The organism is Streptomyces sp. NPDC002130 (assembly GCF_040296465.1).
Classification (GTDB): domain Bacteria; phylum Actinomycetota; class Actinomycetes; order Streptomycetales; family Streptomycetaceae; genus Streptomyces.
Genome location: NZ_JBEOXI010000048.1, coordinates 1 through 42,543, shown reverse-complemented (window position 1 = coordinate 42,543; position 42,543 = coordinate 1). Strand labels below are relative to the sequence as shown.

31 protein-coding genes, 1 tRNA gene and 6 pseudogenes are annotated in these 42,543 nt (G+C 71.5%); 14 read left to right on the top strand and 24 right to left on the bottom strand.

Features of this window, described 5'->3' with window-relative positions:
- The 5 genes from ABT116_RS12190 to rpmG all read right to left on the bottom strand — a co-directional run.
- On the bottom strand, nucleotides 1–193 hold a 193-nt coding region (locus tag ABT116_RS12190; RefSeq protein WP_351631392.1), incomplete at its 3' end, for a DUF397 domain-containing protein.
- Nucleotides 194–903: 710 nt separating this feature from the next.
- Nucleotides 904–1,137 carry a 30S ribosomal protein S18 gene (gene rpsR / locus ABT116_RS12185; protein WP_351631386.1) on the bottom strand — a complete coding sequence of 78 codons (234 nt, stop codon included), beginning with the start codon at nucleotides 1,135–1,137 and terminating at the stop codon, nucleotides 904–906.
- Nucleotides 1,138–1,143: 6 nt separating this feature from the next.
- Nucleotides 1,144–2,346 carry a CobW family GTP-binding protein gene (locus ABT116_RS12180; RefSeq protein ID WP_351631384.1) on the bottom strand — a complete coding sequence of 401 codons (1,203 nt, stop codon included), beginning with the start codon at nucleotides 2,344–2,346 and terminating at the stop codon, nucleotides 1,144–1,146.
- A 4-nt stretch (nucleotides 2,347–2,350) separates the two neighbouring features.
- On the bottom strand, nucleotides 2,351–2,608 hold the full coding sequence (locus ABT116_RS12175) for a type B 50S ribosomal protein L31 (RefSeq protein ID WP_351631381.1): 258 nt from the start codon (nucleotides 2,606–2,608) through the stop codon (nucleotides 2,351–2,353).
- A 2-nt stretch (nucleotides 2,609–2,610) separates the two neighbouring features.
- Entirely contained in the window at nucleotides 2,611–2,775 is a 165-nt protein-coding gene (rpmG, locus tag ABT116_RS12170; protein WP_053669727.1) for a 50S ribosomal protein L33, read from the bottom strand.
- Between the two features lie 65 nt (nucleotides 2,776–2,840).
- On the opposite strand from rpmG, the gene rpmB reads away from it, so the two are divergent.
- The 4 genes from rpmB (at nucleotide 2,841) to ABT116_RS12150 (ending at nucleotide 5,046) form a co-directional block, all read left to right on the top strand.
- Nucleotides 2,841–3,077, top strand: coding sequence for a 50S ribosomal protein L28 (gene rpmB / locus ABT116_RS12165; RefSeq protein ID WP_344461052.1), 237 nt, complete (start codon nucleotides 2,841–2,843; stop codon nucleotides 3,075–3,077).
- The gene (gene rpsN / locus ABT116_RS12160) at nucleotides 3,077–3,382 is read left to right on the top strand and encodes a 30S ribosomal protein S14 (protein ID WP_351631376.1); all 306 of its coding nucleotides are present in this window, start codon (nucleotides 3,077–3,079) and stop codon (nucleotides 3,380–3,382) included. Before rpmB ends, rpsN begins: the two co-directional genes overlap by 1 nt.
- Nucleotides 3,383–3,504: 122 nt before the next feature.
- Nucleotides 3,505–4,011: a hypothetical protein gene (locus tag ABT116_RS12155; protein WP_351631373.1), complete on the top strand. Its 507-nt coding sequence runs from the start codon at nucleotides 3,505–3,507 to the stop codon at nucleotides 4,009–4,011.
- Nucleotides 4,012–4,518: 507 nt separating this feature from the next.
- Nucleotides 4,519–5,046 carry a DUF4232 domain-containing protein gene (locus ABT116_RS12150; protein WP_351631371.1) on the top strand — a complete coding sequence of 176 codons (528 nt, stop codon included), beginning with the start codon at nucleotides 4,519–4,521 and terminating at the stop codon, nucleotides 5,044–5,046.
- A gap of 25 nt (nucleotides 5,047–5,071) precedes the next feature.
- Here the strand turns inward: ABT116_RS12150 and ABT116_RS12145 are convergent, their stop codons facing one another.
- Nucleotides 5,072–6,184, bottom strand: coding sequence for a DUF2786 domain-containing protein (locus tag ABT116_RS12145; protein WP_351631368.1), 1,113 nt, complete (start codon nucleotides 6,182–6,184; stop codon nucleotides 5,072–5,074).
- A 97-nt stretch (nucleotides 6,185–6,281) separates the two neighbouring features.
- Between ABT116_RS12145 and ABT116_RS12140 the strand changes: the two genes are divergently transcribed.
- The gene (locus ABT116_RS12140; protein ID WP_351631366.1) at nucleotides 6,282–7,016 is read left to right on the top strand and encodes a Clp protease N-terminal domain-containing protein; all 735 of its coding nucleotides are present in this window, start codon (nucleotides 6,282–6,284) and stop codon (nucleotides 7,014–7,016) included.
- A gap of 6 nt (nucleotides 7,017–7,022) precedes the next feature.
- Here ABT116_RS12140 and ABT116_RS12135 read toward each other — a convergent pair.
- A pseudogene (locus ABT116_RS12135) lies at nucleotides 7,023–8,441 on the bottom strand (IS200/IS605 family accessory protein TnpB-related protein).
- A gap of 243 nt (nucleotides 8,442–8,684) precedes the next feature.
- Between ABT116_RS12135 and ABT116_RS12130 the strand changes: the two are divergent.
- Nucleotides 8,685–10,376, top strand: coding sequence for a bifunctional 3'-5' exonuclease/DNA polymerase (locus ABT116_RS12130; protein ID WP_351631363.1), 1,692 nt, complete (start codon nucleotides 8,685–8,687; stop codon nucleotides 10,374–10,376).
- Nucleotides 10,377–10,424: 48 nt separating this feature from the next.
- Here ABT116_RS12130 and ABT116_RS12125 read toward each other — a convergent pair whose 3' ends face one another.
- Nucleotides 10,425–12,407, bottom strand: a complete 1,983-nt coding sequence (locus tag ABT116_RS12125) for an AfsR/SARP family transcriptional regulator (protein WP_351631360.1) — start codon at nucleotides 12,405–12,407, stop codon at nucleotides 10,425–10,427.
- 516 nt (nucleotides 12,408–12,923) lie between these two features.
- Complete coding sequence (locus ABT116_RS12120) at nucleotides 12,924–13,817, bottom strand: glycosyltransferase family 2 protein (RefSeq protein WP_351631358.1); 894 nt, start codon at nucleotides 13,815–13,817, stop codon at nucleotides 12,924–12,926.
- A gap of 206 nt (nucleotides 13,818–14,023) precedes the next feature.
- On the opposite strand from ABT116_RS12120, the gene ABT116_RS12115 reads away from it, so the two are divergent.
- Nucleotides 14,024–14,899: an AraC family transcriptional regulator gene (locus ABT116_RS12115; protein ID WP_351631355.1), complete on the top strand. Its 876-nt coding sequence runs from the start codon at nucleotides 14,024–14,026 to the stop codon at nucleotides 14,897–14,899.
- A gap of 111 nt (nucleotides 14,900–15,010) precedes the next feature.
- On the opposite strand, the gene ABT116_RS12110 is transcribed toward ABT116_RS12115, so the two are convergent.
- From ABT116_RS12110 to ABT116_RS12095, 4 genes are read right to left on the bottom strand one after another with little or no spacing between them, the layout of a single operon-like run.
- Nucleotides 15,011–15,418, bottom strand: a complete 408-nt coding sequence (locus ABT116_RS12110; protein WP_351631353.1) for a DUF2752 domain-containing protein — start codon at nucleotides 15,416–15,418, stop codon at nucleotides 15,011–15,013.
- Nucleotides 15,415–15,825 carry a CD225/dispanin family protein gene (locus tag ABT116_RS12105; protein ID WP_351631350.1) on the bottom strand — a complete coding sequence of 137 codons (411 nt, stop codon included), beginning with the start codon at nucleotides 15,823–15,825 and terminating at the stop codon, nucleotides 15,415–15,417. Before ABT116_RS12105 ends, ABT116_RS12110 begins: the two co-directional genes overlap by 4 nt.
- Before the next feature lie 31 nt (nucleotides 15,826–15,856).
- Complete coding sequence (locus ABT116_RS12100) at nucleotides 15,857–16,288, bottom strand: hypothetical protein (protein ID WP_351631347.1); 432 nt, start codon at nucleotides 16,286–16,288, stop codon at nucleotides 15,857–15,859.
- 2 nt (nucleotides 16,289–16,290) lie between these two features.
- Nucleotides 16,291–18,174 (bottom strand): CHAT domain-containing WD40 repeat protein, encoded by a 1,884-nt coding sequence (locus ABT116_RS12095; protein ID WP_351631345.1) that lies wholly within the window; start codon nucleotides 18,172–18,174, stop codon nucleotides 16,291–16,293.
- Nucleotides 18,175–18,786: 612 nt separating this feature from the next.
- Between ABT116_RS12095 and ABT116_RS12090 the strand changes: the two are divergent.
- The 6 genes and pseudogenes from ABT116_RS12090 to ABT116_RS12065 form a co-directional block, all read left to right on the top strand.
- Nucleotides 18,787–20,537 (top strand): annotated as a pseudogene (locus tag ABT116_RS12090) (RHS repeat domain-containing protein); the annotation flags it as partial.
- Between the two features lie 13 nt (nucleotides 20,538–20,550).
- A complete protein-coding gene (locus ABT116_RS12085) occupies nucleotides 20,551–21,321 on the top strand; it encodes a hypothetical protein (RefSeq protein WP_351631343.1) in 771 nt (256 codons plus the stop codon).
- A gap of 530 nt (nucleotides 21,322–21,851) precedes the next feature.
- A pseudogene (locus tag ABT116_RS12080) lies at nucleotides 21,852–22,010 on the top strand (IS5/IS1182 family transposase); the annotation flags it as partial.
- Nucleotides 22,011–22,159: 149 nt separating this feature from the next.
- Nucleotides 22,160–22,582: a hypothetical protein gene (locus ABT116_RS12075; protein WP_351631341.1), complete on the top strand. Its 423-nt coding sequence runs from the start codon at nucleotides 22,160–22,162 to the stop codon at nucleotides 22,580–22,582.
- Between the two features lie 79 nt (nucleotides 22,583–22,661).
- Nucleotides 22,662–22,904: pseudogene (locus ABT116_RS12070) on the top strand (UTRA domain-containing protein); the annotation flags it as partial.
- A gap of 39 nt (nucleotides 22,905–22,943) precedes the next feature.
- A pseudogene (locus ABT116_RS12065) lies at nucleotides 22,944–23,210 on the top strand (tyrosine-type recombinase/integrase); the annotation flags it as partial.
- A 47-nt stretch (nucleotides 23,211–23,257) separates the two neighbouring features.
- Here ABT116_RS12065 and ABT116_RS12060 read toward each other — a convergent pair.
- The 11 genes from ABT116_RS12060 to bldG all read right to left on the bottom strand — a co-directional run bounded on the left by ABT116_RS12060 (nucleotide 23,258) and on the right by bldG (nucleotide 39,889).
- Nucleotides 23,258–23,331 (bottom strand) — tRNA-Thr (locus ABT116_RS12060).
- A 107-nt stretch (nucleotides 23,332–23,438) separates the two neighbouring features.
- The gene (locus tag ABT116_RS12055; RefSeq protein ID WP_351631338.1) at nucleotides 23,439–25,061 is read right to left on the bottom strand and encodes an alpha/beta hydrolase; all 1,623 of its coding nucleotides are present in this window, start codon (nucleotides 25,059–25,061) and stop codon (nucleotides 23,439–23,441) included.
- Between the two features lie 108 nt (nucleotides 25,062–25,169).
- Complete coding sequence (locus tag ABT116_RS12050; protein WP_351631335.1) at nucleotides 25,170–26,375, bottom strand: DNA polymerase III subunit delta'; 1,206 nt, start codon at nucleotides 26,373–26,375, stop codon at nucleotides 25,170–25,172.
- Between the two features lie 127 nt (nucleotides 26,376–26,502).
- On the bottom strand, nucleotides 26,503–29,820 hold the full coding sequence (gene tmk / locus ABT116_RS12045) for a dTMP kinase (RefSeq protein WP_351631332.1): 3,318 nt from the start codon (nucleotides 29,818–29,820) through the stop codon (nucleotides 26,503–26,505).
- Nucleotides 29,821–30,217: 397 nt separating this feature from the next.
- Nucleotides 30,218–33,049: a type I DNA topoisomerase gene (topA, locus tag ABT116_RS12040; protein ID WP_351631329.1), complete on the bottom strand. Its 2,832-nt coding sequence runs from the start codon at nucleotides 33,047–33,049 to the stop codon at nucleotides 30,218–30,220.
- Nucleotides 33,050–33,294: 245 nt separating this feature from the next.
- Entirely contained in the window at nucleotides 33,295–33,492 is a 198-nt protein-coding gene (locus tag ABT116_RS12035) for a hypothetical protein (protein ID WP_351631326.1), read from the bottom strand.
- Between the two features lie 222 nt (nucleotides 33,493–33,714).
- A complete protein-coding gene (locus ABT116_RS12030; protein ID WP_351631323.1) occupies nucleotides 33,715–35,253 on the bottom strand; it encodes a DUF7059 domain-containing protein in 1,539 nt (512 codons plus the stop codon).
- A gap of 274 nt (nucleotides 35,254–35,527) precedes the next feature.
- A complete protein-coding gene (locus ABT116_RS12025) occupies nucleotides 35,528–36,118 on the bottom strand; it encodes a small secreted protein (protein WP_351631321.1) in 591 nt (196 codons plus the stop codon).
- Nucleotides 36,119–36,311: 193 nt separating this feature from the next.
- Nucleotides 36,312–38,717 (bottom strand): sodium-translocating pyrophosphatase, encoded by a 2,406-nt coding sequence (locus ABT116_RS12020; RefSeq protein WP_351631318.1) that lies wholly within the window; start codon nucleotides 38,715–38,717, stop codon nucleotides 36,312–36,314.
- A 273-nt stretch (nucleotides 38,718–38,990) separates the two neighbouring features.
- Entirely contained in the window at nucleotides 38,991–39,428 is a 438-nt protein-coding gene (locus ABT116_RS12015; RefSeq protein WP_351631316.1) for an ATP-binding protein, read from the bottom strand.
- Nucleotides 39,429–39,547: 119 nt separating this feature from the next.
- Nucleotides 39,548–39,889: an anti-sigma factor antagonist BldG gene (bldG, locus tag ABT116_RS12010; RefSeq protein ID WP_003991900.1), complete on the bottom strand. Its 342-nt coding sequence runs from the start codon at nucleotides 39,887–39,889 to the stop codon at nucleotides 39,548–39,550.
- Between the two features lie 78 nt (nucleotides 39,890–39,967).
- On the opposite strand from bldG, the pseudogene ABT116_RS12005 reads away from it, so the two are divergent.
- Nucleotides 39,968–42,445 (top strand): annotated as a pseudogene (locus tag ABT116_RS12005) (DEAD/DEAH box helicase); the annotation flags it as partial.
- Nucleotides 42,446–42,543: the final 98 nt, after the last annotated feature.

Here is a 42,543-nt window from a genome sequence, read left to right as displayed (position 1 = left end):
CGCCGTCCTTCACACCCAGCAGCATCGCCTCGATCTCCGCACGGGTGTAGACCAGTGCGGGACCGTCGGGGAAGCGCGAGTTGCGCACGGCCACGTCACCGCCCGGCAGCCGGGCGAACTCCACGCACGAGCCCTGCGAGTTGCTGTGCCGGCTCTTCTGCCAGGCCACACCGCGCAGTCCGGCGGCCGCCATACCGTTGTACACGTCGTGGTCCACAGGTCGCTCCCCGGTGGTGCACTGGCTGGTGTGGCCATTGGTGCAGTGGTCAACTGACCCGGATCATAGCCCTGTTCATGTGCAGATGCATGGGCAGATGCACGTGCACGCGGGGTGGTCCCGCGGTTACAGCTTTGACGACCGCTTGACCGAAGCTCTCGACTGTTTGACGGCTCGTCCCGACCTCTCGTTCCCTGCGGCCTGCGCCGAAGTGGCCCGGTTCGGGGAGGTCCGGTGGAGGCGGAGCATCCGCTCGGCGGCCGGGCGAGGCGGCGGCGCGGGGGCCGCACCGGAGAAGCGGGAGCTGAGACGCACGGCCGTGCGAAGGGCGTTCGGCCGGCCGACCCGCATCCGGAAGGTGGCCGTGGCCTGCGAGGACGGGGAGAAATGGGCCGGTCGCAGGAGACCGGGGTCGTCCGGGTGGCCGGTGCCCCGCTCGGACCATTGCCGGACACCCGCTCGTCTTGCGGCCCCCGCCGACCCGCGCAGCACGCGTCCCGGAGCGCCCGGCACGGCTCGCGGGAACACCGCCGCGCGGCCGGTCCGACCGGCGTCCGGCCCGGTCCTGACGGCCCGCCGCGCGCCACGACGCCGGACGGCCGGCGACGGACTCCGGCCCGGTCTCGGCACGGGCAAAAGGTCCCCCACCCGTCAAGCGTGGGGAACCTCACCCGGTCCGGACGGGCTCAGCGGCCGGCGTACGGCAGGAGCGCCATCTCGCGCGCGTTCTTGATGGCCTTGGCCAGCTGCCGCTGCTGCTGGGACGACACCCGGGTGACGCGGCGGCTTCGGATCTTGCCGCGGTCGGAGATGAACTTCCGCAGCAGGTCGGTGTCCTTGTAGTCGATGTACGTGATCCCGGCCTGGTACAGGGGGTTGGGCCGGTCCTTCGCGGGCTTGCGGTCGGGCTTGCGGGGCATGGCGGGTCAGACCTCCAGGAGGGTGTCGAAGGCGTGCGGCAGGCGCTGCCAGGCGTCGGGGCCGGCGGCGTACTCGGCATCGGTCAGCAGGCAGGACTCCAGCAGCCGCTCCAGGCCGTCCCGGTCGAGGCCGGGCGAGGTGAAGACCAGGTGCTGGCCGCGGTCTCCGTGCTCGGGGTGCCAGTCCAGCGCGGCGGCGGCACGGCGTACCGGCGGGACCATCTCCCAGGCCGCGTCCGGGAGGGACGCCAGCCACGGGCCCGTGCTCTCCACGCACAGGGCCCCGCCCGCCGCGTCCCAGTGGAACAGCGTGTCATGCTTGTCGGCGAGCCAGAACCGGCCCCGGCTGCGGGCGGCCGCGCAGGTCAGGTCCTCCAGCGCGGCGTACAGCCGCTCCGGGTGGAAGGGGCGGCGCCGGTGCCACACCAGGGTGGAGACGCCGTGCGCGTCGGCCTCGGCGGGCAGCAGCGCGCAGGCCGGGTGCTGGGCGGCGGCGGCCGCCTCGACGTCGAAGCCGGCCAGGGCAGCCTCGGCCAGGGGCGAGAGCGGACGCCTGCGCGGGGTCGGCACGGTCAGGCCGTCGTCCGCCCGGTCCGCGGGGGCTCCCTCTGCGACCGGGGCCCGGCGGGCCGTCGGGTGCAGCTGCGCGAGCAGCTCGCGGTCCTCGTCGTCGGCCTCCGGGGAGTCGGCGACGGCGAGGACGGGGGCGTACTCCAGCTGGCGCGCGAAGGTGTCGGCGACCGTGCGCTGGTCGGTCGCGGCGGCGGCGAGACCGGCGTCGGCCAGGTCGTCGCCGTTGCCGAGGTACGGCAGGACCAGGGCCGGGTCGACGGCGGTGATCACGCCGGTGACGGTGAGCCCGCCCGCCGTGACGACCTCGGCCATGGCCTTGGGCTCGACGGAGTCCCACAGCTCGACGACGGCGAGCCGGGTGGAACCGGCGTCCCGCAGCCGCTCCAGCTCCGGCACCAGGTCCTCGCGCAGGGCGCAGCACGCGCAGTCGTTGACGAGTGGCGCCTCCCCCGCGTCGAGGACACCGGAGGCGTCCCGGATGGTCCGTACGACCGTGCCCGAGGCGGCCGTCGCCAGGTCGTGGTGGAGGACGACACTGCCGGGCACGTCGGCGAGCAGCCGCGCGACGGCCGCCCTGCGGGCGTCGGCGTGCAGCCCGCCGACGATCACGACGGGGAGCCCAGGGGGGACAGCCACGGGGTCAGCCCTTCTTTCCGTACCGGCGCTCGAAGCGCTCCACGCGGCCGGCGGTGTCCAGGACGCGGGCCGTGCCGGTGTAGAAGGGGTGGCTGACGTCGGAGATCTCGACGTCGACGACCGGGTAGGTGTTGCCGTCCTCCCACTCGATCGTCTTCTCGCTCGCCGTGGCGGAAAGGGTCGAGCGGGTGAGGAAGGCGTAGTTCGCGGCACGGTCGCGGAAGACGACGGGCCCGTACTCCGGGTGGATTCCCTGGCGCATGGTCAGCGCTCCTCTCGGAAGTCGACGTGGCGGCCGACGACCGGATCGAACTTGCGCAGGGTCATGCGGTCCGGGTCGTTGCGGCGGTTCTTGCGGGTCACGTAGGTGAAGCCGGTCCCGGCGGTGGACCGGAGCTTGATGACCGGACGGAGTTCGTTGCGTGCCATGCCGCTATGATACTGAAAATGAAATCCATTTCCATAGCTTGAGGCAGAGAGGTACGTCACCACCCATGTCCGCGCACTGCATGCTGACCGGCACACAGCCGGGCTTCGGCAACCGCATCTCCCACTCCCACCGGCGCACGCCGCGCCGGTTCGACCCCAACATCCAGTCCAAGCGCTACTGGCTGCCGAGCGAGGGCCGGTACGTCCGGCTCCGGCTCAGCACCAAGGGGATCAAGACCGTCGACACGATCGGGATCGAGGCGGCCGTCGCCCGGATCCGCGCCCGGGGAGTGAGGATCTGATGGCGAAGAAGAGCAAGATCGCGAAGAACGGCAGGCGGCAGGAGGTCGTCGCGCGGTACGCCGCCCGGCGGGCCGAGCTGAAGGAGATCATCCGGCGGCCGTCGTCGACGGAGGGCGAACGGCTCGCCGCGCAGGCGGAGCTGCGCCGGCAGCCCCGCGACGCGAGCGCCACGCGCGTGCGCAACCGCGACCAGGTGGACGGCCGGCCGCGCGGCTACTTCCGGGCGTTCGGGCTGTCCCGGGTGAGTCTGCGGGAGCAGGCGCACGCGGGGTATCTGCCCGGCGTGCGCAAGTCGTCCTGGTAAGAGGCGTTCCCGGGGGGCTCTTGACGGGCCCTGGTAGCTTGCTGCGGTCGTTCCGGCCACGGGGTCGGGGTGCCGTCCGGGCCGGTCGGCCGGCTACAGCTTGGGGGCTTGCAGTGACTTCGGTGATCTTCTCGCGCCGCTCCGGCGCCGTGCGCGTCGCTGCGGCGGCCGCGGGGCTGGCGGGTGCGCTCGTGCTGAGCGCGTGCAGCAGCGGCGGCGACTCGGGCGACGACGCGTCCGCCGGCCCCTCCCCGTCGCCGTCGGCCTCGGCGTCCGCTCCGACGGGCGGCGACTCCGGCTCCGACGGGTCGTCCGGCGGTGCGCTGGCGGGCAGCTGGCTCGCGACGACCGGCGGCAAGGCCGTGGCCCTGGTGATCACCGGCAAGCAGGCGGCGCTGTTCGCCACCGGCGGCAGCGTGTGCAGCGGCACCGCCGGCGAGGAGTCCGGCATGAAGATGATCCGCCTGAAGTGCACGGACGGCTCCAAGGACCGGGCGACCGGCATGGTCGACTCGGTGAACGGGAGCAGCCTGAAGGTCACCTGGGAGGGCGGCCTCGGCGCGGAGACCTACACGAAGGCCGAGGGCGGCAAGATGCCGACGGGCCTGCCGACGGCGAGCCTCGGCTGACACACCGACTCCGGCCGGACGGGCCGCGGAGCGCCTACGGGTGCCGCGGCCCGTTCGGCGTTGATGGCGTGGGTGGGGCGTGCCGGAGGACGGACCAGGGCGGGTGGGCGCCGGCGGATCCGGGGCGAGGGCCTGCGTGGTCGGGCAGCGCGACGCATGCGTGCCGGAGGATCGGCCAGCGCGGGCGCCCGTTCGGTGGAGTTCAGGGCTCGGTGGGTTCCAGGGTTCAGTGGGTTCCGGGGCTCGGTGGGCTCCAGGGCCCGGTGGGCTCCAGGGCCCCGTGGGCTCCAGGGCCCCGTGGAGTCCAGGGCCCGGTGCGCTCCAGGGCCCGGTGCGCTCCAGGGCTCGGTGGGTTCCAGGGCTCGGTGGGTTCCAGGGACTACCACGCGTGCGTCCCGGAGTCCGGCGTTCGGGGGAATCGCAGGGGGTGCGTGGCCGTGCGGTGCGTGCGTGCGTGATGATCCAGGGGCCCGATGCCGCTCCCGTTCGACACGCCCAGAGGACCCCATGCGCACCTTCCCCCTCACCCTGGCCGCCGCCCTCGCCGCGACGCTCCTGCTGACCGGCTGCGACGACGACAAGGCCGGGGGTGACGACGTCAAGAACGCGGACCGGCCGAGCGACGCGGCCTGTGCGCTCGGCGACATGGGCGTCAAGGTCGGCGCCGGTGCCGCCCCGGCCGCCGGGGACACCGGCACCGTCACCGTCACGCTCACCAACAAGGGCAAGCAGTGCACGCTGAAGGGCTTCCCGGGCGTGGACCTGATGGCCGACGACAAGACGACGTCCGTCTCCCCGGACGAAGGCGCGAAGGCCCAGTCGCTGACCCTCGGGAAGGGCGGCACCACGTCCTTCACCATCACCTACGTCCGGGGCGAGGCGGGCTCCGCGGAGAGCCTCGCCGTGCGCAAGGCGTCCTTCACCCTGCCCGGCGACACCGGGACCGCGCACGAACTGGCGTGGTCGTACGGCGAGGTCGCCTGGGCGGCGGACAAGAAGCCCTCGGTGAGCGGCTTCGAGACGTCGGGCGACTGAAGGCGCTGACGGCGCTGACGGCGGGTCAGCGCAGCGGCGGCCGGTGCCGGACCTGGGCCCGGTCCGCCGCCTGCGCTCCCTGCGTCCAGCCCTCCGCGTCGCGCACCCCGCGCAGCCGGGTCGTGGTCGTCTCCGGGAACATCCGCTCCAGCCGCCCGGTGACGGCGACCTCGCGGGAGGCGAGGACCGGGAGCAGATCGTCGGTCACCTGGGTCTCGGCGGCCGCCGCCAGCCGGGTGCCGATGCGGTGGGCGTAGGCCGCGAGGAACGACTGCCGGAACGTCTTGGTGCGCCCCCGGCCAGCGGCCCTCTGCGTGGCCTCCGCCTTGGTCATCGCGGTCATGGCCTGCACGAGGAGCGAGGTGTGGAGGAGTTCCACCGCCTCCAGGTCGGTCTCGAAACCGACGACGGTGGAGAAGCCGAAGGGTTCGTTCCACACCGCCCGGCAGTGGTTGGCACCGGCGACGGCGTCCAGCAGCACCGCCTTGGCCTGCTCGTACGGCGGCTCGACCCCGATCCGGCAGGCCCCCGGCGTGTCCGGCGAGGGCGCCCGCGCCGCGAGCAGCGCCTCGTCGACACTGTGCCGGGCCATCAGCTCCTGCGCCTTGGCACTGAGCGCCTCCGCCTCCTCCGGGAACCCGGTGGCCTCGGCCTTGGCCAGCAGGGCGCGGATGCGGGTGAGCATGCGCGACTCGGCCCTCGCCTCCCCGGGCGCCGCTCCCGGCGTCTCGTCGAGGGGCTCCAGGGCGGGCAGCCGCAGCAGCAGCCGGTACAGCTCCAGCACGGCCGTGGCGTACGAGAAGCGGTCGGTGCGGGGCGGGGCGTCGGCGGGGAGGTCCGCGAGCTGCCCGTTCCAGCGGCGGCCCCGGGGGCCGTCGCCGGGCGCCTGTGCGCGGATCAGCGCGGCCACGAGGAGCACGTGGACGTCGTCCAGCTCGCGCCGGACGATCCGTACGACGTCGGCCGGCTGCCAGCCGCGCCGCCAGGCCGCCGCAACAAACTCCCGCCCTCGCCTGTCGAGTTCGGGGTCCGCCGCCGGGTCGGAGGCGAGCAGGGAGGCGCCGGTGTCGAGGGCCGTCTCGCCGGTCTCGTAGAGGGCGGCTGCGAACGCGCGGTCGACGGTGCTGGACGTACTCACGGGCCGATGGTGCCACGCGGTCACGGCCGGCATGGAACCCACGGCGGAGTGTCAACTCTCGGTTGACACTCACGGGAGCGCAACCTACGGTTGACACATGACGAACCCTGACACGACGTCATCCATCCGTCTCGACGACCTCATCGCGGCCATCAAGAAGGTCCACGAGGAGCCGCTCGACCAGCTCCAGGACGCGGTGATCGCCGCGGACCACCTGGGCGACGTGGCCGACCACCTGATCGGCCACTTCGTCGACCAGGCCCGGCGCTCCGGCGCGTCCTGGACCGACATCGGCAAGAGCATGGGCGTCACCCGGCAGGCCGCGCAGAAGCGGTTCGTGCCCAAGGAATCGGCCGATCTCGACCCGAGCCAGGGCTTCAACCGGTACACGCCGCGCGCCCGCAGCGTGGTGATGGCGGCGCACAACGCGTCCAAGGCGGCCCACAACGCCGAGGGTCTGCCCGAACACCTCGTCCTCGGCCTGCTGGCCGAACCGGAGGGACTCGCCGCGAAGGCGATCGTCGAGCAGGGGGTCTCCCTCGACGCGGTCCGCGCGGCGGCCACGGCGGCGCTCCCGCCGGCCGTAGAGGACGCCCCGGAGCTCGTGCCGTACGGCCCGGCCGCCAAGAAGGTCCTGGAACTCACCTTCCGCGAGGCGCTGCGCCTCGGCCACAACTACATCGGCACCGAGCACATCCTGCTCGCCCTGCTGGAGCACGAGAACGGCCAGGGAGTCCTCAGCCGCCTCGGCATCGGCAAGGAGCGGACCGAGCAGTACGTCGCCAGGGTGCTGGAGAAGATCGCGCAGGCACCTGTGCTGGACGAGTCCTGACCGTTCCTAAAGACTGAGCGGGAGTGAGTCCTGGTGCCAGGGCTCATGCTCAGCCGGACATCCCGAACGGTGTTGGGTGTCCTGGTTGCCCGCTTTCGCTCCGTATTCGGCGCGCACGGATCGTGTCCGTGGTCCGGGAATGCGGGGGCGGGGTTCCTCACGCCCCGGGATCCCAGACCTGGCCTGGACGGTCCGATGCCCTGCTCATCACGCCGGTGAGCAGGGGGCGGTGCCGTCCGTCGCCGGATCGGGTGCCCCAGGGCGCGCCTGCCGATCGCCACGGCTGCCGCGTCGTGGCGGAACGTCTTGCGGCGGCCGTGCTTCTCGCGTGTCTTGTCCGCGGTGAAGTCGAGATCCTCGACCGCGATCGCGAGGTGGTGGCGTTTGGCGAAGTGCAGCAGGCGGACCAGGGCGTGGCGGATCTGGGCGTCGCGGTGCTGTGCGGTGCCGGACAGGTCGTAGTCGAAGCGGAGGGGTTCGCCGACGGGGTTGCCGTGGGTGTCCAGGCGCCAGGCGGCCAGGTGGTCGGCGTTGGTGTCGACACCGACCAGCCCGTCCGTGCGGGCCGTGGCCACGGGCACGGTCTTGACCGGGGGGATCGTCCAGGACGCGGTCAGGTACCAGCGGCCCCGGATGGTGTCTTCGTGGATGCGGTAGGCGACGGCCCGGTTGGTCTGGATGCGGTCGGCCCACTGCTCACGCCGGTGCGCGAATGCCACCGTCGAGGCGAGCGGGGAGCTTGATCGAGACCTCGCCGTCGGGCGTGACGCGGATCGTCTCGTTGCCGAACCGCTTGCCCGACTCGCCGTCGGCTGCAAGGAACCGGCGCCCGGCCTGCCACCGCGCGCGCCACTGCTCCTGCGTGAGCCCGGCGGCCCGCAGATGGTGGCGGGTGTTCAACAGCCACTTCTGGCCGCGCACCACGCCCACGCGTCCGGCTTCCCAGTCCGCCCGCGCCGCATCGAGCCGCTCGGTCAGCACGTGCAGCCGACGCGTCTTGGCGAACCACTCCCGCTTGCTGCGGTATCCGCCCGGAGCCCGTTTGCTGCCTGCCTCGCCGACCGGCAGGGACAACCGGTGCGTGATCGTGCGCACCCCCGCCTGAAGAGTCTGGATGTGCGCGAGCTGACCGCGCCGGGCCAGCGCCCACTGATCATGGGAGGCCTTCGTGATGCTGCCCGCCCAACGGGAGGACGACCCCGGCGTCAGGGCCCGCTTGCGCTCGGCCCACAGCTCGGCGTCGTGCTCCAAGCCGGCCACACAACGCGCCTTCAGGTCCCGCGAGGCCAGCGTGCCCAGATGGTCACCCACCAGGCGCAGCACGCGTTCGTCCTCGGCGGTCAGGTACGTGAGCCGGTCACGAACCGCGATCCCGGAAGGGCCGGACACCACGAACGGCGCTCCGAGCTTCCGCAGGCCGCTCAATCCCCCCACCCCCGTCCCGCGCCGGTTGACCAATCCCTCAGCGCGTTCAACGACCCCCACGCGCAAAGGTCACACATTCGACAGCAGAACTTTCGTTCACGCGCATGAGGCCGCACCTCCCGCAGCACGGACACTCACTCATGCGCACCTGAACACGCCTATGCACAGTCAGCCGCCAGCAGTTCACAACCCTCGTCGGCGGCGGCAGGGGGCGTTGTCAGACCCCCCTGCCACACTCGCTGCATGGCCGACAGATGGGCGCTCGCCCCGGCCGAGGACGGTGGCGTGGACGTCGCCCCCCTCGGCCGGGACGGGCTGCCCACCGGGCCGGTGCGGCGGGAGGCGGATCCCGCCGAGGCCGTGCGGAGCCGTCCCGGCGTCACGCGGTGGGTGTGGCGGTCCACCGCCGAGGTCTACCCGCGCCTGCTCGCCACGGGGGTGCGAGTCGAGCGGTGCTACGACATCGAGACCGCCGAGACGCTCCTCCTCGGCCACGAGGGGCGGTACGGGGAACCACGCTCGGCCGCGGCCGCCCTGGCCCGGCTGCGCGGCGGCCCCGTACCGCCCGATCCGCCGCAGCGGTCCGCGGAACCGGGCTCCCAGTCGTCCCTGTTCGAACCTCAGGGCGTCCACCTCCCCCTGGCGGACCTGCTCGCGGTGTACGCCGAGCAGCTGCGGCGGCACGACAGCGCCGAGCACCCCGACCGCATGCGGCTGCTCACGGCCGCCGAGTCGGCGGGCATGCTGGTGGCGGCCGAGATGAACCGCGCCGGGCTGCCCTGGAGCGCCGAGATGCACCGCACGCTGCTGCACGACCTCCTGGGCGAGCGGTACGCGGGCGGCGGCGAGCCACGCCGGCTGGCAGAGCTGGCCGAGGAGGTGTCCACCGCGTTCGGCCGCCGGGTCCGCCCCGACCTGCCCGCCGACGTGGTCAAGGCCTTCGCGCAGGCCGGCATCAAGATCTCCTCGACCCGTAGGTGGGAGATCGAGACGGTCGACCATCCGGCCGTGAAACCACTGCTGGAGTACAAGAAGCTGTACCGCATCTGGGTCGCCCACGGCTGGTCCTGGCTGCAGGACTGGGTCCGCGACGGCCGCTTCCGGCCCGAGTTCCTCGCGGGCGGGACGGTGACCGGCCGCTGGGTCACCAACGGCGGGGGCGGGCTGCAGATCCCGAAGGTGATCCGGCGGGCCGTGGTCGCCGACCCCGGCTGGCGGCTCGTCGTCGCCGACGCCGACCAGATGGAACCGCGCGTCCTCGCCGCGATCTCCCGCGACCCGGGCCTGATGGAGGTGGCCGGACGGGAGAGCGACCTGTACCAGTCGGTCTCCGACCGGGCCTTCTCCGGCGACCGCTCCCAGGCCAAACTCGCCGTGCTCGGCGCGGTCTACGGCCAGACCTCCGGCGACGGCCTGAAGAACCTCGCGGCACTCAGACGCCGGTTCCCCCGAGCCGTGGCCTACGTCGACGACGCGGCCCGGGCCGGTGAGGAGGGCCGGCTCGTGCGGACCTGGCTCGGCCGGACCTGCCCGCCGGCGGCCAGGGGGACGGACGACGCGACCGAGGAAGCGGGCATCCCGGCCGCCGAGGCGGACCCCTCCGACGACAGCGCCGCGTGGGTGCCCGGCTACGCCTCCACCAACGCCCGCGCCCGCGGCCGCTTCGCCCGCAACTTCGTCGTCCAGGGCAGCGCCGCCGACTGGGCGCTGCTGCTGCTCGCCGCGCTGCGCAGGACCTGCGCGGAGCTGGCGGCCGAGCTGGTCTTCTTCCAGCACGACGAGGTGATCGTGCACTGTCCCGCGGAGGAGGCCGAGCAGGTCGTGGCGGCGATCCGCGAGGCGGCGGCCCTGGCCGGGCGGCTGACCTTCGGGGAGACACCGGTGCGGTTCCCGTTCACGACGGCCGTGGTGGAGTGCTACGCGGACGCCAAGTGATCACCCGGGACGCCGGCCTGGCCCGTTCAGCAGCGGGCGGCGGATCTTTCAGGCAGCGGCGGATCCAGGAGGGATGTCGTCCTGGCCGAGGCCGGGTCCCACGGTCGCGGCGAGGATCTGCTCGGCGACAGCCGCGTACCAGTGCAGCGCCGTGCCGGCGGTGTCGGCGGCGCCCCGCTTTCCGGCCCGTTCACGGGCGAAGTCGCGCACCAGGACGTGCGGCGCGTAGCGGCCGTACGTCGTCTCCTCCAGCAGGGCCCCGTCGAGGAGGCGGTCCAGGGCCGCCTCGGTGCGGGGTTTGCCGATGCCGGTGAGACGGGCGAGAAGGGGGACGCCGTAGGCGGGCAGGTCGAGCGTGCCGATACCGCGCAGGGTGCGGGCCGCGTCCCGGTCGGCCTCGCGCTCGGAGGCGGCGAGCGCGTCGTACGCCACGGCCAGGGAGCGGCGGACGCTCAGGTCGTCGTATTCCAGGTGGCGCAAGCGCCCCTCGGCGGTGGTGAGTTGCGCGGCGAGCGTCTCGGGCGTCAGGGCCCGGCGGGCGGCGAGCCGCGCGGCGAGGACCCGCAGGGCCAGCGGGAGCCGGCCGGTGAGCTCGACGAGGAGCCGGGCGGCGTCCGTGCCGTCCATGCCGTCGCGGCCCGAGGCTCTGCGCAGGAGTTCGGCGCCCTCCTCGTCCGACAGTGGGGCCAGCGGGAACCGGGCCGCGCCGTCGAGGGCGGTCAGCGGCGAACGGCTGGTGACGATCACCGCGCACCCGGCACCGCCCGGCAGCAGCGGCCGTACCTGCGCGGCGCTCGCGGCGCCGTCCAGTACCAGGAGCGTGCGGACCGGTGCGAGCAGTGTCCGGAGCAACGCGGCCGCGGCGTCCGGCTGCTCGGGGATGCGGCAGGGCTCGGTGCCGAGGTCACGCAGCAGCGCGGTGAGCGCCTGAGCAGGGGTGAGAGGCGTCCTGCCCGGGGTGGCGCCGTGCAGGTCGAGATGCAACTGCCCATCGGGGAAACGTTCCGCCACCTGGTGGGCGACCCGCAGGGCGAGCGCGCTCTTGCCGACGCCCGCCATGCCGCTGATGACGGCGACGGGGTGGGGGCCGGCTGCCGTGAGCGCGCGGTGCAGGGAGTCGCGTACGGCCCTGCGGCCGACGAAGTGGGCCGGAGCCGGGGGCAGTTGGGCGGGCGCAGGCACCGGGCCGCCCCGTTCACCGGGTGACGCCCCGGCGGCCGGACACATCGGCACCCTGCCGCTGTCGCCCGGCTCCCCCGCACCACCGTCGCCCACGGCCCCCCGCAGCACCTCCACGTGCGCTTCCCGCACCCCCGCCCCCGGTTCGATGCCGAGCCGGCCGACGAGGCGGGTACGCAGGTCCCGGTGGACGGCCAGGGCCTCGGCCTGACGGCCGGTGCGGTGCAGGGCGAGCATCAGCTGCCGGTGGTAGACCTCCCGCAGCGGATACTCGCCGGTCAGCGCCACAAGCTCCGGTACCAGCTCGTGAAGCCGCGGTCCGCCCAGCGCCAGCTCGGCGTCGTAGCGCCACTCCAGCAGCAACAGCCGGGCCTCGCACAGCCGCTGCGCGAAGGCGTACCCGCCGACCTCGGGCGGCAGCCCGGCGAGCGGCGCGCCCCGCCACAGCCCGAGCGCGGCCGCGCACTCGCGCACGACCCGCTCCCAGGCCCGGCCGGTGTGCGCGGCACGCGCGGCGGTGACGTGTCCGTCGAAGACGTGGACGTCCAGCTCGCCCTCGTCGAGCCGCAGCACGTACCCGGACGGCACGGTGCGCAGCCGTCCGGGATCGTCGAGCAGCCGCCGCAGCCGGGCGATGTGATTGTGCAGCGAGGCCCGGGCGGATACGGGCGGCGCCCCGCTCCACAGCGCGTCCTCGAGCGCTTCGACGGAGACGACCCGTCCGGCGTCGAGGAGCAACGCGGCCAGCAGTGCACGGGACTTGGCGCTTGCGACGGGTGTGGCCTCACTCCGGCGCCCGCCTTGATCGTCGCGGAACAGCACCGGTGGGCCCAACAGCCCGAACCGCATCATCGCGCCACTACCCCCCGTGCACCCCGCCGTGGCGGGTTTCCACCCCTGGGCGACGGATTTCCGCCACCCGGCCTTCACCAGCTGCGTCGGGATCAGCCGACACCCTGGCCGTCCTCGACCTCGGTTCGGCGACTTCCGGCCGATCGGCGGATGACGCAACGGCGAAGCGTTGGCCATATGTTAGCGATCCGTTGGCAAAGCCTGATGTGATCACTACATCGGATCTGGCCCGGCGGTGCGCGCGTCTGGACGCGCAACTCGGGGGAGTGTCGCCGCCGCGGCCGGGTCCGGGTCCCGGTCGGCGAGGTGAACGGCCGGGGCCCTTTCCATCTCTCCTGCGCGGCGGGCCATCTCTCCGGCGCGGCGGGTTCTTCGACACGTCAGCCTTTCCGGCGTGGCAGGCCCTTGGGCGGGTCGCGCTCTCCGGAAGATCGGCCCCCGTCGACGCGTCAGATGACGGGCGGCACGTGAGATGGCGGACGGCGTCAGATGACGGACGTGATGACGGACGGCACGTCAGATGACCGGTGGCCGTCCCAGCCGGGTGAGCCGCCACACCGTCCGCCACCGCATGGGCCGCCGCTCCCCCGCCGGCTCCCGTACGCCCTCCAGGAATCCGCCGAACCACGCGCGCAGCCCGGCGCCCGACCGGTTGCGGGCGAGGGTGAGCAGCACCCACACGCCCAGATGGACGGGGACGAGCGGGAGCGGCAGCCGGCGCCGGGCCAGCCAGACCCGGTTGCGGGCGTTCACCCGGTAGTAGATGGCGTGCCGGGCGGGCGAGGTCTTGGGGTGCCGGAGCAGCAGCTCAGGCGCGTACAGGATCCGCCACCCGGCATCCACCGCCCGCCACGCGAGGTCGGTCTCCTCGTGCGCGAAGAAGAACTCGGCGGGCCAGTCGCCGACCTCGTCGAGCATCGCCATCCGCAGCCCGTGCCCGCCACCGAGGAAGCCGGTGACGTAACCGCCCCGGTGGGGGTCCGAGTTGCCAAGGCGGGGCACGTGCCGCTGCTGCGTCTCACCGAGCTCGTCGGCGATGCGGAAGCCTACGATGCCGAGTCGCTCGTCGGCGGCGTACAGGTCCCGCACGCGGCGCAGCACGTCGGGGTCGACGAGCAGTCCGTCGTCGTCCAGATCCACCACGACGTCGATGTCGCCGAACTCCCGCAGCCGCGCCAGGGCGGCGTTGCGCCCGCCGGGGCAGCCGAGGTTCTCGTCGAGCTCGACGGTGGTGACCTCGCCGGGCAGCGACAGCCGGCGGGCGAAGTCGGGCAGCGGGCAGCCGTTGCCGACGACGACGATCCGCTCGGGCGGCACGTCCTGCTTGGCCACGGACTCCAGCAGGGCGTCGACCTCGTCGGGCCGGTTGCCCATCGTCACCACGGCGACGGCGATCCTGGGCGCCCTCATGTCCTCACCTCGTACCGGTCGGCAGCTGACTGATCGACGGGCGATGCTAGCCGTTCACGGTAGGGACGTCTTGAGGACGCCTGCCGGACAGCGGTGCGCCTACGCCGTTCAGCGCAGGGCGGCACCCGACCGGAGCGGGCACAGGATGTCGGGTGCGGCAGGGAACGCGCTGCCTAGCGTGAGGCACGAAAGGAAGGAGACCGGACGTGCTGGACCGGCTCAACCAGGCGATGGACCGTATCGAACGCGACCTCGGCCACACCGTCGACGCGGCGGAACTGGCGCGTACGGCGTGCACCTCGGAGTACCACCTGCGCCGCATGTTCTCGGCCCTGGCCGGCATGCCGCTGTCGGAGTACATCCGCCGCCGTCGGCTGACGGTCGCGGGCGCGGAGGTGCTGGCGGGGGACGTGACGCTCCTGGAGATCGCGGTCCGCTACGGCTACGGCTCCGGCGAGGCGTTCGCACGGGCGTTCCGCGCGATGCACGGTGTGGGCCCGGGCGAGGCCCGTCGCACCGGCGCCGCGCTCGTCTCCCAGCCCCGGTTGACCTTCCGCCTCACCGTCGAAGGGAGCAGCAGCATGCACTACCGCGTCACGGACCGCCCGGCCTTCACCGTCACGGGCTTCAAGACCCGGATCCCCCTGATCCACTCCGGCCCGAACCAGGCGATCATCGACTTCGTCCGGGGCCTCGACAAGCCCGCGGTGGAGTACTTGGGGAAACTGTCCGACCAGGAGCCGCAGGGCCTCGTCGCCGTCTGCGACGACCTGGATCCGAGCCGCGCGCAGGGCACGGAACTCGACTACTACCACGCCGTGATCACCTCGAACCCGGCTCCGGCTCCCGAGGGCACCACCGCCCTCCCGGTGGCGCCGGGCACCTGGGCGGTCTTCACCACCTCGGGGCCCGCCCCGCAGGCCATCCAGCAACTCTGGCACGACGTGTACACCGAGTGGTTCCCGTCCAACCCCTACCGCACCCGCCCCGGCCCGGAGATCCTCCGCACCCGCCTGTCCCCCGACGGCACGGAGGCGGACGCCGAGCTGTGGCTGCCGGTGGAGCGGGAAACCCCCCGCTGACACGCCGGGAGCCCGGGCCGGGTCCCGTCCGGCCCGGGCTTCGGTGGGGCGGCTTCGACGTGTTCGCCCGACACCACATCCACCGAAACGGAGGTTCGTGCGGTGGGTCGGTCAGGACGCGAGTACGCCACCGAACACGGGAAGGTTGCGGATCACCGTCCACAGCAGCAGCACGCCGAGCACGGCCCACCCCCACCACCCCGGGCGAGCCCGCGGCCGGGACCTGCCGGTGACGACGCGCAGCCACACCCCCGCACCGACCGGCAGAAAGACGAGCAGCAGGGCGTTGTAGTCCGCTGCCGCCGCCACATGACCGTGGGTGAGCTCGTGCAGCGCGCGCAGGCTCCCGCAGCCAGGGCAGTCCAGTCCTGTGACGGCCCGGAAGGGGCAGGCCGGGAACGGACCCGGTTGCGCGGGGTCCGCACATGCCGTGGCGACGACGACGGCTGCCAGGACGAGGGCGCCCAGCCACGCTTCGAGGGCGGCCCGTCCACGCGGCGCGTCGCGCCCCACGGTCATGGCGCGGGCATGTACTCGGTGGACGTGCCCGAGGTGCTGATGAGGATGATGAAGATCAGCCAGAACAGGACGCCGAGGCCGACGCTCACGAGGATGAGGATCCGGGCTTTGCGGGACGCCTGTGCGGCTCCTTGGTAGTCGCCCGTCGTCAACTTCGCAGAGACCTGTGAGGCGAAGACGATGGCGGCGATCCCTGTGGGCAGGAAGCACAGGAGCGTGACGAGGATGGCGGGCGTCATGTAGGACTCGGGGACCGGCCTCTGCGGCGCGAAGCCCCACTGCTGCTGTTCCGAGTGCGGTGGCTGTGTGGGCGGTTCCGAGTGCGGCGGCACGGAGGGATCCTGCCAACTCGTGCGCTCACCCCAGTCGTCGTGGTCGGGTGGCGGTACTCGGTGTTTGTCTGCCATGGCTGACTGCCCTCCTTCCGGATGTGCCGTCTCAGCCGGGGACCCACATGGCGGCCCGTGAGTCCCAGGTCCAGCGCTGATCGCGGACGTCCAGCCCGACGGCCTGTTCGTACGCCCCTGCCGGAAGCCCCGGGGTGAAGGTGACCCGGCCACCCGCCGGTGCCTCGAAGACCACACCCGCCGGTGCCGGTGTCCCTTGTCCGGCCGGTGCGAACAACCGGTCCGTGAAGGCCTTGAGTCCCTTGTGGGCGTCTTCGGCGACCTTCTGGAACAGGGTGCGCAGGAACGGGTCGAGAACCGCTGTCATCACCAGCACCAGCACCACTTCGGCCGCTCCCCTGCGGGTCGGTATCAGCATGCACTTGGTGTCGACTCCGGCCTCGCGCAGCAGATCCTGTCCCCCTTCCGCGGGATCGGAGGGCAGGGACGAAGGCCAGAGGATCTCTACGGCGGGGACTGTCATGGTCAGACTTCCTCCTCGGCCAGCCAGTCGGGCAACTCCCAGCATTCGATGGAACCCTCGTGGGATGCGGTCAGGAGTCCCTCGTCGCCCTCGAGGAACGCGAGCCCAACGGGCCGGCTCGCCAGCCGTGTCACGAGCGAGGGGGCTCCGGTGTGCACGTCGCGAACGGCCACCTCGCCGCCTTGATGGGCGACCGCCATCGCCGAGTACTCGTCTGCGAACGCCAGGTGGTGCGCGGCGACACCGGGATGTGTGCGCCACAGGAGTCGCCCCTGCCAGGACCACACGCGCACCCGGCCGTCCATGCAGCCGGTGGCGAGAAGTTCTGCGGTGACAGCGAAGGAGCGGACGGGCTGGGGGTGGCGCCAGGTCATGACGGCCAGTCCGTGTACGTTCAACTGCCGCACCACGCCGTCTCCGCAGGCCACGACCACGCATCGGTCTCCGGGAGCGAAACTCAGGGGCCCGAGCGGGGCCTCCTCACCCGATGACCAGGCTTGGGCCTCCCGCAGTGGAACGACGGCCAGGTCCCGCACCCGGGCGCCCCGGGGGTCGTAGACCTGGACGCGGTTCTCCACGGTCAGCGCGAGCCAGTGGCCGTCCGAGCTGAAGGCGAGGGCGGCACCGTGGTCCCCGACGGAGATGACCCGTGCGGGCAACTCGGTCTGCAGGTCCCAGATGACGACGGTGCCGTCCTTGTGCCGGCTCGCCACGTGCCGTCGCCACGGACTCCAGGCGAGTCGCACCGGCTCCTCGCGCTGCACGGGCATGCACTGGGCGACCAGTTCTGCGCGCGCCGCGTCGAAGACCCGGACCACGCCGTCCTCACCGGCGACGGCCAGCAGGTTCGCGGGCCCGAGTGCCATGTGCCCGCACGGGCTGGTCCGGGCGATCAGCCGGGACGTCGCCGGTGGCTCGGGAGGCTCGCCGGGCGGCGTCGGCGGCGTCGGCGGCGGCTTGGTCCGTGACTCGTCCGACGGCTGCGGAGGCGCCGACTGCGAGGCGAATATCTGTGCCGTCTCGGACGCGAGGAACAGCACGGGCGTGGCCCACTCCAGGCTGCCCAGACGCACCTTCACCTCGTCGCGGGCGAGGGTCACCGCGCGGTCCACCGGGACTCCTTCGGCGAGCCACTCGTAGAAGGCGGAGGCGAAGGTGAAGGCGGCCCGGTCGGTGATCTCGTACTGCATGGCCACCACGGCCGGTACCCCCGCTTCGACCAGGGAGGCGGCGGTGCTCGTGAAGACGTTCTGGGAGCCGCTCACCGCGGACTCGCAGGCGTTCAGTACGACGAGCCGCAGCTGGGGGCTCCGCTCGATCAGCCGTCGGAAATCACGCGCGTGAAAGCGCATCGCCGAACCGTCGTCGCCGGAAAGCTGAATGTATCCCTCGTCGCCCTCCTCGTCGAAACCGCCGTGACAGACGCAATGGAGCACGTGCCACGTGCCACCGCCCAGTGCCCTCGCGAGATCCTTCCAACGGTCTCCGGGCAGCCAGTGCACGTCCACTTTCTCGGAACTGTCCTGTTGCAGGACCTCGGCGATCCGCTCCCTTTCCTGCTGCGCTTCCAGCGGGGGGAGGTCATCCGGGAGTGCCGATATTCCCAGCACCCGAAGCGGCAGGGCCAGGGGCATCGGGGAAATCGGGTCCATGAGCCGCAAGTCCCGCACGACGGGTACGCGAAGAGCGAGATAGTCGGCGCGAGCCGGATCGGCCGGATCGACCATGTACTCCCATGGAATGCGCGAGACCTGCGGACCGTCCGGCCGCAGCAGTACGCGCAGCGACTTGCCCTGCTCTTTGGCGCGGCTCCGGCACCGGTCGAACTGGGCGAATATCTGGTTCTGCAAGATGGTGCCGGTCAACAGCTTGCCGAATTCGCGCACGGATTTCTCCGGTGCGGAAGCGCCGGAAGCGCCGCGAACGATGCTCAAGCTGTACGACTTGATCAAGGATGTCTGCACGCGCTGCAGGGCCAACTGCAGTTTGTCCTCGGAGTACGGCGGCGGGACCCTCATACTCGCTTCACCGTATTCCGATGAGCATTCAACAAACCAGTCGGTGCCGGTTTCAATAATTTTGATCCGAAACGGCAGACTTTCCATTTCTGCCACCTCCGATGCCCGCGATTCCAGTCCACACCCGATATGTCGGTGCGTCCAATCGGCCGTCGGGGCAGCTCACGAGGGCCCATCGGCCCCTCCTGTCGGAGGACGCCGTGCGGCGCTTGTGCGCGTCGTCACCACGCGCACTGAACGACGAAACCCTCAGGTCGGATCTATCCGACCTGAGGGTTTCAGGGGAGCCGCCTTCGGGATTCGAACCCGAGACCTACGCCACTGTCGGACCTCTACAAGCCATCCGCCAGGGGGTTCCTCCACGGATGCCTGCCTGGTGGCACCTCAACCTAAGCCGCTACCTGCCCGGCCCTGGCGCGGATGTGTTCCGCCGGGGTTGCCGTCGGGTGCTGGTTGATCCAGCCCAGGCCGCCGATGTCGAGTCACGACGGGGCCGGACGCCTGCTGGAGGCAGCCGGGCTGGACGGCGAGCTGCGATACCAGTACGACCGTCGCGGACTGACCAAGGCGGAACTGGTGGACGGTCGCCCCATCGTCTACGCCTATGACGTCCTGGGCCGCCGTACGCGCCGCACCACACCCACCGGTCACGTCACCTCCTACGCCTACGGCGCCGACGGACAACCCCACCGCCTGACCACCGGCGGTCACCGAATCGACTTCACACACGACGCCGCCGGCCGCGAGCTGGCCCGCGTCTTCGGCGACACGGTCACCGTGTCCTCCGCCTGGGACGAGGCCGGACGGCTCTCCGCGCAGCACATCACCGCCGGAGCACGCGCCGTCAACCACCGCGCCTACTCATACCGCGCCGACGGTCACCTGACCTCCGTCGCGGACCGGCTGTCGGGCACCCGCACCTTCGACCTCGACCAGGCAGGCCGCGTCACCGCCGTCCACGCCCAGGGATGGACGGAGCGGTACGCCTGCGACGACCTCGGCAACCAGATCGCGGCATCCTGGCCGTCCCGCCACCCCGGCAACGAGGCCACCGGACCGCGCGCCTACACCGGCACCACCCTCACCCGCGCCGGAGACGTCCGCTTCGAGTACGACGCCCTCGGCCGGGTCACCCTGCGGCAGAAGACCCGCCTCTCCCGCAAGCCCGACACCTGGCGCTACACCTGGGACACGGAGAACCGCCTCACCTCGTGACCACCCCCGACGGGACCCGGTGGAGGTACCGCTACGACCCGCTCGGCCGCCGCACCACGAAGCAGCGCCTGGCGGCCGACGGCGAGAGCGTGGTCGAGGAGATCCGGTTCACCTGGGACGGCCTCACCCTGTGCGAACAGACCAGCCACCAGCCGGACGTTTCGAACACGGTCGCCCTCACCTGGGACCACCGTGCCGACGTCCCCCTGGCCCAGACCGAGTGCATCCTCAAGGCCGACGACCGCCAGGAGGAGATCGACCGCCGGTTCTTCGCCATCGCCACCGACCTCATCGGCACGCCGACCGAGCTCATCGACGAGACGGGCGACATCGCCTGGCGCACCCGGGCCACCCTGTGGGGCACCACCGCCTGGGCCCGTGACAGCAGCACCTACACCCCTTTCCGCTTCCCCGGCCAGTACTACGACCCCGAAACCGGCCTCCACTACAACTACTTCCGGCACTACGACCCAGAGAGCGGCCGCTACACCTCCCCGGACCCTCTCGGCCTGGCTCCCGCGCCGAACCCGGTCGCCTACGTGGACAACCCGTACAGCGGGTGCGACCCGCTGGGTCTCATGCCCAAGTACACCAAGGAGGAGAAGGCCCAGCAGGCCCGGGAAAAGGCCATCAAGACCGCGGACGAGGTCGTCGAGAGAGCGCAGGGGGACCGGATGAGGAAGGACGGCGGCTATCACGCGGACACCAGGCACGGCTTCAGCGACGAACGGGTCCTGGAGATCCTCAAGAAGCCGGACGCGGTGTACCACTCAACGGCGGGCAGCGGAAACCTGATCTTCCGACAGGGCGAGGACGTCGTCGTGGCCAGGGGTGGCGGCGCCGGAGGAGGCAATGTCACGGCATACGGTCCGTCGGGCATCAAGGGCGAGTCCGGGGCCGAGGCGCTGGGCGGCCTGCCCACCGACCCCGGCGGACCGATCACCCACGCCGACGTGGTGGACGGCAGGATTCCAGCCAAGAACGGCTACATGGCTCCGGCAGTGCAGATCAAATGAGGCGGCATCGACCATGAATCTGACCTTGGGCGACGACTGGCACGCAATGGTGACGGCCGATCAGCTGCCCCTCACCCCCCGCTTCACGGGCAACTCCGTGAACGTCGCGCACTACGCGAACGCGGAGGAACGTGAGCGGTTCCTCTCGGCCACGTTCGGCAGCCAGGACTGGCTGTGGGACACCCCTGACATCCTCCGCTTCGACCAGGACAGCCGGAAACTGGTGGGGGCCGAATTCCAGATGCCATACGTGTCCACGTACGCCGAAATCTCCGCCCGCGTCCCCGTCCTGCCCGCGGTACGCCCGGGCGGGCTCATGGCGGATGACGTCCGGGACTACCGGCTGGACATGTGCACGGTGCTGTGCCGCGCTCCCGAGGACGCCGTACTGACCTGTCTGCGCGACGTCGACGTCCTCGACGAACCGCTGGAGGCCGCCATCGGCATCGCCCCGGACGTGGCGCTCCTGGTCCAGCACGGCGCCGTCGTCGGCTGGAGCCTCACCGATCCCGCGCGGTACCTGACCACCGCCTACACCGCCCCCGACCCCGCCCCACCGGCCCCGGCCACCCGCCGACTGCTCAGCGCCTGCCTGGACCTGGTCTCCGACCCGCTGCTCGAAGCGGTACAGAACCGCGAGCCGACCGCCCTGACCCGGCTCCGCGAGGCCCACCAGTCCCTCCGCACCCAACACCAGGATCGCCACCGAGCCAACGCCCTCTTGGCGCTCATCAACAACCTGGTCGAGGACTACGCTGACCGGCCGACCGGGCAGAACCCGTGAAGCACCGGACTGCCCCGCCCATGGCGGACGGCAGGCGACACGGCGCCGTCCGGATCCGGTGAGGGTACGCGCACGTGCACCTACTTCTGAAGACCTGAGCGTCCAGGCGACGGCACTCCGCTGCCCGCCACCCCATTGGTTGTGGTCGGACGACGACCTGGCCCTTGCCTCGATCGGTCACTGCGTGCACTCACGGCCAATCACTGCCAACCGAGCCGACGTGGGATCTGTCCGGACCGGACAGTCCCGACGACGCCTGTCGTCCCATCGGAGACCGGTGGATTTCACCCATGCCCCAGGGGCCAGCAACGGTCCCCTGATGGAGGGTCACGCACGGCTGTCCACCGGTTGTCCACCGGGGGCCCTTCCCTGCACAGACGGCAGTGCCCGATTTACCGATATTCCAAGGTCACCCGAAACAAAGAACCCCAGGTCAGAGGCCCGACCTGGGGTTCACCATGGAGCCGCCTTCGGGATTCGAACCCGAGACCTACGCATTACGAGTTGTCCGATCTTGGTCCGAGGTCGTCCGCTTTCGCCGTTGGGCCCTGGACGGCACGTTCGAGCAGATGCGCCAGGCAGCCCAGTCCCAGGCGGATGCGGCCGGCGACATCGACTGGCTGGTGTCGGTCGACTCCACTGTCGTACGCCCCCACCAGCATGCCGCCGGGGCTCGAAAAGGGGGCTCCGCAGCCCCTGCCTCGGACGCACCCGTAGCGCCCCCACCCTGATAGCTGTCAGGGTCACGACGTCCCTGGTGCGGTCTACGGTTCGAGTCGTCGGTTACGACTACAGAGGAGATCACATGGGACTGAGAAATCGAGCGGCTGCGACGGTCGTGACGCTGATCGCCGCGTTCCTTCTTCCGCTGGCTGCGCAGGCACCGGCACAGGCAGCCGCGACCGCGTGGACGCCGGGGATCTCCCCCCTGCACTCAGGCGAGTGGGTGAAGCGGGACATACAAGGTGGTGACGCTGCTGAGAAGGCGCTCAAGGATTGCGCCCGGGCATCAGGGATCGCCTGTGTATCGGTCGGTCAGGGCGACGGCAAGCAGAGCATCTTCCACCTGTACAGGTGCGGTACGCGGTCACTCTCGAACTTCATCGACGCGCTCACCGTGATCAACAACCAGACGGGCGGAGCCGAAGTCCGTTTCACAGGGCCCAACGTGGGTACATACCGCGCCCCTGCCCACCCCAGCACCATCTGGAACTTCCCGAACGAGGCGACGCTCGACTTCAACACCATGTCCATCTGCTGAGGTCACACCAGCCCGGACACGCCGATCAGGGTGTCTGGGCTATCGCCCGTACGACTCAGGAGCTACTCGACGACTCTGACCCTGGTCCCCGTTCCGGGTCGAGATGCTGCCTGCTCCGTCAGAGATCGCAGCGCGGCTCAAGGTCGACGAGGGGAGCAAGACCGTCCTGCGGTTCTGTCACCGCTACGTGGACGATGTGCCTTGGTCGACGCAGGCGACCTACTACCCCGCCTGGCTGATCGAAGAGCGCCCGCGCCTGGCCGAGCCCGGAGACATCGAAGAGGGCACTACCAGGTATCTCGCCGCCAGCGGCATCGAGCGTCGGCGAGAACGTGGCCACGCTCGTGGACCCTCCGAGCGCGACGGAAGCCGCCACACGGCTGGCACCATCCTGAACGAGTTGGGTGTGGACATGCCCACGATCATGGAGATCCTCAGGCACACCCAAATCAGCCAGACCCGGCGGTACGTGAAGGGACGCTCCCACCTGTCCAAGGACGCCATGCGACGCATGGGCGAGTTCTTCGTACCCGCGCCGACGACGCCGATTCCGGGCCCCACTGAGGCCAGAACTGAGATCGCCGACACCCGCGCAGCACGCGCGCAGCGCCGCCGCCGCATCCGCTGAAACGAAAAAACCCAGCTCAGACACTGTCTGGGCTGGGTTTCAAAGAGAGCCGCCTTCGGGATTCGAACCCGAGACCTACGCATTACGAGTGCGTTGCTCTGGCCATCTGAGCTAAGGCGGCGCGCCGTCCGCACTATGGTGCGATCAGCAACGACGGTAAGTCTACACAGTTTCCGAGGGTGCTCCGTACCAGCCCCGGAGGCGGACCGGCCGGGGCCGGCGGCAGGGCTATGAGCAGCGCTTTCCGTCCGTGGGCGGGGTGCCGCGCAGGAGGTAGGCGTTGATCGTCCGGTCGATGCAGGAGCTGCCGCGGCCATAAGCGGTGTGGCCGTCGCCCTCGTAGGTGAGCAGGCGCGCCGAGGAGAGCTGACCGGCCAGGGCCCGTGCCCAGCGGTAGGGGGTCGCCGGGTCCCGGGTGGTGCCGACCACGACGATGGGCGCCGCGCCCTTCGCCTCGATGCGGTGCGGCTCACCCGTGGCGTGCACCGGCCAGTAGGCGCAGTTCAGGGAAGCCCAGGCGAGGCCCTCACCGAAGACCGGCGACGCCTTCTCGAACTCGGGCAGCGCCGTGCGCACCTGGTCGGGGGTGTCGAAGGCGGCCGGCAGGTCCAGGCAGTTCACCGCCGCGTTGGCGAACATCAGGTTGCTGTAGGCGCCTTCGGCGTCCCGCTCGTAGTAGCCGTCGGACAGCACGAGGAGTCCGGAGCCGTCGTTCTCCTTCATCGCGGACGTCAGCGCCTCGCGCAGCTGCTCCCAGGAGCCCTCGTCGTACATGGCCGCGATCACACCGGTCGTGGCGAGCGACTCGGTGAGCCTGCGGCCGCCGGCGTCTCCGGCGGGGAGTGGCCGGGTGTCCAGCTTCTCGAAGAACGCCTTGAGGTTCGCGCCCACCCGATCGGGCGAGGTGCCCTTGCCGCCCAGCGGGCAGTCGGCCTGCCGCACGCAGTCCTTCGCGAACGACCGGAACGCCGTCTCGAAGCCCGCCGTCTGTTCGAGGTTCAGCCGCCGGGCCGGCAGCGACGGGTCCATCGCGCCGTCCAGCACCAGCCGGCCCGCCCGGCCGGGGAACAGCCCGGCGTACGTCGCCCCGAGGAACGTGCCGTACGAGGCCCCGACGAAGTTCAGCTTCTCGTCGCCGAGCGCCGCCCGCACGATGTCCATGTCCCGGGCCGCCTCCACGGTGGACACATGGCGCAGCAGCCGGGGCGCGTCCGCGCCGCAGCCCTCGGCGAACGTCCGGAACGCCGCGACCAGCCCGTCCGTCTCCTTCGCGTCGTCGGGCGTGGTGTCCGTCCGCGTGTACCTGTCCATCCCCGGCCCGTCCAGACACCGCACGGGCTCGCTGCGGGACACGCCGCGCGGGTCGACCGCCACCATGTCGTAGCGGGCCCGCACCTCGGCCGGGTAGCCGATGCCCGCGTACGTCTGCACGTAGCCGATCGCCGAGCCGCCCGGCCCGCCCGGGTTCACGAGCAGCGAGCCCAGCCGCTTGCCCGGGCCGGTGGCCTTCTTGCGGGTGAGGGCGAGCCGGACGTCTCCGGCGGACGGTTCGGCGTAGTCGAGCGGTGCCTTGAGGGTGGCGCACTCGAAACCGGGGGTACCGCAGCCGCGCCAGGCCGGCTTCTGCCCGTAGTACGACGAGAGCGCCGCGGGCGTGGCCTTCGGCAGCGCGACCAGGGCCGCCTCCTGCGCCGCGGAGGCGGCGGAGGTCGTCGCGCTCCCGGAGGAGCAGGCGGAGACGAGCAGCGCGGCCGTGGCGAGGAGACCGACGGCGGTCTCGGCCCGGTTGCGTGTCCTGCGGTGGAGGCCCCCGGAGCCGGAGGCGGAACGGGGGGTACGCCGTGTGTCCATCCAGCGATCGTAACTCTGGGCGACGAGATGAGTGCCCTGCGTGCACGTCGTGCCTCGTACGAGTTACGGCGTCAACCGCATGCCCGACCGGGGTGCCCTGCCGGTCTTTCAGCCCGCTCTGAGCGCCATCGTCATCGCCTCCACCGCGAGCAGCGGCGCCACATTGCGGTCGAGGGCGTCACGGCAGGCCGCGATCGCCTCGATACGGCGGAGGGTGGCCTCCGGGGAGGTGCCGCGGGCGAGGCGCTCCAGGGCGTCCTCGGCGTCCGCGTTGGCGATGGCCACGCGCGAGCCGAGCTGGAGGGCGAGGACGTCACGGTAGAACGCCGTGAGGTCGGTCAGGGCGAGGTCGAGGCTGTCACGCTGCGTGCGCGTCCTGCGGCGCTTCTGCTTGTCCTCCAGGTCCTTCATCACGCCTGCGGTGCCGCGCGGCATGCGACCGCCCTGGGCGGCGCCGAGAGCGGCCTTCAGCTCTTCGGTCTCCTTGGCGTCCGTCTCCTCCGCGAGCTGCTTGGCGTCCTCGGCGGCCGCGTCGACGAGTTCCTGGGCGGCCCTCAGCGCACCGCCGATCTCCTCGACGCGCATCGGCAGCCTGAGCACGGCGGCACGGCGTTCGCGCGCGGCCGGGTCGGTGGCGAGGCGGCGCGCCCGGTCGACGTGGCCCTGGGTCGCGCGGGCCGCGGCCGCGGCGACGTCCGGCTCGATGCCCTCGCGGCGTACGAGCATGTCCGCGACGGCGTCGACCCTCGGCGTGCTCAGGTTCAGGTGACGGCAGCGGGAGCGGATGGTCGGCAGGACGTCCTCGATGGAGGGGGCGCACAGCAGCCAGACCGTCCGCGGAGCGGGTTCCTCCACGGCCTTGAGGACGGCGTTGGCCGACTTCTCGTTCAGCCGCTCGGCGTCCTCGACGAGGATGATCTGCCAGCGGCCGTTCGCCGGCGACGTGAACGACTTGCGGACGGTGTCGCGCATGTCGTCGGCGAGGATCTGCGTGCCGACGGCGGCGACGGTGGAGACGTCGGCGTGCGTGCCGACGAGGGCCGTGTGGCAGCCGTCGCAGAAGCCACAGCCCGGGGAGCCGCCGAGGGCCCGGTCGGGGCTGACGCACTGCAGCGCCGCCGCGAACGCACGCGCCGCCTGGTTCCGCCCGGCCCCGGGCGGGCCCGTGAACAGCCACGCGTGCGTCATCTTCGACGCCTCGGGCGGCGGGGCGCCGGTGGCGGCCGCGGTGACCAGCGCGTCGGCGTCCCGGGCGGCAGCAGCCAGCTGCTCGCTCACCCTCTCCTGCCCGACGAGGTCGTCCCACACGGTCATGGGTCACGCCACCCTTCCGTCACGTTCCGCGTTGCGGGATCCATTGTGGGGGCGACCACTGACAACGCCCGCCCCCACCCGGCCTCGCGGTCCGGAGCCGGACCCCCGCATCGGCCCGCCGGAGGCGTCAGCGCCCCCGGCCGCCCCTCCCGCGGCGCCCGCGACCCTGGTCCGGCTCGTCGTCGTGCGGTCCGAGCAGCTCGTCAGCGAGCGACGGCAGGTCGTCCAGCGGTGTCTCCTCGGCCCAGTCGGACCGGCGGCGGCGCGGCGTCCCCTCGGCGTCGACCTGGGGCATCTCCCGCGTACGGTCCTCGGTGCCGTCGGGCCGGGCGGACGGGGCCTCCTTCCGGAAGTACCCGGGCGGAACCCGGTCCGCCGGTTCGTCCCCGCGCACCGGTGGGAGTACGGCCGTCTCCTCGGCGTCCTCGGGCCGGACAGGAGGCAGCACCGCCGTCTCCTCGGCGTCCCCCGGCCGGACCGGAGGCAGCACCGCTGTCTCCTCGGCAGCACCGGGAGCGTCGGATTCGCGCACCCGCGGCAGCACCTCGGTCTCGTCCACGGCGCGAGGCGAGAAGGGCGGCAGGGCCTCCGTCCTCTCACCGGCCACCGGCGGAACCGGCGGCTTCGGCAGCTCGGCCGTCACCTCGGCATCGGACTCTCCGGAGGCCCGGCCCCGGTCCGCACGCTGATCTTCGTCCCGCACCGGGCGCAGCACGGTCGTGTCGTCGCCCGCACCGCCCGGTGTCACCACCGGCGTGGGCACGGTCACCGCGTCCTGAGCGGCCGCCGAACCCGCGGCCCCCTTCTTCGCGGTGGAGCTCTTCGGGCCGATCTCGGCCGCGGCGGCAGCCGCCTCCGCGAGCCGCCGGGCCTCCTCGGCCCGCAGCAGCGCCGCCTCGGCCTTGCGCTGTTTCTCCAGGCGGAGCGCCTCGGCCTCGGCACGCAGTCGCGCCTCTTCCTCGGCCTGCTTGCGGCGCTGCTCCTCCTCAGCCTTGCGGCGGGCCTCCTCCTCGGCGCGGGCCTTCTCCTCCGCGAGGAGCCGGGCCCGCTCCTCCTCGGCCTTCTTGCGTGCCTCCTCGGCCCGACGGCGGGCCTCCTCCGCCTGCCGTTCGGCCTCGCGGCGCTGCGCCTCCTCCAGCTCGCGGCGCTTGCGCTCCTCCTCCTCGGCGCGCAGCTTGGCGAGCTGCTCCTGGCGCTCGCGCTCCAGGCGCTCCTCCTCGGCCTTGCGGGCGGCCTCTTCCTCGGCCTTGCGGCGGGCTTCCTCCTCGGCCTTCTTCCGTGCCTCCTCCTGGGCCTTGATCTCGGCCTCGGAGAGCGGCAGCACCTGGTCGAGGCGGTGCCGGATGACGGTCGTGACGGCCTCGGGCTCCTGGCCGGCGTCCACCACCAGGTACCGCCCGGCGTCGGCGGCGGCGAGGGTCAGGAAACCGGCCCGCACGCGCGCGTGGAACTCCGCGGGCTCCGACTCCAGCCGGTCCGGCGCCTCGGTGAACCGCTCGCGCGCGGTCTCCGGGGCGACGTCCAGCAGCACGGTCAGATGCGGCACCAGCCCGTTCGTCGCCCAGCGGTTGATCCGGGCGATCTCGGTCGGCGAGAGATCACGGCCGGCGCCCTGGTAGGCGACGGACGAGTCGATGTACCGGTCGGAGATGACGACCGCGCCGCGCTCCAGGGCGGGCCGTACGACGGTGTCGATGTGCTCGGCCCGGTCGGCCGCGTACAGCAGCGCCTCCGCGCGGTGCGACAGGCCCGCGCTCGACACGTCCAGCAGGATCGACCGCAGCCGCTTGCCCACCGGCGTGGCCCCCGGCTCGCGCGTCAGCACCACCTCGTGGCCCTTGGCGCGGATCCACTCGGCGAGCGCCTCGGCCTGGGTGGACTTGCCGGCCCCGTCGCCGCCCTCCAGGGCGATGAAGAAGCCGGAGGCCGCGGCCCCCTGGTCCGGGTCGTCGCCGCCGAGCAGCGCGTCCTTCAGGTCCTTTCGCAGCGGCACGCCGGAACGGTCGTCGACCTTGGCCAGCACCAGCGCGGCGACGGGCAGCAGCAGGGCGCCGGTCAGCATCAGCGTGAAGGCCGCGCCGCCGTGCGCGAAGACGAACTTGCCGCTCTCCAGCCGGTGCGGTCCGATCGCCGCCGCCACCAGCGGGGCGATCACCGCGCCGAGCGCGACACAGACCCGCACGACGGCGTGCAGGTGCTCCGTCGTGCGGGAGCGCCGGTTCTCCTCGGTCTCCTGGTCGAGCAGGGTGTGCCCGATGTTGGCGGACAGGCCCGCGCCGATGCCGGCCAGCGCCAGGATCAGCAGCACGGTGGTGACGTCCGGGACCAGCCCGGCGGCCAGCAGGGCGACACCGGTGAAGGCGATCGTCAGCGCGAGCAGCCGGCGGCGCGACAGGGCGGGCACGAGGGCGGGCGCCGTACGGATGCCGACGACCACGCCGCCGGTCAGCGCGGCCACGAAGAGGCCGTAGAGCACGGGGCCGCCGCCCAGGTCCTTGGCGTGCAGCACGGCCACGGCGACGGCGGCCGACACCGCCGCGGCGACGGCCGCGCAGGACAGGACCAGCAGCGGCATCGCGCCGGTGCGGCCCTTGTCGGCGCCTGTGGTGGTCTTGGGGCGGCGCAGCCCCTCCAGCGGCGACCGCGCACGCGGGGTGCGCGTGCCGGGCAGCTCCAGGAAGGTCAGCACGGACAGGGACGCGGCGAACAGCCCGGCGGCCACGTAGGAGGCGAGGGCCGCCTGGTGCTGGCCGAACCAGTCGATGCCGGCGCCCAGCAGGTTGTTGAACAGGGACGCGACGACCAGCACCACGGCCGCCAGGGGGATCGCCGCGAAGCCGGTGCGCAGCGACAGGCGGCGCAGGGCGTCCATGTGGTCGGGCAGCGGCCGGACCGTCGCCCCCTCCGGCGGCGGGGCGGGGAGCAGCGCGGGGGCCGCGCTCTCGCGGCACACCGTCCAGAACCGCTCGGCGACCCCCGTCACGAACGCCGTGACGAGGAGGAGGGCCAGTGCGTTGTCGGGCGTCCAGTCGATCCACAGGGGCGCGACGATGAGCAGTGCCGCGCGCAGCCCGTCGGCGCCCACCATGGTCCAGCGGCGGTCGAGCGGGCCGTCCTGCGAGGTGAGGGCGGTGAGGGGGCCGAGAAGAACGGCGCCGAACAGGAGCGTCGCGAGGATGCGCACCCCGAAAACGGTCGCCACTGCGAACGCCACGCCTCGGTAGCCGCCCCCGAACGAGGCTTCGGCGACGGCTGCCTGGAGTGCCAGGAGGACCAGCACGAGTAGGGCGAGGGTGTCCCCCACGCCGCCCACGAGCTGTGCGCTCCACAACCGCTTCAACTGCGGTCGTCGCAGCAGGGCGCGGACGGCACGCTCGCGGGAGTCCGCGACCAGGGCGTCGTCGGGGGCGGGCTGAGGGGCCGTTGGGTGGTCGGCTCGCGTCATGCGTTCAGCCTATCGGGAGCCACCGACACGCTGGAGGGCGCGGGCTGGCATGCGCACGCCCCGACACCGAAGTGTTGCCGGGGCGTTCGCTTTCCGAACCCTGGGCGAATAACCGGACGCTGCGGTCCGGTTTCCGGACAGGCTCGAACGACCTCAGTCCTCGGCGGACTTGGGGGCGAATCGGTCGCTGAGTCCTCCGCGGAGGTGGCGGCGAATCCGTCGCTCAGTCCTCCGCGGAGGTGGCGGCGAATCCGTCGCTCAGTCCGCCGCGGAGGTGGCGGCGAATCCGTCGCTCAGTCCGCCGCGGAGGTGGCGGCGAATCCGTCGCTCAGTCCGCCACAGACCTGGCGGCGAACCGGTCGCTCACTCCTCCGCGGACCTGGCCGCGAATCGTCGCTCAGTCCTCCGCGGATTTGGCGGCGGTCGCCGTCTTGGCGGCCGTCTTCTTCGCGGTGGTGGTCTTCTTCGCCGTCGTCTTCTTCGCGGTCGTGGTCTTCTTCGCCGCGGTCTTCTTGGCCGTCGTCGTCTTCTTCGCCGGCGCCTTCTTGGCCGCCTTCTTCGCGGTCTTCTTCGCCGGCCCCTTGGCGCGCTTCTCGGCGAGCAGCTCGTAACCGCGCTCCGGGGTGATGTCCTCGACGCTGTCGCCGGAGCGCAGGGTCGCGTTGGTCTCCCCGTCGGTGACGTACGGGCCGAAGCGGCCGTCCTTGACCACGACCGGCTTCTCGCTCACCGGGTCGGTGCCCAGTTCCTTCAGCGGCGGCTTGGCGGCCGCCCGGCCACGCTGCTTGGGCTGCGCGTAGATCGCCAGCGCCTCCTCCAGCGTGATCGTGAAGAGCTGCTCCTCGGCCTGCAGCGAGCGCGAGTCCGTGCCCTTCTTCAGGTACGGGCCGTAGCGGCCGTTCTGCGCGGTGATCTCCTGGCCCTCGGCGTCGGCGCCGACGACACGGGGCAGCGACATCAGCTTCAGGGCGTCGTCGAGGGTCACCGTGTCCAGGGACATCGTCTTGAACAGGGAGGCCGTGCGCGGCTTGACCGCGTTCTTGCCCGTCTTCGGGGTGCCCTCGGGGAGGACCTCCGTCACGTACGGGCCGTAGCGGCCGTCCTTGGCGACGATCGTGTGGCCGGTGGCCGGGTCCGTGCCCAGCTCGTAGTCACCGCTCGGCTTGGCCAGCAGCTCCTCCGCCAGGTCGACGGTCAGCTCGTCGGGCGCCAAGTCGTCGGGGATGTCGGCGCGCTGGTGCTGCTCGGTGTCCTTCTCGCCGCGCTCGATGTACGGCCCGTAGCGGCCGACCCGCAGCACGATGTCGTTGGCCACCGGGAACGACGACACTTCGCGCGCGTCGATCGCGCCCAGGTCCGTCACCAGCTCCTTGAGGCCGCCGAGGTGGTCCCCGTCGCCGTTGCCGGCGTCGGCCGCGGCGCCGCTGACCGTGCCCTCGCCGAAGTAGAACCGCTTCAGCCACGGCACGGACTGGGCCTCACCGCGGGCGATGCGGTCGAGGTCGTCCTCCATCTTGGCGGTGAAGTCGTAGTCGACGAGCCGCCCGAAGTGCTTCTCCAGGAGGTTGACCACGGCGAAGGACAGGAAGGACGGCACCAGGGCCGTGCCCTTCTTGAACACGTAGCCGCGGTCCAGGATCGTGCCGATGATCGACGCGTACGTCGACGGGCGGCCGATCTCGCGCTCTTCCAGCTCCTTGACCAGGGAGGCCTCGGTGTAGCGGGCCGGGGGCTTGGTGGCGTGCCCGTCGACCGTGATCTCCTCGGCGCTCAGGGCGTCGCCCTCGGAGACCTGCGGCAGCCGGCGCTCGCGGTCGTCGAGCTCCGCGTTCGGGTCGTCGGCACCCTCGACGTAGGCCTTGAGGAAGCCGTGGAAGGTGATCGTCTTGCCGGACGCGCTGAACTCGACGTCCCGGCCGTCGGCCGCCGTGCCGCCGATCTTCACCGTGACGCTGTTGCCGGTCGCGTCCTTCATCTGGGAGGCGACGGTCCGCTTCCAGATCAGCTCGTACAGCTTGAACTGGTCACCGGTCAGTCCGGTCTCGGCGGGAGTGCGGAAACGATCACCCGAGGGGCGGATCGCCTCGTGGGCCTCCTGCGCGTTCTTGACCTTCCCGGCGTACGTCCTCGGCTGCGGCGGCAGGTAGTCGGCGCCGTACAGCTGCGTGACCTGGGCGCGGGCGGCGGAGACCGCCGTGTCGCTCAGGGTCGTGGAGTCCGTACGCATGTAGGTGATGTAGCCGTTCTCGTACAGCTTCTGCGCGACCTGCATGGTGGCCTTCGCACCGAAGCCGAGCTTGCGGCTGGCCTCCTGCTGCAGCGTCGTCGTACGGAACGGGGCGTACGGCGAGCGGCGGTACGGCTTGGACTCGACGGAGCGCACCGCGAACCGCGTCTGCTCGAGGGCGGCGGCCAGGGCGCGGGCGTTCGCCTCGTCGAGGTGGAGGGTGTTCGCGCTCTTCAGTTGTCCCAGGGAGTCGAAGTCGCGGCCCTGCGCGACCCGCCTGCCGTCGACGGTCTGCAGGCGCGCGACCAGCGACGACGGGTCCGACGAGTCTCCCGCGCGGCCGGTCGCGAAGGTGCCCGTCAGGTCCCAGTACTCAGCCGAACGAAAGGCGATGCGCTCGCGTTCCCGCTCCACCACGAGACGGGTCGCGACCGACTGGACACGGCCCGCGGACAGCCGCGGCATGACCTTCTTCCACAGGACCGGCGAGACCTCGTAGCCGTAGAGGCGGTCGAGGATGCGGCGGGTCTCCTGGGCGTCGACGAGCTTCTGGTTGAGCTGGCGCGGGTTGGCCACGGCGGCCTGGATGGCGGCCTTGGTGATCTCGTGGAAGACCATCCGCTTGACCGGGACCTTGGGCTTGAGCACCTCCTGGAGGTGCCAGGCGATGGCCTCGCCCTCGCGGTCCTCATCGGTGGCGAGGAAGAGCTCGTCGGACTCCTTCAGCAGGTCCTTGAGCTTCTTGACCTGCGCCTTCTTGTCGGCGTTGACCACATAGATCGGCTGGAAGTCGTGTTCGACGTCCACACCGAGGCGGCGGACCTCGCCGGTGTACTTCTCGGGCACCTCGGCGGCGCCGTTGGGAAGGTCGCGGATGTGCCCGACGCTCGCCTCGACGATGTAGCCGGGGCCGAGATAGCCCTTGATCGTCTTCGCCTTGGCAGGCGACTCGACGATGACGAGTCGGCGGCCGCCCTCTGCGGTCTCGCTGGTCGGGGACAACTTCGCTCTTCTCTCCGGTCGACGCTGGGGCCTCCCCGGAGTCGCTTACCGGGGCTGGGTACGTGGTGACGCTGCGGAGTGTGACGGTACATCCCGCCCCCGTGTCAAACGGGAAAAGCCCGCAACGGCCACTCGAACGGTAACCCGACTACCACCGATCCTGCCGCCCGGAGTGCAGGGGGCAGGCCCGGCCCTGTGCGGAGCGCGACCGTCCGGTCACCGACGGCTTGTCGCCGGTGCCGGCCTCAGAGACGGCTGAAGCACCACGCTCCGAGCGCCAGGGCGAGCACCGCGACGACACTCGCGAGGGTCGCCGAAGGGAGGGGCCTCACACCCTCGGCGACGGGCAGGTGCCGACGCACCCGCATCACGGTCCAGGCCAGCAGCGCGCCTCCGAACAGGGAGAACACCGCTCCCGCGAAGATCGCCGGTTCACTCTCCATGACCCGCCGTGCCCCCTTTCCCCTGTCGCGCATCCCCAGCGACGGGAGGCTGACACGCTTGGGCGGCGGGCAGGCGAACCGGAGGTGAACGCCCGGACGAAACGACGGTGGATCAAGGGCGTCCACTTCCACCTGACCCGTTTCGGTCGAGGTGTTCAAATCGACTCGAATTTGTTGGCCGGTCCCCTTGACGGCACCCGCGGTCACCCCTCGGCGGGCCGCTCAGCGGACCGGTTCCAGGAACCCCTGCTCGACCAGCAGCCGGATCTGGGCCGGTGTGCGGTCGCGCAGCAGCACCGGGTCCTCGCCGATCAGCTGGGCGATGGCGTCGAGGATGCGGCCGGCGGTCATCGTGCCGTCGCAGACGCCCGCGAAGCCCGCGCCGACCGTGTCCACCCGGGTCGCCCGGCGCATGCCGCGGTTCTGGCGCAGCACGACGTGCTCGGGGTCCTCCGCGCCGGGCAGCCCGACCTGCTCCTGCACGATCTCGGCGGCGAGCCGGAAATGCCCTTCGAGCAGGGCGGCGTCGTCGTGGTCGCGCAGGTGGTCGAGCCGGTCGAAGTGGGCCCGGATCGTGTCGCCGAGCGGCTGCTCGACCGGGTGCGGCCACTCCTCGACCGTGAGCGAGGGCACGGCGGCGTCCGTCCTGCGCAGGGTGATCCAGCCGAAGCCGACGGCCTTCACCTTGCGCGCCTCGAACTCGTCGAGCCATGCGTCGTACCGCGCCTGATACTCCGCCGCGTCGCCCTGGTGGTCACCGGCGTCCCGCAGCCACAGCTCGGCGTACTGATTGATGTCCTGCACCTCGCGCTGCACGATCCACGCGTCGCACCCGCGGGGCACCCATGACCTCAGCCTGTCCTGCCAGTCCTCCCCTTCCACGTGCTGCCAGTTGGCCAGGAACTGCGCGAACCCGCCCTGGTTCAGGCGCTCCCCTGCCTCCTGAACGAGCGTGCGGCACAGATCGTCCCCGCCCATCCCGCCGTCGCGGTACGTGAGCCGGGCGCCGGGCGAGATCACGAACGGCGGGTTGGAGACGATCAGGTCGTACGTCTCGTCGCCCCGGACCGGTTCGAAGAGGGAGCCCTCGCGCAGGTCGGCGGCCGCGGTGCCGGAGAGCGCCAGCGTGAGGCCGGTGATGTGCAGGGCGCGCGGGTTGAGGTCGGTGGCCACCACGCGCGTGGCGTGCTGTGCGGCGTGCAGGGCCTGGATGCCGGAGCCGGTGCCGAGGTCGAGTGCCGCGGCGACGGGCGTACGCACGGTGATGCCGGCGAGGGTCGTGGAGGCGCCGCCGACTCCGAGGACGACGCCTTCGTCCCGCCGGCCGATACCGCCGGCGCCGCCGACCGCGCAGCCGAGGTCCGACACGATGTACCAGTCCTCGCCGCGGGGACCGCCGTAGGGCCGGACGTCGACCGTTGCGGAGATTTCGTTCCCGCCGGTCCGGGTCAGCCAGCCGGTCTCCAGGCAGGCGTCCACGGGCAGGACCTCCGCCGCGCGTGCGTGCGGTACGGGCTGCTGGAGCAGGAACAGCCGGACGAGCATCTCCAGCGACGTGTCCCCGCGGGTGGCCCGGAGCGCGGGCACGGTCTCGCTCCGGGCGAGCGCCGCGTACGCGGGGGCGCCGAGCAGTTCGAGCAGTCCGTCGGCGGTGAAGGAGGCCGCGAGCAGGGCGTCCCGGAGCCGGGCGGCGACTTCGGGACGGTCGGAGGAGGGCAGCGGGGGCAGGGGTGACTGGCTGGCGTTACTCACGCCCCCCATTGTGGCCGCCGGTTCCGGTGCCGCACGCGCCCGTGCGGAGGATCGCATGCGTTTTTGCCGCTCGGCACACCAGGCAAAGGTCGCCCTCGACTCAGCCGTCACACCGCCGCCGCCGTGCCGCCCGGCTCCCAACGCTGCTGCGGCCTCTGCCGATGTCGTGGCCTTTCAGCTCGGGGGCAGCCCCGCCGACCTCGTGGCCCCTCAGCTTCGGGGCAGCCCTCGCCGAAACCGTGGCTTCTCAGCCTCCGGCAGCCCCGCCGATGTCGTGGCCTACTCAGCTCTGTGTGGCTCCCGCCGACGCCGTGGCCGCCTTGCAGCTGGACTGCTGGGCCATCGCCTGGCCGACCTCGCCCTCCTCCAGGTTCCTGAGCGCGTCGTTCCCGCTCTGGCTCAGCTTGTCCAGCTCGGTGGCGATGTCCTTCAGACCGTCGGCGAACTTGCCCTGGTCCTTGGTGTCGAGCTCGTCGACCTGCTTCTTGAGGGAGGCGTACGAGGCGGAGATCGAGTTGAGCTCCTTGACCGCGTCCTTCTGCTTCTTCTCGCCGTTCTCGACGTCAGGCGCCCCGGCCTTGTTCACCGCGGTCCCGATCGCCTTGTAGGCGTCGGACATGTCCTGGAAGGCCTGGGCGTCGGTCTTCTGGACGTCCTTCGGCGTGCTGTTGTCCGAGGTCTCCTTCTGGATCGCCGCATTGGCCGACTCGATCTTCTTGGCCTGCGGCTGGACGGCGTCACAGACCTGCTTGGCCCAGGAGTCCAGCTTGTCGTTGCCGTCGTCGCCGCCGCAGCCCGACAGCGCCAGTACCAGTACCGCACCGCCGGACAGTGCGGCCGCGAGCTTCTTGTTCACCGGTTTGGTCCCTTCCATGGCTCTCGGCCCCGGAACATACACGCCAGATGCACGGCAACCGCACGCCAGACGTCTATTAAGACCGTTTTGTAACCTTTTGCACCAAGCGAGAGAAGGCTCACGCGGGAGCGTGTACCCACACAGCGCGGGCGGACGCCGCGCCAACGCGCGCCGTCCGCCCGCACCTTGAACTGGGGCTGGAGAAACCTCCCTACGAAACCACCGCCGGATCGGCCGACTTGGGCTCCGACCCGGCGTTGTCTTCGTCACCCATGGCGATTCCGCGCCGCTTTGAGACGTACACCGCCCCGGCGATCACGAGGAACGCGAGGACGGCGATCAGGATCCGCACCCCGATGCTCCTGTCCGGGCCGTAGGAGAACTTGATCACCGCGGGCGCGATGAGCAGCGACACCAGGTTCATGACCTTCAGCAGCGGGTTGATCGCGGGGCCCGCGGTGTCCTTGAAGGGGTCGCCGACCGTGTCTCCGATCACGGTCGCCGCATGGGCCTCGCCGCCCTTGCCGCCGTGGTGGCCGTCCTCGACGAGTTTCTTGGCGTTGTCCCAGGCGCCACCGGAGTTGGCGAGGAACACCGCCATCAGCGTGCCCGCGCCGATCGCGCCCGCCAGGAACGCCCCGAGCGCTCCGACGCCGAGCGTGAACCCGATGAAGATGGGCGCCATCACGGCCAGCAGACCGGGCGTGGCGAGCTCGCGCAGGGCGTCCTTGGTGCAGATGTCGACGACCTTGCCGTACTCCGGTTTCTCGCTGTAGTCCATGATCCCGGGTTTCTCACGGAACTGCCGACGCACCTCGTAGACCACGGAACCCGCCGACCGCGACACGGCGTTGATCGCCAGCCCCGAGAAGAGGAAGACGACCGCCGCGCCGGCGATGAGACCCACGAGGTTGTTGGGCTGCGAGATGTCCATCATCAGACTCATCGGGGCGCCTTCCCCGCTGAGTTTCTCGCCGACGTCCCGTGCGCCGGTGATGATCGCGTCGCGGTACGACCCGAACAGCGCCGCCGCCGCGAGTACGGCCGTGGCGATCGCGATGCCCTTGGTGATCGCCTTGGTGGTGTTGCCGACCGCGTCCAGGTTGGTGAGCACCTGCGCGCCCGCGCCCTCGACGTCGCCGGACATCTCCGCGATGCCCTGCGCGTTGTCGGAGACCGGCCCGAAGGTGTCCATCGCGACGATCACACCGACCGTGGTGAGCAGGCCGGTGCCGGCCAGTGCCACCGCGAACAGCGCCAGCATGATCGACGTACCGCCGAGCAGGAACGCCCCGTACACACCGAGTCCGATCAACAGGGCGGTGTAGACGGCGGATTCGAGGCCGACGGAGATACCGGCGAGGACGACGGTGGCCGGGCCGGTGAGCGAGGTCTTGCCGATGTCCCTGACGGGCCGGCGGGTGGTCTCGGTGAAGTAGCCGGTCAGTTGCTGGATGAGGGCGGCGAGCACGATGCCGATGGCCACCGCGACCAGCGCGAGGACCCTCGGGTCGCCGTCCTTGCCCAGGATCGCGGTGTCGGTGACGCCGTCGAGCTCGGAGTACTTCCCCGGCAGGTAGACGAAGACGGCCACCGCCACCAGCACCAGCGAGATCACCGCGGAGATGAAGAACCCGCGGTTGATGGCGCTCATGCCGCTGCGGTCGGCGCGCCTGGGGGCCACCGCGAAGATGCCGATCATGGCGGTGATCACACCGATCGCCGGCACGAGAAGCGGGAAGCCGAGCCCGGCGTCCCCGAAGGCGGCCGAGCCCAGGATGAGCGCGGCGACCAGGGTCACGGCGTACGACTCGAAGAGGTCGGCCGCCATGCCCGCGCAGTCGCCGACGTTGTCGCCCACGTTGTCGGCGATGGTCGCGGCATTGCGCGGATCGTCCTCCGGAATGCCCTGTTCGACCTTGCCGACCAGGTCGGCGCCGACGTCGGCGGCCTTGGTGAAGATGCCGCCGCCGACACGCATGAACATCGCGATCAGCGCGGCCCCGAGGCCGAAGCCCTCGAGCACCTTGGGCGCGTCGGCCGCGTACACCAGCACCACGCAGGAGGCGCCGAGCAGGCCGAGGCCCACCGTGAACATGCCGACCACGCCACCCGTGCGAAAGGCGATCTTCATCGCCTTGTGCGAGACGGCGGTCAGATCCTTTTCCGGCTCGCCTTGAGCCGGAGTGGCTTCACGCGCCGCCGCGGCGACACGCACATTGCTGCGCACGGCCAGCCACATGCCGATATAGCCGGTGGCCGCCGAGAACGCCGCTCCGATCAGAAAGAACACCGACCGTCCGGCACGCTGACTCCAGTCGTCCGCGGGCAGCAGCATGAGCAGGAAGAACACGACCACGGCGAATACGCCGAGCGTGCGCAGTTGCCGGGCCAGATAGGCGTTCGCGCCTTCCTGGACCGCCGCCGCGATCTTCTTCATGCTGTCGGTGCCCTCGCCGGCCGCGAGCACCTGGCGCACCAGGACGCCCGCGACCGCCAGCGCCGCCAGTGCGACGACCGCGATGACCACGATGAGAACGCGGTTGCCATCGGTCAGTACGGCGGCTGCGAGGTCTGTGGGATGACCCGACTGTTGTGAGAGGGAAAGCCCCGCCATTCGTCCTCCTTGACGCTTGGGCTGAGCTCAAGATGTGGACGGGATTGTAGGTACCGGAACCTGATCAAAACAGAGCGCGATAAACGGAATTGGCCTTCCGAGGTAATGCCCTGAAAGCATTCTGGGACTGCCGGGAGCGCGCGAATGATCGTGAACGAATTCACGCGGTGAACGGCACAGCAACTACTGTAAAGGCGACCACTGACACCCGCACATGACGAAGGGCCCCACGGGTGGGGCCCTTCGGAAGAACGGGTTCGTGCGGTGGCGGGATCAGACCAGAATCGTCGGCGGCGGCGTGGTCGGCCAGGTCATCTTGATCAGCCCGCCGTGCTCGCCCGCGCTGACCTCGACGTCGTCGACGAGTCCACTGATGACCGCGAGGCCCATCTCGTCCTCGTCGGCCTCACTGTCGTGATCGCCGGGTCCCTCGCCGGGAGCGCGCTCGCCGGCGACCGCGTGCGGGGCCTCGTCGCCGACCTCGATGGAGAACTGCTTCTCCTCCTCGATCAGCAGCACCTTCACCGGTGCCGAGATCCCGACGGTCTGGTGCAGCCCGACGGCACGGGTGCAGGCCTCGCCGACGGCGAGCCTGACCTCGTCGAGGACGGCCTCGTCCACTCCGGCCCTGCGCGCCACCGCTGCCGCCACCAGCCGGGCGGTCCTGACGTGCTCGGGCAGCGCGCTGAAGCGGAGCTCAACGGTGGCCATGCATCCCCCTCGCAACTACGGGCGTGCTGTCGAGAGGCTCCGGGCCGCCGAAGCCCGGGCCCCCTCGGTCTTCTTTGTCCGACCATCGGCCGTCCCGGGCACACGGCCCGGGACCGGCTTCAGTCGGTGGCCGCAACCGCTTCCTCGACCGAGGTGTGAATCGGGAACACCTTGGTGAGACCGGTGATGCGGAAGATCTTCAGAATGCGCTCCTGGTTGCAGACCAGGCGCAGGGAGCCCTCATGGGCCCGCACGCGCTTCAGGCCGCCGACCAGTACGCCGAGCCCGGTGGAGTCGAGGAAGTCCACGCCCTCCATGTCGACGACAAGGTGGAAACTGCCGTCGTTCACCAGCTCGACCAACTGCTCGCGCAGCTTGGGCGCGGTATATACGTCGATTTCGCCACCGACCCTGACGATCGTGCGATCGCCCATGGTTTCGGTCGACAGGGACAGGTCCACGGATCCTCCAGCACCTTGCTATCGAGCGGTCGCCCTAGGGGCATTCGGCTTCAGCCCCTGGACGCTTCGCCAGCCGCGATGGCATTCAATCACTTACCGGCAGGCGTGCACGACGCCTTGGCTCCATTGTCCGTCACTCCAGTGACACACTCGGTGCCGATGGCCAAGAATCACCGATCCGATCGAACCCCGACGGACCCCGCCTCCCGGCCCGCGCCGGGCGCGGTCCTGGACCGCCTCGCGTCCGGTCCGAGCAGGGCTTCGCGCATTACTCATACGGAGCACTTGCCCGCACGTGAGGGTCGGCATGCCGTCTGGCCCGACCGGATCCGCGCGGAGGTCGTGGCGGCCGTGCGCGCCGCGGGCATCGAGCATCCCTGGGCCCACCAGGCACGGGCGGCCGAGCACGCCCTGGACGGCGAGTCCGTGGTCGTGGCCACCGGCACGGCCTCCGGCAAGTCCCTGGCCTACCTCGTGCCGGTCCTTTCCACCCTTCTGGAGGGCGCGGAGGCCCCGAACGGCCGGGGCGCGACCACCCTCTACCTGTCTCCGACCAAAGCGCTCGCGGCGGACCAGTGCCGGTCGGTGAAGGAACTTTCACACCCTCTGGGCCATTCGGTACGCCCAGCCGTGTACGACGGCGATACTCCGTTCGAGGAACGCGAGTGGATCCGCCAGTACGCCAACTACGTCCTGACCAACCCGGACATGCTGCACCGGGGCATCCTGCCGTCCCACCCCCGCTGGTCCTCCTTCCTGAAGTCGCTGAAGTACGTCGTCATCGACGAGTGCCACACCTACCGCGGCGTCTTCGGCTCGCACGTCGCCCAGGTGCTGCGCCGGCTGCGCCGCCTGTGTGCCCGCTACGGCGCGTCGCCCGTGTTCCTGTTGGCCTCGGCGACGGCCGCGGAGCCCTCGGTGGCCGCCCGCCGCCTCACCGGCCTGCCGGTTCTGGAGGTGGCCGACGACGCCTCGCCACGTGGTGAACTGGTGTTCGCCCTCTGGGAACCGCCGCTGACCGAGCTGCACGGCGAGAGGGGCGCCCCCGTCCGCCGCACGGCCACCGCCGAAGCCGCCGACCTGTTGACCGACCTCACCGTGCAGGGCGTGCGCTCGGTCGCGTTCGTCCGCTCCCGGCGCGGCGCCGAGCTGATCTCGGTCATCTCCCAGGAGCGTCTGGCCGAGGTGGACCGGTCCCTGACCCGGCGTGTCGCGGCGTACCGGGGCGGCTATCTCCCGGAAGAGCGCCGCGCTCTCGAACAAGCCCTCCATTCGGGTGAACTCCTGGGCCTCGCCGCGACGAACGCCCTCGAACTCGGCATCGACATCTCCGGCCTCGACGCGGTCGTCATCGCCGGCTACCCGGGCACGCGGGCCTCCCTGTGGCAGCAGGCGGGCCGGGCCGGACGGTCCGGGCAGGGGGCGCTGGCCGTCCTGGTCGCCCGCGACGACCCGCTGGACACCTTCCTCGTCCACCACCCCGAGGCCCTGTTCGACCAGCCCGTCGAATCGACCGTCCTCGACCCCGACAACCCCTACGTGCTGGCCCCGCACCTCTGCGCGGCCGCTGCGGAGCTGCCCCTGACGGACGAGGACCTCGAGCTGTTCGGCCCGGCGAGCGAGGGCCTGCTGCCCCAGCTGGAGGCCGCGAAGCTGCTGCGCCGCCGCACCAGGGCCTGGCACTGGACCCGCCGCGAGCGCGCCGCCGACCTGACGGACATCCGCGGTGAGGGCGGGCGCCCGGTCCAGGTCGTCGAGACCGGCACGGGCCGGCTGCTCGGCACGGTCGACGCCGGCGCCGCGCACTCGACGGTGCACGAGGGGGCGGTCCATCTCCACCAGGGCCGCACGTACCTGGTGCGGTCGCTGGACCTCGAGGACTCCGTCGCCCTCGTCGAGGAGGCCGCCCCGCCGTACTCCACGGTCGCCCGCGACACCACGTCCATCTCCGTCCTGGAGACGGACGTGGAGATCCCCTGGGGCGACGGCCGCCTCTGCTACGGCTCCGTCGAGGTCACCAACCAGGTCGTCTCCTTCCTGCGTCGCCGGCTCATGACGGGTGAAGTCCTGGGCGAGACGAAGCTCGACCTCCCTCCTCGTACGCTGCGCACCCGCGCCGTGTGGTGGACCGTCACCGAGGACCAGCTGGACCGCGCCCGGATCAACCCGGAGATCCTCGGCGGCTCCCTGCACGCCGCCGAACACGCGTCGATCGGCCTGCTGCCCCTCTTCGCGACCTGCGACCGCTGGGACATCGGCGGCGTGTCGATCCCGCTCCATCCCGACACGCTCCTGCCGACGGTCTTCGTCTACGACGGCCACCCGGGCGGCGCGGGCTTCGCGGAGCGCGCCTTCCACACCGCCCGCACCTGGCTGGCCGCCACCCGCCAGGCCATCGCGTCCTGCGAGTGCGATGCCGGCTGTCCGTCCTGCATCCAGTCCCCCAAGTGCGGCAACGGCAACGACCCGCTGCACAAGAGGGGGGCGGTGCGGCTCCTCACGGTGTTGCTGGAGGGGGCGCCGGAGGAGAAGGAGTCCGCGGACGGGGCGCCCGGGCATCGACCAGGGCGAGGCGATGCCCGGCCGGGACGTCGTAGGCCGTGGAGTACAGCTCCAGGTCGACGCCGAACGGCTTTCCGGGGGTGCGCCCGTGG

Excerpts from the sequence above, each read along its gene's own strand:
- rpsR (WP_351631386.1), bottom strand. The coding sequence starts at position 1,137 with ATGCCCCGCAAGCCCGACCGCAAGCCCGCGAAGGACCGGCCCAACCCC.
- ABT116_RS12175 (WP_351631381.1), bottom strand. The coding sequence starts at position 2,608 with ATGCGCCAGGGAATCCACCCGGAGTACGGGCCCGTCGTCTTCCGCGAC.
- rpmG (WP_053669727.1), bottom strand. The coding sequence starts at position 2,775 with ATGGCACGCAACGAACTCCGTCCGGTCATCAAGCTCCGGTCCACCGCC.
- rpmB (WP_344461052.1), top strand. The coding sequence starts at position 2,841 with ATGTCCGCGCACTGCATGCTGACCGGCACACAGCCGGGCTTCGGCAAC.
- rpsN (WP_351631376.1), top strand. The coding sequence starts at position 3,077 with ATGGCGAAGAAGAGCAAGATCGCGAAGAACGGCAGGCGGCAGGAGGTC.
- ABT116_RS12150 (WP_351631371.1), top strand. The coding sequence starts at position 4,519 with ATGCGCACCTTCCCCCTCACCCTGGCCGCCGCCCTCGCCGCGACGCTC.
- ABT116_RS12140 (WP_351631366.1), top strand. The coding sequence starts at position 6,282 with ATGACGAACCCTGACACGACGTCATCCATCCGTCTCGACGACCTCATC.
- ABT116_RS12130 (WP_351631363.1), top strand. The coding sequence starts at position 8,685 with ATGGCCGACAGATGGGCGCTCGCCCCGGCCGAGGACGGTGGCGTGGAC.
- ABT116_RS12125 (WP_351631360.1), bottom strand. The coding sequence starts at position 12,407 with ATGATGCGGTTCGGGCTGTTGGGCCCACCGGTGCTGTTCCGCGACGAT.
- ABT116_RS12120 (WP_351631358.1), bottom strand. The coding sequence starts at position 13,817 with ATGAGGGCGCCCAGGATCGCCGTCGCCGTGGTGACGATGGGCAACCGG.
- ABT116_RS12110 (WP_351631353.1), bottom strand. The coding sequence starts at position 15,418 with ATGACCGTGGGGCGCGACGCGCCGCGTGGACGGGCCGCCCTCGAAGCG.
- ABT116_RS12105 (WP_351631350.1), bottom strand. The coding sequence starts at position 15,825 with ATGGCAGACAAACACCGAGTACCGCCACCCGACCACGACGACTGGGGT.
- ABT116_RS12100 (WP_351631347.1), bottom strand. The coding sequence starts at position 16,288 with ATGACAGTCCCCGCCGTAGAGATCCTCTGGCCTTCGTCCCTGCCCTCC.
- ABT116_RS12085 (WP_351631343.1), top strand. The coding sequence starts at position 20,551 with ATGAATCTGACCTTGGGCGACGACTGGCACGCAATGGTGACGGCCGAT.
- ABT116_RS12055 (WP_351631338.1), bottom strand. The coding sequence starts at position 25,061 with ATGGACACACGGCGTACCCCCCGTTCCGCCTCCGGCTCCGGGGGCCTC.
- ABT116_RS12050 (WP_351631335.1), bottom strand. The coding sequence starts at position 26,375 with ATGACCGTGTGGGACGACCTCGTCGGGCAGGAGAGGGTGAGCGAGCAG.
- tmk (WP_351631332.1), bottom strand. The coding sequence starts at position 29,820 with ATGACGCGAGCCGACCACCCAACGGCCCCTCAGCCCGCCCCCGACGAC.
- ABT116_RS12035 (WP_351631326.1), bottom strand. The coding sequence starts at position 33,492 with ATGGAGAGTGAACCGGCGATCTTCGCGGGAGCGGTGTTCTCCCTGTTC.
- ABT116_RS12030 (WP_351631323.1), bottom strand. The coding sequence starts at position 35,253 with ATGGGGGGCGTGAGTAACGCCAGCCAGTCACCCCTGCCCCCGCTGCCC.
- ABT116_RS12025 (WP_351631321.1), bottom strand. The coding sequence starts at position 36,118 with ATGGAAGGGACCAAACCGGTGAACAAGAAGCTCGCGGCCGCACTGTCC.
- ABT116_RS12020 (WP_351631318.1), bottom strand. The coding sequence starts at position 38,717 with ATGGCGGGGCTTTCCCTCTCACAACAGTCGGGTCATCCCACAGACCTC.
- ABT116_RS12015 (WP_351631316.1), bottom strand. The coding sequence starts at position 39,428 with ATGGCCACCGTTGAGCTCCGCTTCAGCGCGCTGCCCGAGCACGTCAGG.